This is a genomic window from Mesorhizobium sp. LSJC285A00 (assembly GCF_000503155.1).
Classification (GTDB): Bacteria; Pseudomonadota; Alphaproteobacteria; order Rhizobiales; family Rhizobiaceae; genus Mesorhizobium.
On record NZ_AYVK01000013.1, the window covers coordinates 54,918 to 111,824 of the forward strand.

General features: G+C 63.0%; 55 protein-coding genes (2 of these 55 running past the window's edge). 25 read left to right on the top strand and 30 right to left on the bottom strand.

The features are described 5' to 3' along the window. The 5 genes from raiA to lptC form a co-directional block, all read right to left on the bottom strand. Window positions 1-206, bottom strand: the 5' end (the start) of a protein-coding gene (gene raiA, locus X726_RS155735; RefSeq protein ID WP_023683071.1) for a ribosome-associated translation inhibitor RaiA. 379 nt of this gene lie to the left of the window's left edge; the window shows 206 of its 585 coding nt (coding positions 1-206); the start codon lies at window positions 204-206; its stop codon lies beyond the left edge, outside the window. A 397-nt stretch (window positions 207-603) separates the two neighbouring features. Next, complete coding sequence (rpoN, locus tag X726_RS155730; RefSeq protein WP_023683070.1) at window positions 604-2,130, bottom strand: RNA polymerase factor sigma-54; 1,527 nt, start codon at window positions 2,128-2,130, stop codon at window positions 604-606. 214 nt (window positions 2,131-2,344) lie between these two features. Continuing rightward, window positions 2,345-3,163: an LPS export ABC transporter ATP-binding protein gene (lptB, locus tag X726_RS155725; protein ID WP_023669746.1), complete on the bottom strand. Its 819-nt coding sequence runs from the start codon at window positions 3,161-3,163 to the stop codon at window positions 2,345-2,347. Next, a complete protein-coding gene (locus X726_RS155720) occupies window positions 3,160-3,744 on the bottom strand; it encodes an LptA/OstA family protein (RefSeq protein WP_023683069.1) in 585 nt (194 codons plus the stop codon). The genes lptB and X726_RS155720 overlap by 4 nt, the downstream gene beginning before the upstream one ends. Next, window positions 3,731-4,444: an LPS export ABC transporter periplasmic protein LptC gene (gene lptC / locus X726_RS155715; protein WP_023669748.1), complete on the bottom strand. Its 714-nt coding sequence runs from the start codon at window positions 4,442-4,444 to the stop codon at window positions 3,731-3,733. The genes X726_RS155720 and lptC overlap by 14 nt, the downstream gene beginning before the upstream one ends. 295 nt (window positions 4,445-4,739) lie before the next feature. Here lptC and sppA point away from each other — a divergent pair, with 295 nt between their 5' ends. From sppA to X726_RS155695, 4 genes are all read left to right on the top strand, one after another. Further along, window positions 4,740-5,696, top strand: a complete 957-nt coding sequence (gene sppA / locus X726_RS155710) for a signal peptide peptidase SppA (RefSeq protein WP_023669749.1) — start codon at window positions 4,740-4,742, stop codon at window positions 5,694-5,696. A gap of 80 nt (window positions 5,697-5,776) precedes the next feature. Continuing rightward, complete coding sequence (locus tag X726_RS155705; RefSeq protein WP_006200394.1) at window positions 5,777-6,061, top strand: integration host factor subunit beta; 285 nt, start codon at window positions 5,777-5,779, stop codon at window positions 6,059-6,061. Between the two features lie 52 nt (window positions 6,062-6,113). Beyond that, a complete protein-coding gene (locus tag X726_RS155700; RefSeq protein WP_023669750.1) occupies window positions 6,114-6,458 on the top strand; it encodes a lipopolysaccharide assembly protein LapA domain-containing protein in 345 nt (114 codons plus the stop codon). 31 nt (window positions 6,459-6,489) lie between these two features. Continuing rightward, the gene (locus X726_RS155695) at window positions 6,490-7,455 is read left to right on the top strand and encodes an ornithine cyclodeaminase family protein (RefSeq protein ID WP_023669751.1); all 966 of its coding nucleotides are present in this window, start codon (window positions 6,490-6,492) and stop codon (window positions 7,453-7,455) included. Window positions 7,456-7,643: 188 nt separating this feature from the next. Here the strand turns inward: X726_RS155695 and X726_RS155690 are convergent, their stop codons facing one another. Next, window positions 7,644-8,798: an MFS transporter gene (locus X726_RS155690; RefSeq protein ID WP_023669752.1), complete on the bottom strand. Its 1,155-nt coding sequence runs from the start codon at window positions 8,796-8,798 to the stop codon at window positions 7,644-7,646. 158 nt (window positions 8,799-8,956) lie between these two features. On the opposite strand from X726_RS155690, the gene X726_RS155685 reads away from it, so the two are divergent. Then, entirely contained in the window at window positions 8,957-9,682 is a 726-nt protein-coding gene (locus X726_RS155685; RefSeq protein WP_280940455.1) for an AraC family transcriptional regulator, read from the top strand. Window positions 9,683-9,771: 89 nt separating this feature from the next. Here X726_RS155685 and X726_RS155680 read toward each other — a convergent pair whose 3' ends face one another. The 3 genes from X726_RS155680 to X726_RS155670 form a co-directional block, all read right to left on the bottom strand. Further along, window positions 9,772-10,212, bottom strand: coding sequence for an EVE domain-containing protein (locus tag X726_RS155680; protein ID WP_023669755.1), 441 nt, complete (start codon window positions 10,210-10,212; stop codon window positions 9,772-9,774). Next, the gene (locus tag X726_RS155675) at window positions 10,209-10,619 is read right to left on the bottom strand and encodes a VOC family protein (RefSeq protein WP_023669756.1); all 411 of its coding nucleotides are present in this window, start codon (window positions 10,617-10,619) and stop codon (window positions 10,209-10,211) included. Before X726_RS155675 ends, X726_RS155680 begins: the two co-directional genes overlap by 4 nt. 91 nt (window positions 10,620-10,710) lie before the next feature. After that, on the bottom strand, window positions 10,711-11,409 hold the full coding sequence (locus X726_RS155670; protein WP_023669757.1) for a YafY family protein: 699 nt from the start codon (window positions 11,407-11,409) through the stop codon (window positions 10,711-10,713). Between the two features lie 127 nt (window positions 11,410-11,536). Between X726_RS155670 and X726_RS155665 the strand changes: the two genes are divergently transcribed. The 6 genes from X726_RS155665 to X726_RS155640 all read left to right on the top strand — a co-directional run bounded on the left by X726_RS155665 (window position 11,537) and on the right by X726_RS155640 (window position 18,633). Further along, complete coding sequence (locus X726_RS155665) at window positions 11,537-12,619, top strand: class I SAM-dependent rRNA methyltransferase (RefSeq protein WP_031214891.1); 1,083 nt, start codon at window positions 11,537-11,539, stop codon at window positions 12,617-12,619. Window positions 12,620-12,653: 34 nt separating this feature from the next. Then, window positions 12,654-13,511 carry an RNA methyltransferase gene (locus X726_RS155660; RefSeq protein ID WP_023669759.1) on the top strand — a complete coding sequence of 286 codons (858 nt, stop codon included), beginning with the start codon at window positions 12,654-12,656 and terminating at the stop codon, window positions 13,509-13,511. After that, window positions 13,508-13,996, top strand: a complete 489-nt coding sequence (gene lspA, locus X726_RS155655) for a signal peptidase II (RefSeq protein WP_023669760.1) — start codon at window positions 13,508-13,510, stop codon at window positions 13,994-13,996. The genes X726_RS155660 and lspA overlap by 4 nt, the downstream gene beginning before the upstream one ends. A gap of 105 nt (window positions 13,997-14,101) precedes the next feature. Continuing rightward, entirely contained in the window at window positions 14,102-15,091 is a 990-nt protein-coding gene (locus X726_RS155650) for an MDR family oxidoreductase (RefSeq protein WP_023669761.1), read from the top strand. A 101-nt stretch (window positions 15,092-15,192) separates the two neighbouring features. After that, window positions 15,193-17,481, top strand: coding sequence for a response regulator (locus X726_RS155645; protein WP_023669762.1), 2,289 nt, complete (start codon window positions 15,193-15,195; stop codon window positions 17,479-17,481). Between the two features lie 264 nt (window positions 17,482-17,745). After that, a complete protein-coding gene (locus tag X726_RS155640) occupies window positions 17,746-18,633 on the top strand; it encodes a GNAT family N-acetyltransferase (protein ID WP_027049733.1) in 888 nt (295 codons plus the stop codon). Window positions 18,634-18,754: 121 nt separating this feature from the next. On the opposite strand, the gene X726_RS155635 is transcribed toward X726_RS155640, so the two are convergent. Further along, window positions 18,755-19,387: a trimeric intracellular cation channel family protein gene (locus X726_RS155635; RefSeq protein WP_023683056.1), complete on the bottom strand. Its 633-nt coding sequence runs from the start codon at window positions 19,385-19,387 to the stop codon at window positions 18,755-18,757. Between the two features lie 126 nt (window positions 19,388-19,513). Next, window positions 19,514-20,143: a nucleotide exchange factor GrpE gene (gene grpE / locus X726_RS155630; protein WP_023691975.1), complete on the bottom strand. Its 630-nt coding sequence runs from the start codon at window positions 20,141-20,143 to the stop codon at window positions 19,514-19,516. A 259-nt stretch (window positions 20,144-20,402) separates the two neighbouring features. Between grpE and X726_RS155625 the strand changes: the two genes are divergently transcribed. Together X726_RS155625 and X726_RS155620 are read left to right on the top strand one after the other, a co-directional pair. Further along, window positions 20,403-20,603, top strand: coding sequence for a hypothetical protein (locus X726_RS155625; protein WP_023669766.1), 201 nt, complete (start codon window positions 20,403-20,405; stop codon window positions 20,601-20,603). A gap of 84 nt (window positions 20,604-20,687) precedes the next feature. Further along, on the top strand, window positions 20,688-21,710 hold the full coding sequence (locus tag X726_RS155620) for a fatty acid desaturase (protein WP_023669767.1): 1,023 nt from the start codon (window positions 20,688-20,690) through the stop codon (window positions 21,708-21,710). Window positions 21,711-21,972: 262 nt separating this feature from the next. Here the strand turns inward: X726_RS155620 and X726_RS155615 are convergent, their stop codons facing one another. The 5 genes from X726_RS155615 to cysG all read right to left on the bottom strand — a co-directional run bounded on the left by X726_RS155615 (window position 21,973) and on the right by cysG (window position 26,810). Continuing rightward, window positions 21,973-22,506: a DUF934 domain-containing protein gene (locus X726_RS155615; protein ID WP_023669768.1), complete on the bottom strand. Its 534-nt coding sequence runs from the start codon at window positions 22,504-22,506 to the stop codon at window positions 21,973-21,975. 117 nt (window positions 22,507-22,623) lie between these two features. After that, window positions 22,624-23,388 (bottom strand): phosphoadenylyl-sulfate reductase, encoded by a 765-nt coding sequence (locus X726_RS155610; protein WP_023669769.1) that lies wholly within the window; start codon window positions 23,386-23,388, stop codon window positions 22,624-22,626. Continuing rightward, window positions 23,363-25,033, bottom strand: coding sequence for a nitrite/sulfite reductase (locus tag X726_RS155605; protein ID WP_023669770.1), 1,671 nt, complete (start codon window positions 25,031-25,033; stop codon window positions 23,363-23,365). The genes X726_RS155610 and X726_RS155605 overlap by 26 nt, the downstream gene beginning before the upstream one ends. A 35-nt stretch (window positions 25,034-25,068) precedes the next feature. Beyond that, a complete protein-coding gene (locus X726_RS155600) occupies window positions 25,069-25,362 on the bottom strand; it encodes a DUF2849 domain-containing protein (protein WP_023669771.1) in 294 nt (97 codons plus the stop codon). Next, window positions 25,359-26,810: a siroheme synthase CysG gene (cysG, locus tag X726_RS155595; protein WP_023704213.1), complete on the bottom strand. Its 1,452-nt coding sequence runs from the start codon at window positions 26,808-26,810 to the stop codon at window positions 25,359-25,361. Before cysG ends, X726_RS155600 begins: the two co-directional genes overlap by 4 nt. Between cysG and X726_RS1000000170475 the strand changes: the two genes are divergently transcribed. The 3 genes from X726_RS1000000170475 to ybaL all read left to right on the top strand — a co-directional run bounded on the left by X726_RS1000000170475 (window position 26,809) and on the right by ybaL (window position 29,655). Further along, window positions 26,809-27,063 carry a hypothetical protein gene (locus tag X726_RS1000000170475; protein ID WP_155923978.1) on the top strand — a complete coding sequence of 85 codons (255 nt, stop codon included), beginning with the start codon at window positions 26,809-26,811 and terminating at the stop codon, window positions 27,061-27,063. The genes cysG and X726_RS1000000170475 overlap by 2 nt on opposite strands. A gap of 166 nt (window positions 27,064-27,229) precedes the next feature. Further along, window positions 27,230-27,679 carry a host attachment family protein gene (locus X726_RS155590; protein WP_023669773.1) on the top strand — a complete coding sequence of 150 codons (450 nt, stop codon included), beginning with the start codon at window positions 27,230-27,232 and terminating at the stop codon, window positions 27,677-27,679. A 185-nt stretch (window positions 27,680-27,864) separates the two neighbouring features. Then, window positions 27,865-29,655, top strand: coding sequence for a YbaL family putative K(+) efflux transporter (gene ybaL, locus X726_RS155585; protein ID WP_023669774.1), 1,791 nt, complete (start codon window positions 27,865-27,867; stop codon window positions 29,653-29,655). A 22-nt stretch (window positions 29,656-29,677) separates the two neighbouring features. Here ybaL and X726_RS155580 read toward each other — a convergent pair whose 3' ends face one another. Next, on the bottom strand, window positions 29,678-30,487 hold the full coding sequence (locus X726_RS155580; RefSeq protein WP_023669775.1) for a helix-turn-helix transcriptional regulator: 810 nt from the start codon (window positions 30,485-30,487) through the stop codon (window positions 29,678-29,680). Between the two features lie 111 nt (window positions 30,488-30,598). Here X726_RS155580 and X726_RS155575 point away from each other — a divergent pair, with 111 nt between their 5' ends. Beyond that, complete coding sequence (locus X726_RS155575) at window positions 30,599-31,519, top strand: zinc-binding dehydrogenase (RefSeq protein WP_023669776.1); 921 nt, start codon at window positions 30,599-30,601, stop codon at window positions 31,517-31,519. A gap of 15 nt (window positions 31,520-31,534) precedes the next feature. Here X726_RS155575 and X726_RS155570 read toward each other — a convergent pair whose 3' ends face one another. The 9 genes from X726_RS155570 to X726_RS155530 form a co-directional block, all read right to left on the bottom strand. Further along, window positions 31,535-32,287 (bottom strand): SDR family oxidoreductase, encoded by a 753-nt coding sequence (locus X726_RS155570; RefSeq protein WP_023669777.1) that lies wholly within the window; start codon window positions 32,285-32,287, stop codon window positions 31,535-31,537. Between the two features lie 130 nt (window positions 32,288-32,417). Further along, window positions 32,418-34,694, bottom strand: coding sequence for a transglycosylase domain-containing protein (locus tag X726_RS155565; RefSeq protein WP_023669778.1), 2,277 nt, complete (start codon window positions 34,692-34,694; stop codon window positions 32,418-32,420). A gap of 183 nt (window positions 34,695-34,877) precedes the next feature. Continuing rightward, a complete protein-coding gene (locus X726_RS155560) occupies window positions 34,878-35,288 on the bottom strand; it encodes a type II toxin-antitoxin system HicB family antitoxin (RefSeq protein WP_023669779.1) in 411 nt (136 codons plus the stop codon). A gap of 63 nt (window positions 35,289-35,351) precedes the next feature. Next, window positions 35,352-35,534 carry a type II toxin-antitoxin system HicA family toxin gene (locus tag X726_RS155555; RefSeq protein ID WP_023669780.1) on the bottom strand — a complete coding sequence of 61 codons (183 nt, stop codon included), beginning with the start codon at window positions 35,532-35,534 and terminating at the stop codon, window positions 35,352-35,354. Window positions 35,535-35,675: 141 nt separating this feature from the next. Further along, window positions 35,676-35,822: a hypothetical protein gene (locus X726_RS1000000168880; protein ID WP_023686592.1), complete on the bottom strand. Its 147-nt coding sequence runs from the start codon at window positions 35,820-35,822 to the stop codon at window positions 35,676-35,678. Window positions 35,823-35,900: 78 nt separating this feature from the next. After that, the gene (locus tag X726_RS155545; RefSeq protein WP_023669782.1) at window positions 35,901-36,155 is read right to left on the bottom strand and encodes a GlsB/YeaQ/YmgE family stress response membrane protein; all 255 of its coding nucleotides are present in this window, start codon (window positions 36,153-36,155) and stop codon (window positions 35,901-35,903) included. Between the two features lie 96 nt (window positions 36,156-36,251). After that, window positions 36,252-36,458 carry a hypothetical protein gene (locus X726_RS155540; protein WP_023683046.1) on the bottom strand — a complete coding sequence of 69 codons (207 nt, stop codon included), beginning with the start codon at window positions 36,456-36,458 and terminating at the stop codon, window positions 36,252-36,254. An 81-nt stretch (window positions 36,459-36,539) separates the two neighbouring features. After that, window positions 36,540-37,160, bottom strand: coding sequence for a ribonuclease D (locus tag X726_RS155535; RefSeq protein ID WP_023669784.1), 621 nt, complete (start codon window positions 37,158-37,160; stop codon window positions 36,540-36,542). A gap of 77 nt (window positions 37,161-37,237) precedes the next feature. Beyond that, window positions 37,238-38,623 (bottom strand): M20/M25/M40 family metallo-hydrolase, encoded by a 1,386-nt coding sequence (locus X726_RS155530; RefSeq protein WP_023669785.1) that lies wholly within the window; start codon window positions 38,621-38,623, stop codon window positions 37,238-37,240. Window positions 38,624-39,067: 444 nt separating this feature from the next. Between X726_RS155530 and polA the strand changes: the two genes are divergently transcribed. Continuing rightward, window positions 39,068-42,070 carry a DNA polymerase I gene (gene polA / locus X726_RS155525; RefSeq protein ID WP_023669786.1) on the top strand — a complete coding sequence of 1,001 codons (3,003 nt, stop codon included), beginning with the start codon at window positions 39,068-39,070 and terminating at the stop codon, window positions 42,068-42,070. A gap of 7 nt (window positions 42,071-42,077) precedes the next feature. After that, complete coding sequence (locus X726_RS1000000171085) at window positions 42,078-42,374, top strand: hypothetical protein (RefSeq protein WP_023669787.1); 297 nt, start codon at window positions 42,078-42,080, stop codon at window positions 42,372-42,374. 199 nt (window positions 42,375-42,573) lie between these two features. On the opposite strand, the gene X726_RS155520 is transcribed toward X726_RS1000000171085, so the two are convergent. Next, a complete protein-coding gene (locus X726_RS155520; protein WP_023669789.1) occupies window positions 42,574-42,978 on the bottom strand; it encodes a Fur family transcriptional regulator in 405 nt (134 codons plus the stop codon). A 295-nt stretch (window positions 42,979-43,273) separates the two neighbouring features. On the opposite strand from X726_RS155520, the gene X726_RS155515 reads away from it, so the two are divergent. From X726_RS155515 to amrB, 5 genes are all read left to right on the top strand, one after another. Beyond that, window positions 43,274-45,493, top strand: a complete 2,220-nt coding sequence (locus X726_RS155515; protein WP_023669790.1) for a caspase family protein — start codon at window positions 43,274-43,276, stop codon at window positions 45,491-45,493. Window positions 45,494-45,582: 89 nt separating this feature from the next. Then, on the top strand, window positions 45,583-45,975 hold the full coding sequence (locus X726_RS155510; RefSeq protein ID WP_027049727.1) for a hypothetical protein: 393 nt from the start codon (window positions 45,583-45,585) through the stop codon (window positions 45,973-45,975). Beyond that, window positions 45,972-46,685, top strand: coding sequence for a hypothetical protein (locus X726_RS155505; RefSeq protein WP_023669792.1), 714 nt, complete (start codon window positions 45,972-45,974; stop codon window positions 46,683-46,685). Before X726_RS155510 ends, X726_RS155505 begins: the two co-directional genes overlap by 4 nt. A gap of 57 nt (window positions 46,686-46,742) precedes the next feature. Then, window positions 46,743-49,721, top strand: a complete 2,979-nt coding sequence (locus X726_RS155500; protein WP_023669793.1) for a caspase family protein — start codon at window positions 46,743-46,745, stop codon at window positions 49,719-49,721. A gap of 149 nt (window positions 49,722-49,870) precedes the next feature. Then, window positions 49,871-51,589: an AmmeMemoRadiSam system protein B gene (amrB, locus tag X726_RS155495; RefSeq protein ID WP_023669794.1), complete on the top strand. Its 1,719-nt coding sequence runs from the start codon at window positions 49,871-49,873 to the stop codon at window positions 51,587-51,589. A 29-nt stretch (window positions 51,590-51,618) separates the two neighbouring features. Here amrB and X726_RS155490 read toward each other — a convergent pair whose 3' ends face one another. Both X726_RS155490 and X726_RS155485 read right to left on the bottom strand, forming a co-directional pair. Then, window positions 51,619-53,421 carry a hypothetical protein gene (locus X726_RS155490; protein WP_245272104.1) on the bottom strand — a complete coding sequence of 601 codons (1,803 nt, stop codon included), beginning with the start codon at window positions 53,419-53,421 and terminating at the stop codon, window positions 51,619-51,621. Between the two features lie 188 nt (window positions 53,422-53,609). Beyond that, on the bottom strand, window positions 53,610-54,689 hold the full coding sequence (locus tag X726_RS155485; RefSeq protein WP_023691993.1) for a serine protease: 1,080 nt from the start codon (window positions 54,687-54,689) through the stop codon (window positions 53,610-53,612). Window positions 54,690-55,091: 402 nt separating this feature from the next. Between X726_RS155485 and X726_RS155480 the strand changes: the two genes are divergently transcribed. After that, window positions 55,092-56,183 carry a trypsin-like serine protease gene (locus tag X726_RS155480; RefSeq protein ID WP_023683034.1) on the top strand — a complete coding sequence of 364 codons (1,092 nt, stop codon included), beginning with the start codon at window positions 55,092-55,094 and terminating at the stop codon, window positions 56,181-56,183. 80 nt (window positions 56,184-56,263) lie between these two features. Here X726_RS155480 and mgrA read toward each other — a convergent pair whose 3' ends face one another. Continuing rightward, window positions 56,264-56,907, bottom strand: the 3' portion of a protein-coding gene (mgrA, locus tag X726_RS155475; RefSeq protein ID WP_023669798.1) for an L-glyceraldehyde 3-phosphate reductase. 403 nt of this gene lie beyond the right edge of the window; only the last 644 of its 1,047 coding nucleotides appear in the window; its start codon lies beyond the right edge, outside the window — the gene reads right to left on this strand; it ends in the stop codon at window positions 56,264-56,266.

The window sequence follows — 56,907 nt, forward strand, 5'->3', positions numbered from 1 at the left end:
GAATCGCCGGTTGCCTGCAGCGAAGCGCCGGAATCCAGCCTGATCATGCAATCGGCCGAGTAACGCGACCCCGATTTGATGACCGTGACGTGCCCTGAAAAACCGCGATCGAAATATTTTCCAATCGCCTCGCCGACACGATCGGTAATGCGCGTACGCAACGCATCGCCGATATCCATGTGTTTACCCGATATGCGCAATTTCATCTGAAAACTGACCTTCCTTGCTCAGGCTTCAAACTGGCCAGAGTTTATACTCGTGATCCGTGCGCACAAGCTTTGCGGCGTCAACTCGCGCCGATTTTAGATCCGAACTTTCCGGTTGATCACAATCCGCCTTCTTGGCCGTCCCGTGGCCTTCATCGTGACGGACCATCCGCATGCGGGCCGCGAGCCCGTCTCATGCGGGCGGGCTTCTAGACACTTCATTGCAGCTTGTCAATTAATGCATGTCGCCCAGAAGTGCGCTGCGGTTCTGGGACAACGACATGCATCAAAACAAAGACTTAAAGCGCGTCGTATGAATCCGTTTCAGCGCGATGCGCTTTAAGGTCGGAAAGTTGTGGAATCCAGCCATAGCAAAAGCCTTGCCGGGCAAGCAGACCTAGCGCCCCGCGCTCGCCAGAGCGCGCTTTTCACGCCGCCGCTGCACCGACGAGGGAATATTCATACCCTCCCGGTACTTGGCCACCGTGCGCCGGGCAATATCGACGCCGCTTTCCTTCAACATATCGACGATTGCGTCATCGGACAGCACATCGGCGGGCTTTTCCTCGTCGATCAGCTGCTTGATGCGGTCGCGCACCGCTTCCGAGGAATGCGCATCACCGCCGCCCGACGCCGCGATCGAAGCCGTGAAGAAATAACGCAGCTCGAACACGCCACGCGGCGTCAGCATGTATTTGTTGGCCGTCACCCGGCTGACGGTCGATTCATGCATGCCGATGGCATCGGCCACCGTGCGCAGGTTGAGCGGCCTGAGCTGACGCACGCCATGGACGAGAAAAGCGTCCTGCTGGCGCACGATTTCCGACGCCACTTTCAGGATCGTCTTTGCCCGCTGGTCGAGACTGCGCGTCAGCCAGTTGGCATTCTGCAGGCACTCGGCCAGGAAATCCTTCTCCGCCTGATTCTTCGCATGCGGCGAGACCTGGGCGAAATAGATGTGATCGACAAGCACGCGCGGCAGCGTCTCGGCATTGAGCTCGACCGTCCAGCTGCCGTCATTGGCGGCGCGGACTTCGACATCGGCGACGATGGCGTCGCTGGCGCCGCCCGAAAACGCCATGCCCGGGCGCGGGTCGAGCGCGCGGATTTCGGCCAGCATGTCGAGGAGATCCTCCTCGTCGACCCCGCAAAGCCGCTTCAGCGTCTGGAAATCGCGCCGCGCCAACAGTTCTAGGTTGCCGATCAGCGTCTTCATCGCCGGATCGAGACGATCGCGCATGGCAAGCTGCAGCGACAGGCATTCGGCAAGGTCGCGCGCAAACAGGCCGACCGGCTCGAATGTGTGGCAGGCTGCCAGCACATTGGCCACCATCGCCTGATCGGCGCCGAGCCGTTTGGCGATCTCGGCGGGATCGGCGCGCAGGTAGCCGGCCTCGTCCAGGCCGTCGGCCAGTTCGGCTGCGATCAGCCTTGCGGCCGGATCGGCAAAGGCAAGCGCGATCTGCTCGCCAACATGCTGGCGCAGCGTGATCGCCGCGGCTGCCATGTCGCCGACGTCGAAGCCTTCGGAAGAACCGGACGAACTATTGCCGGTGGCCGACTTCCACTGCGCCGTCAGGTCCGGGCCGAGCCGCTCGCTGGTGCCGGGATCGTCGGGGAACAGATTTTCCAGCGAGCTGTCGAGCTTGTCGGAGATCGCTTCGGCGCTCCACGCCGTCTCGTTTTCGAACCAGTCGCCATCGGCGGCAGGCTCAGGAGCGGCATCGCCCTTCTGCACCTGGTCGCTTGCGGCGTCATCCTGGGGCTCGGCGCGCTCCAGCAGCGGATTGCGCTCGATCTCGTCGTCGATGAAGTGGTCGAGCTCGACATGGGTGAGCTGCAACAGCCTGATCGACTGCATCAGCTGCGGCGTCATCACCAGCGACTGGGATTGTCGTAGCTGTAGTTTCGCCGCCAACGCCATGGTTCGGTTTCAAACGCCCTTCTGCACCCGGAAGCCTACACATCAGAAGCTGCCGGAAAATGAATTTTTCCGACCTTCCATAGAAACTGGCCCGGCTTTTGCTTGTCAAGGCGAACGATGGCAAAAGGCCCCTACCGAAGCATTATCTCACGCAAAATCGGAGAAAAAAGCCCGGCGGGGCGGCAAAAATCACGTCAGGAAACAAATTTCACGCTCAGAGCGTGAAACCTTCGCCGAGGTAGAGCCGGCGCACATCGGGGTTCGCCACCACCTCGTCGGCACGGCCATGAGTCAGCACCTGGCCGGCATGGATGATGTAGGCGCGGTCGATGAGGCCGAGCGTTTCGCGCACATTGTGGTCGGTAATCAGCACGCCGATGCCGCGCGCCGTTAGATGACGAACCAGCTGCTGGATGTCGGCGACGGCAATCGGGTCGATGCCGGCGAACGGCTCGTCGAGCAGCATGTAGGCCGGGCGCGTCGCCAAAGCTCGGGCGATCTCAAGACGCCGCCGCTCGCCACCCGACAGCGACATGGACGGCGACTTCCGCAGGTGGCTGATGTGAAATTCCTCGAGCAGTTCGTCGAGATTGCGCTCGCGCACCTTGCGGTCCTTCTCAACCACTTCGAGCACGGCGCGGATGTTCTGCTCGACATTCAGGCCGCGGAAGATCGAGGCTTCCTGCGGCAAATAGCCGATGCCGAGGCGGGCGCGGCGGTACATCGGCATCGAGGTGACGTCGAAACCGTCGATCTCGATCGTGCCCTCATCGACCGGCACCAAGCCGGTGACCATGTAGAAACAGGTGGTCTTGCCGGCGCCGTTTGGCCCGAGCAGCCCGACAGCCTCGCCGGCGCGCACGCCGATGGTGACACCGCTGACCACCTTGCGGCCCTTGTAGCTCTTGGTCAGACCCTTGGCGATCAGGGTGCCCTTGAACTTCGAGGAATCAACGGTGACTGTGGCCGGTGCTGCAAGTTTACTGGCCGCCCGTCCCGGAAGGCGGGTCAGCAGCGAAGACACGCCAGTCATTCGGGCTTCGGGGCCTCGGATTTCGGTGGCGGCGTCATCGACATGATGACGCGCCCGCCGCAGCCATCGACCTGAGCAAGGCCGCTTTTCATCTGCACGGTGAGCTTGCAGCCCTTGAGGACGTTGGGTCCTTGGGACAAGACGACCTCCTTGCCCGACAGAACTAGCACCTGCGTCTTCATGTCGAACGTGGCGTTGTCGCCGGTGGCGATCTGGTCATTCGACTTGATGTAGACTTTGTTCTTGACCACCAGATGGTCGATATTGGCCGAACCGGTCATCGCCGAAGCGCCGGCGGCAGCACCTTTGGCGGCGTTGGGGTCCTTGACGTAGTAGACCTCCATGCTGCCGGCCTTGAGCAGCGTTGGCCCTTGCGTGACGGTGACGTTGCCGCTGAACAGCGCCATGCTGTCGGCCTGGCGGACCTCAAGTTTGTCGCTCTCGATCTGGATCGGCTGGTCGCCCGACAGTTTGAGCCCGGACTGGCTGCTGGCGCTGGACTGAGCCCAGGACGGCGCCATACCCAGCAACAGCAAGGCCGAAGCTGCGGCGACAAGCCGTGCCGAATTACTGGGACGCATTCGTTTCTCCGCTCTTTGCCTCTGCCGCCTTCATAGTGGCCGGATCGATGTGAACGCTTACCTTGTTCTCGAAAACGATGACCTTGCCATTGTCTTCGACCGACATTGAACCCGCGGTGATCCGCGAGCCGTTACGGCTGACATCGACCGCATCACCTGTCTTCATAGAGCCTTTGCCCATATCGAGGAAGACCGATTTGAAGATGGCAGCGACGCCGTCGGTGGTGGTGACGGTAACGTCGCTGGTCATGTCCATCGTGTTGGCGTTTCTGTTGTAGATCCCGCGCTTGGCGTCGACGGTCGCCACATTGTCGGCCGTCAGCGGCAATTTGGCATGGATGCCTTCGAGTTCGATGATGTCCTGCTTGCCGACATCCTGGATGGCGCGCAAGGCCGTCAGCGAATAGGGCAGCTTGTCCTTGGTGAAGCCGTTGAGCTTCGGATTGGCCATCACCAGCTTGCCATCCGCGAAAGCGGTGCCGTCTGCCTGTATCGAAATGTTGATCGGCGCCGCCAGATAGGAATAGACCGGAAACGCAACCGCGATCCCGGCGGCAAGCACCGGCACGGCAAACTTAAGCACGCGCACGCGGCGCGAGTGGCGCTGGGCGCGGTCGAAGGCGTCGCCGCGCGTGCCCGCTGGCGCCGTGGGCGCCAAGGCCGCATCGGCATTGGTCGGTTCGTTCGATCGCGCAAGCATGACTGACTTCTAATAAACCCTTGTCCGCCAAAACACCTGCTATAGGTGGGTTGCCGGCCCCCGCAAGCAAGCACAAGCGGAGGAAAACCGCAAAAATGTGACGGCCGCTGTTTTACAGACGGAACTCAGGCGACACAATTTCGTCACTTCATAGCAGAAACGAACGCGCCGCGTCATTTTTTCCTGAAATGCCTCCGTCGTGAAGGTCGCTTCGTCGCAGGCCCTTGAGGAAGAGGTAGCCGGGCGCGGACGCTTGCTTTAAAAGCATCGCTTCCCACCGACTGTGAGGCAGACCATGGCACTGAGAGCCGACGACCTGATCGACCGCCGCCGCTTGCGGCGCAAGCTGACCTTCTGGCGCGGCGCCGCCATTGCCATCGTGGCCCTTGGGGTGATTGCGCTTGCAAGCTGGTTCTATGGGGGCGACCTCGGCGGTTCTTCCGTCGACCACATCGCCAAGGTCAGGATCGAAGGCACCATCACCGAGGACGAGGAACTGATCAAGCGGCTGGAAACCATCCGCACATCCTCGCAGGTCAAGGGCGTCATCCTGGCGATCGATTCGCCCGGCGGCACCACGGTCGGCGGCGAATCGATCTACGAGGAGGTGCGCAAGCTTGCCGCCGACAAGCCGGTGGTGGCCGAGGTCGGCACGCTGGCCGCATCGGCCGGCTACATGATCGCCAGTGCCAGCGACCATATCGTTGCTCGCAAGACGTCGATCGTCGGCTCGATCGGTGTGCTCATCCAGTATCCCGATGTCAGCGGTCTGATGGACAAGGTCGGCATCAAGCTCGAGGAAGTGAAATCCTCGCCGCTGAAGGCATCGCCCTCGCCCTTCAAGCCGACCAATGAAGACGAGCGAGCCATGGTCCGCACGCTCATCCTTGACAGCTATGACTGGTTCGTCGGCATCGTCGCCGAGCGCCGCAAAATGACCCGCGATCAGGCACTGGCCCTTGCCGACGGCTCGATCTTCACCGGCCGCCAGGGCCTTGCCAACGGTCTGATCGACGCTGTCGGCGGCGAGAGCGTGGCGATCGACTGGCTGGCGACCAAGGGTGTCGACGCCAAGCTCAAGGTGGTGGAATGGAAGGACACCGAGCGGCGTGGCGGCTTCCTGTTCTCGAAAGCAATAGCGCGCAGCGTCGGCAGCGCGCTCGGCCTGTCGGAGGCCGGCAGCGACGTGCTTCACGAAATTGGCGCGGATCGCTTGTTTCTTGACGGTCTCGTTTCCGTCTGGCACCCTTGATCTGCCGGTTGGGGCGAGTAAAAAAGCAAATAAAATCATCCTGATAATTTGACCGCAGCGCTTTCACGGGGACCTTTCTGATGATCAAATCCGAGCTTGTGCAGATCATTGCCACGCGCAACCCGCATCTTTTCCTGCGCGACGTCGAAAACATCGTGGGAGCGATCTTCGACGAGATCACCGATGCCCTGGCGGAAGGCAATCGGGTCGAGTTGCGTGGCTTCGGCGCTTTTTCGGTGAAGAATCGCCCTGCCCGCACCGGCCGCAACCCGCGCACCGGCGAATCCGTAGAGGTCGAGGAGAAGTGGGTGCCGTTCTTCAAGACCGGCAAGGAATTGCGTGAAAGGCTGAATGGCGGCAAGTAGGCGCGGACCACGCGCCGACCTTATCAAGGCCTGCCTTCTCCAGGGAATCTCTATGTTGAACCGCTTCATACTTATCGTGGTCTTCGTGCCGCTCGCCGTCATCCTGATTGCGCTGGCCGTCGCCAACCGCGAGCTGGTCGCCTTCACGCTCGACCCGTTCAACCCCGGCAATCCGAAACTGACGCTGACCTTGCCGCTGTTCATCTTCCTGTTCGTGGCGCTCGCCATCGGCATGGTCGTCGGCAGCCTGGCGACCTGGGTCAAGCAGGGCCGCTACCGCAAGCTGGCGCGCCAGCGCGGCGTCGAGGCCGAGAATTTGCGCCAGGCGGTCAGCCGTATACCCGCCGTGCAGCAGGGCGCGGCCGCCGGGCCGGCGCTGCCGAAGCCAACGGCCTGAAGCCGGCGCTTTTATCTTCGCGGAGTTTTGCATGCTGACCATTTCGGCCGACGCTGTCGACCAGGCGCTGACCTTTCCCGGGCTGGTCGAGACATTGCGCGCGGCCTTCCGCGAGGGTGCTGTGCAACCCGTCCGCCATCATCACGGAGTCGAACGGCCCGACGGTGCCACTTCCACGCTGCTGTTGATGCCGGCGTGGACCGACTTCCATGCGGCCGGCACGTCGGTCGGCGGTCATATCGGCGTCAAGATCGTCACCGTATCGCCCGACAACAACGCCATCGGCAAACCGGCGGTGATGGGGCTCTATCTCCTGCTCAACGGCGCCACCGGTGAGCCCGAAGCGCTGATCGACGGCCAACGGCTGACACAGTGGCGCACCGCTTGCGCCTCGGCGCTGGCCGTCTCCTATCTCGCCCGCGAGGACGCATCGCGGCTTCTGGTGGTCGGCGCCGGCGCGCTGTCGCCGTTCCTCGCCAAGGCGCACTCCGCGGTGCGGCCGATCAAGACCATCCGCATCTGGAACCGCACGCCCGCCAATGCCGAAAAGGTCGCGGCTGATTTGCGCGCGGACGGTTTCAACGCCGAGGCCGCAAGCGATCTCGACGCCGAACTCGCCGAGGCCGACATCGTCTCATCGGCGACGATCACGACGACGCCGCTGGTCAAGGGTGCGCTGCTCAAGCGGGGCGCGCATGTCGATCTGGTCGGCGGCTTCACGCCGACCATGCGCGAGAGCGACGACGACGCGATCGCGCGCGCCCGCGTCTATGTCGACACCCGCGCCGGCGCCACCAAGGAAGCCGGCGACATCGTCCAGCCGCTCGCCTCCGGCGTGCTGAAGCCGGAAGCCATCGTCGCCGATCTGCATGAGCTGGCGCGCGGGGAAAAACAGGGCCGGCAGAGCCCCACTGAGGTCACGCTGTTCAAGTCGGTCGGCGCCGCCCTCGAAGACCTTGCCACCGGCATTGCCGTCTACAACGCGCTCAAGCAGTAGCGTCTGCCTGCACCGGCGCCGGCGCCGTTCCTGAGACCAAACTTCCTGACCGCCTCCGCGCTGCCCGCGCCTTGGTCCCATCCAAACATTAGGCGTAGAAGACCAAGCGACTGAGAAGCGTGGGGAAGCGGAACGGCGGCTTTCGGGCCAAATCGCCGCTTCGCGTACGTCAGTGGTGACCGACAAATCTACGGGCGTTTGAAAGAAACTAGAATTGTGAAAGCGAGGAGACCCAAGCCAACGCTTATTGGTACGGCTCTTGGCGAAATCCAGTCCATGAGTGACCCGGTTCCAGTCGATCCCATAACGCTGCCTATGGAGTAGGCCAAAGAAAAGCTGGCAGTTCCGGCTACTAACATCCCGCCCTCGAAGCGCTCGCCCAAGATTGTGAGGGCACAAGTGCTCAAGGCGAATGTTGCAACGCCGATTATAGCGAACACCACCAGGATAGCGGCCTCGGATTGCAAAAACGGGATTGCCAGGAACGCGACCGCTCCTAAAAGGCCGCAGCAGATCGTCACACCGGCACGCGATGTCTTGTCCAGCAACCATCCGACCAGAGGCTGGGCAAACGCGGTGGGAAGTGACAGCACGGTAATGGCGTATGCTGCGAAAGCTTCGGAGTGGCCGACGCGAACGAAGTAGACCGCCATGCCTGAAATCGCAGCAATATCGGCAAAGCCGAAGGCCAATTCGATCAGAACCAGAATGGGTGCGGCGCTGATAAATCGGAGCAGCGCGCCTGCCGGCGCGCGTTCAGGCGATGTGCGGGTACTGCCGGTAAAGGCTGCGCAAGCAAAGCCAATCAATGCAATGTAACCGGCCACCAAGGCAAAAGCAGAACCGTTAGACGTGCCGACAAGCGGAATGGCCAATGGTCCGATGGCAAAGCCAGCGCACATGCCCGCTCCGTAGAATCCGGAGATACGCCCACGTATCCGGTCGGGACTCGCAGTATTTAGCCACGCTCCGCTTAGAATCGAGATCAAGCTCGCGCAGAAGCCGATCAAGAAGCGCGCTAGGAACCAGATAGGCAAATAGTCAATTGTCGCGAATGTCGCCAAGCTGATCGAGCAGATAAACAGGGCCGCTACGATCAGCCTGTTTCCGCGAAACCGAGCTGTGAGCTGATCAATCCACAGGACGGCGACGATAGCTCCGGTCGCGTAGGCAGCGGCATTTAGCCCTATCAGGCTTCCGGCCACGCCCCTTCTTTCCAGCACAAGAGAGATGAGCGGAAACGTCAGGCCTTGGGCAACCGCAAAAGCTGTAACGCTCAATATGACTATCACGATAGCAGCCCAATCCGGGGCATCGACTTCATGCGTTCTCGTGGCGACCATGGCTGCTGCTCTCCGTACGTTTATCAGCGCGGGCGGCCAGCTTAGGAGATATCGTTGTGTCTTAATGTCGATGATACGTTTATGAATACCTAGGATTCGTCAAACCGCTGGTTGTTACAAGATGATGCATCCAGGAGCGCATCCTCGATATCCGCGAAATCGAAAGCCAAGAGATTGGCCAGGATCTCGGCTGGCACACTCATGATTTCGGGCAGTTCTTTTCCGCCATTCGCGGATCGATATACGTTGGCACGCGCAACCGCGTTCTCTTGCTAAGCCCAGCCATGGCAGTGTGGATACCGCCAGATGTGGAACACTGGCTGCGATATGTTACGGGCAACGAAATTCTTTATGTCGACGTCAACCGCGCGGAGTCAGGTAAGTTGGGCGCAGCGCCCCGTATCGTGCAAATGACGCCGCTTCTTCATGCTCTGATGCACGCGATTCCAGACAACAACTCCTCAAGTCTCCCAAAACCGCATGAGGCAGCTCTACACGAACTGCTTTTTCACGAAATTTTGGCGGCAAGGGATGTGCCGCTTTCAATCGCGATGCCCAAAGACAAGCGGATTTCCGATCTGGCGCATTCCGCCATGGACGATCCGGGTTCGATTGTCTCTGTTGATGAATGGCTCACCGGCGCTTCGGCCAGCCGAAAGACCATTGAACGCCTGTTCATAGCCGAAACCGGAATGCCGCCTTCGCGGTGGCTAAGACACGCCCGCATTCTCCAGGCCATCTCACAGCTCTCTGCTGGCAAGAAAATCAGTTCTGTTGCATTCGATCTCGGGTACGAATCCCCAAGCGCGTTTACCTACATGTTTCGTAGCGCTATCGGCTTGAGTCCACGCCGCTTCCTGCGGTCAGGAAACAACGTCGGCTAAGTTCCCGGCGATCCGCCGCTTTGGGGCAACGGCAGAGCATCTCGAATGTCTCGGAAGCTGCCGCTACCTCTCATGGTAGGAATGGCCGGTCAGTCTGCCTTCATGGCCTTCATGGCAGCGCCCATCGCCTCGGCGATCAGCGCGAAATCATGCGCCGTAATTTCGAACAGCCCAAAGCGCAGTTGATAACCCCAGTTCGATTTGCCCGCGGTGAAGTCGAGCTGCTCGAGCAGCGGCTTGATCGGCGCTTCCTCGGCCTTTGCCCATTCGACATCCCTGCGGAACGGCGTGAAGCCACCGCCCATGTCGCCCTGGTAAGGCTCGCCTTCGCGCACGGTGCCGATTGCCGTGAAAGCCTGCAGGCCGTCCTTCTCGCGCAGAATTGTGGTCGGCGAATAGTAGATAATGCCGTCGCCGGGCTTGATGCGGCGCAAAGGTGCCGCCTTGCCGTGGTTGACCTGCATGAAGCCGGCCTCGCGGCCGCGCCGGACATGTTCGGCGGAAGCGACCGCGATCCAGTGCGCACTCATTTCTGTTCTCCATTGGCCTGTTCCCCATTGGCCTGTTCTCCGTCGTTCAGCCAGTAGACGCGCAGCCGGTGCTTGTCGGGATCGAGCGCAACGAAGGTGCGGCCGAAGTCCATGTCGGTCGGCGTCTGCAGGATGGTCAAGCCGCGTCCTGCCCAGTCCGTGTGGGCGGCGTCCACCGCGTCAGGCCGGTCCAACGCGAAGACGAGCTCCGCACCGCCGCCCGCGGCCGCGGCCGACGGCTCCACCGTGTGGCGCGACCACAGGCCGAGCTTGAAGCCATTGTCGAGCACGAACAGCACGAAGGTCGGCGACGTCTCCACCGGCTGGCGTCCCAGCAGCGCACCGTAGAAGGCGCCGCTCCGCTCCGGGCTGTCGACATAAAGGATGACGAAATTGGGGGTGTTCATGTCTGCTCTCCAGGGTTTCGATTGGAGGAGCATAGGTGACCCCACTGTCAGATTCTGGCAGCAGCGTCTTGTGGGCGCGTGGAAAGGAGCATTAAGCGCCAGGCTGGCGCTTCGGTGCGTCCAGCGTCGCGCGCCATTCCTTCAGCAGCGCCTGCCGACGACGCGGATAGCGGATATCCGTGGTGTTGAGCCCCGACATCCGGTCGGCGCGAAAATGTCTGAAATCCTGCCGCGTCTCGCACCAGGCCACCACGACCCGCACGTTGTCGAAAAAGCCGAGCGCGAATGGCCAGATCAAGCGCTCGGAGGCGGCGCCGCCGGCGTCGCGGTAAAGAAAGCCGAGTTTTCTCTCGTTGCGGATCGCCTGGCGCACCAGGCCAAGGTCGATGCTTTCGACAGCATCGCCGTGCGGCCCGACCAAAAGCGCGGTCGCATCGAGGTCCTCGCGCAGATCGTCCGGCAGCACAGCGGCGATCTTGGCCAGCGCGTCGGTGGCGGCGGCCGACAGCCGCGTGTCCGGTTGTCTGGCAACCCAACGCGATCCCAGAACGATGGCCTCGATCTCCTCGTCGGTGAACATCAGTGGCGGCAGCATGAAGCCGGGTTTCAGCACATAGCCCAGCCCAGCCTCGCCCTCGATCGGCGCGCCTTGCCCCTGCAGCGTGGCAATGTCGCGGTAGAGCGTTCGGATGGAAACGTCCATCTCGCCGGCAAGCGTGCGACCGCTCACCGGCCGGCGATGCCGGCGCAGGATCTGGATCAGGTCGAGCAGGCGTTCGGAACGGGACATGATTCGAGATTTGCCTGTTTCCTCAGCGAGGTCCACCACCTCAGACATTCGCACGCTGGACCATTTTGTTTGCGCAGCCGGTGACCCTATGCCAAAAGCGGCCTGCCGCCTCCGGAGACGCTCCTGCTTGAAGTCTTTTCGCGATAAACGCCGCGACAACCGTCCGCCCGCAAAAGGCAGGACCGAACATGCGCGGCCGCAGCCGGAGACCGTACCAATCCGACCCGAAGCCAGACAGCAACGCCACGAAACAAAACCGGACGACCGGTCTGATCCGAAGCCCGCCCCCCGTATCCTGGCGCGTCGCGAAGGCATCCTGCCCACTGAGCGCCTGCCGGTGATCCTCGAAGTGGCGCCCAATCAGGATTATGCACTGCTCGACAGCGGTGCCGGCGAGAAGCTCGAACAATACGGCCCCTACCGCATCGTGCGGCCCGAGGGACAGGCGATCTGGCAAAAGGCCTTGCCCGCCAGGGACTGGGACCGAGCCGACGCCATCTTCACCGGCGACACCGACGAGGAAGGCATCGGCCGCTGGCGGTTGCCGAAGGTACCGCTGGGCGAGACCTGGCCGATGAAGCATGACGGCATCGACTATCTCGGCCGCTTCACCTCGTTTCGCCATGTCGGCGTCTTCCCCGAGCAGGCTTCGCACTGGGACCATATGGCCAGCCTGATCGCGGCGGCCAACCGCCCGGTCAAGGTGCTGAACCTGTTCGGCTATACCGGGCTCGCGTCTCTCGTAGCCGCCCGCGCCGGCGCCGAGGTCACCCATGTCGATGCCTCCAAGAAGGCGGTCGGCTGGGCGCGCGAAAACCAGGAAATGGCTGGTCTCGGCAGCAAGCCGATCCGCTGGATCGTTGACGATGCTGTGAAATTCGCCGAGCGCGAAGAGCGCCGCGGCAGCCGCTACGACATCATCCTGTTCGACCCGCCCGCCTATGGCCGCGGCCCCAAGGGCGAGGTCTGGCAGTTGTTCGAGGACCTGCCCGGCCTGACCGACCTTTGCCGCGCGATCCTGACGCCGAAACCGGTCGCCATAGTGCTGACCGCCTATTCCATCCGCGCCTCCTTCTTCGCCATCCATGCCTTGATGCGCGACACCTTTGCCGGCATGGGCGGCACGGTTGAATCAGGCGAACTGATCATCCGCGAGCAGTCCGCCGGGCGGGCGCTGTCGACATCGCTGTTTTCGCGCTGGGTGGCCTGAATGCCCCGGAGACCTGAATGCCCGGGAGTCCCGAATGAATGAGCGGCACGCAGGTGCGCCCGGGCAGGTCAAGGAAGTCACCAGCCTTGCCAATCCGCTGATCAAGGACATCAAGGCGCTCGCCCAGAAGAAATTCCGCGACCAGCAGAACGCCTTCATGGCCGAAGGGCTGAAGCTGGTCATCGACGCCCTCGACCTCGGCTGGTCGATCAGGACGCTGGTTTTCGCCAAGGCCGGACGCGGCAATGCGGCGGTCGAAAAGGTGGCGGCGCGCACGGTCGCAGCCGGCGGCACCGTGCTGGAAGTGTCCGAAAAAGTGCTGGTCGCCATCACCCGCCGCGACAATCCGCAAATGGTGGTCGGCGTCTTCCGGCAAAAACTGCTGCCGCTAAGAGACATCCGCGCTCACGACGGCGACGTCTGGGTGGCGCTCGACCGGGTGCGCGATCCCGGCAATCTCGGCACCGTCATCCGCACCGTCGATGCCGTCGGCGCCAAGGGCGTCATCCTGGTCGGCGAGACTACCGATCCTTTTTCTGTCGAGACCGTGCGCGCCACCATGGGCTCGATCTTCGCCGTGCCGGTGACCAAGGCGACGCCGGAAGCATTTCTGGCTTGGCGAAACAGCTTCTCGGGCCTGGTGGTCGGCACCCATCTGAAGGGTGCGGTCGACTACCGCTCGGTCGATTTCTCCCGAGGACCGGTGCTCTTGATGATGGGCAATGAGCAGCAGGGCCTGCCCGACTATCTGGCGGAAAGCTGCGACCGGCTGCTGCGGATTCCGCAGGCCGGCCGCGCCGATTCACTCAATTTGGCGGTCGCCACCGGAATCATGCTGTTCGAGATCCGGCGCGGCGCGCTGAAACTTGCCCCCGAGGACGCCACATCGTGAAATCATGGTCTCCCTATGCGCTGCTGGTGGTGGTGGCAATCGCGCTCGACCAGTGGATAAAGCATCTGATCGAGACCGGCCTCGTCTTCCAGGAAAAGCTCGACCTGGTGCCATTCCTGGCGCTGTTTCGCACCTACAATACCGGCATCGCCTTCTCGATGTTCTCGTCCTTCGGCGACACCGGCCTGGTCGTCATCGCGGTCGTGGTCGTTGCCTTCGTGCTTTATCTGGCGACGCGCACGCCCTCCGGCCATGTGCTGGCCCGCATCGGCTTTGCCCTGATCATCGGCGGCGCGATCGGCAATCTGATCGACCGCGCCGTCTACGGCCACGTCATCGACTATATATTGTTCCACACGCCGGTATGGTCCTTCGCCGTCTTCAACCTTGCCGATGCCTTCATTTCGGTCGGCGCGGCGCTGGTCGTCTTCGACGAGTTCATCGGCTGGCGGCGCGAGGCCAAGCCGCAAGGCCCAGAAGCCTGACGGCCCGACTCTTTTGACCAATTGACCTCGCCGGACGGTCGCCGCACAGTTCGGCCAGAGCCAGCCAATGCCGACCGCCAGCCTTTGCGAAGCCGAGGAGAAGAGATGCCTGAAACCTTCAAAGCCATCCTCGTTTCGCGCGACGCCGAAAAGAAGCAATCGGTCGAGATCGTCGATTTCAGCGAAGCCGATCTGATGGAAGGCGACGTAACTGTCGCGGTCGAGGCGACGACGGTCAACTACAAGGACGGGCTGGCCATCACTGGGAAAGCGCCAGTGATCCGCCGCTGGCCGCTGGTGCCGGGCATTGATTTCGCCGGAACCGTCCTCTCCTCATCGCATGCCGACTGGCGCAAGGGCGACAAGGTCATCCTCAATGGCTGGGGCGTCGGCGAGACGCATTTCGGTGCCTATGCCGGGCGCGCGCGCGTCAACGGCGACTGGCTGGTGCCGTTGCCCGACGGCATCAGCGCGCACGATGCGATGGCGGTCGGCACCGCCGGCTATACGGCCATGCTCAGCGTCATGGCGCTGGAGCGGCACGGCATCCTGCCGGATCGCGGCCCGGTGGTGGTGACGGGTGCAGCCGGCGGCGTTGGGTCGGTCGCGGTCTCGATCCTGTCCAGCCTTGGCTATCACGTCATCGCCTCGACCGGCCGCAACGCCGAAAGCTCCTATCTGATCGACCTCGGTGCCGCCGAAGTGATTTCGCGCGAGGAACTCTCCCAGCCGGCCAAGCCGCTGGCCAAGGAGCGCTGGGCCGGCGGCATCGATGCCGTCGGCAGCCACACGCTGGCCAATGTGCTGTCGATGACCGCCTATGGCGGCGCGGTCGCCGCCTGCGGCCTGGCGGGTGGCATGGATCTGCCGTCGAGCGTCGCCCCGTTCATCCTGCGCGGCGTCTCGCTGCTCGGCATCGATTCGGTGATGGCGCCCAAGGCCGTGCGCCTCGAAGCCTGGCGCCGCATCGGCAGCGATCTCGATCTGCAAAAGCTCGCCGGCCTGTCGACGACCATCGGCTTCGACGACATCATCGCCGCCGCCCACGACATCGTCGAGGGCAAGATCAGGGGGCGCATGGTCGTGGATATGTGAGGCCCCGAAGCCGCCAGAACGGGCGGCAAAAATGCATGACCGCTAAAATTCGAACGATCCGCCGCGCTTTTCCATAATCTCTATCTGGCAAGGATTTCCGCATGATCGCGGAGTCCGCCAGGAAAGAGAAGAGCCGCGCCGAAAGCATCGACGGGCCGAACCCGGCGACGCCCAAGCGGCAGCATGTTGCTGCGCCGCCGCTGGCGCCGGATTTTCCGCGCGCCACGCACGAGGGCCTGCTGTTCCTGACGGTCGTCGCCAGCGTCGTGCTGGCGGGCCTGTCTCACCTCACCGGCGCGCCGATCTTCATCACGTTCGGTCTGCTGGCGACCGGCCTTGCCGGCGTCGCCATGCACCTGCGCAACCGCCGCACCGTCCACCGCGCGACGGCCTTGCTCGACGAAACCGCCGCGCGCAGCCGCGCCGAGATCGAGACGCTGGCCGACCGCATGTGGGAGATGCAGGAGAGCGAGGAGCGTTTTCGCGGGCTGATCGATGCGCTCGGCGATCTCGTCGTCCACCGCGACCGCGACGGCCACATCGTCTATGCGAACATGGTTTTCGCCGGCCTCGTCGGAACCGATCAGCGCGACCTTGCCGGCAGGACTCTGGCCGACCTCGGCATCGATGTCGGTATCGTTCCCGACGCCGCCTTTTCCGATCATGAATGCCTGAGTTCCACCGACGTCTCCATACGTACCCCGAACGGTCCGCGCTGGTTCTCATGGATCGAACTGTCGGTGCGCGACAAGGATAGCGGCGCCGTCTCGCACCGGGCGATTGCCCGTGACATCACCGCCCGCAAGCGCGCCGAATCCTCGTTGATCACCGCGCGTGAGCGCGCCGAATATGCCAGCCAGGCCAAGTCGCGCTTCCTCGCCACCGTCAGCCATGAGATCCGCACGCCGATGAACGGCATCATGGGCATGGCCAAGCTTCTGGCTGACACCAATCTGTCGCCCGAGCAGCGCACCTATGTCGGCGCTGTCTCGACCTCGGCCAGCGCCCTTTTGGCGCTCATCGAGGATTTGCTCGACTATTCCAAGATAGAGGCCGGCCGTTTCGACCCGGAGCCGCAGCCGACATCGCTGCGCGAAATCGCCGACAACATCATCGAACTGATGGCGGCGAAAGCCTTCGCCAAGAACATCGGCCTCGGCTGTCATGTCGAGCCCGACGTGCCACAGATGATCATGGCCGATCCCGGCAGGGTCAGGCAGGTGCTGCTCAACCTGATCGGCAATGCGATCAAGTTCACCGACACCGGCGGCGTGCTGGTTTCGGTTGCACGGGCCCGCACCGAGACCAGCGACCGCATCTGCTTCACCGTCGCCGACACCGGCCCTGGCCTGCGCGAAGAGGATATGGAGCGCATCTTCGAGGAGTTCGAACAGTCCGACGGCACCTCGACCCGCACCCATGGCGGCGCCGGCCTCGGTCTGGCCATATCGAGGCGCCTGGTCGCCGCCATGGGCGGTGCCATTTCGGTGTCGAGCCGGCTTGGCGAGGGATCGGAATTCGTCTTCGAGATCCCGGCCGCAGGAGCAACCGAGGCACCGCAGAACCGGCAGAACATCCTGGCCGGCCGGCGCGCCGTGATCGTGTCGAAGAACGCCGTCGAGGCCGACGCCATCGCCCGCACCATCCGCGCCCATGGCGGCGCCGTCGACGTCGCCGCAACCGCTTCCCAGGCGACGCCCTTCGCCGAACATTGCGATGTGCTGTTGATCGACGCGGCCCTGGAGGACGGCGACGGCAGACTGCTCAAGCGCCTGCGCCAGAGTGGCTTTGCCGATTGCGAGGCGATCACGCTGATCGCGCCGACCGACCGCGGCATGCTTGGCGAATTCCGCGCCAGCGGCTACGCCACCTTCCTGGCAAGGCCGGTGCGCGGCGAAACGCTGCTGCGCGTGCTGTTGACCAATCACGCCCCTGCCTTGCCCCAGCCCAAGCCGGAAAAGAGCGGCGTGTCCGCCCTTCGTGTCCATGGCGGGCGCCGGCAAGGCTTGTCGGTGCTGATCGCCGAAGACAACGACATCAACGCCATGCTTGCCCGCGCCACGCTTTTGAAGGCGGGACATCGCGTGAAAGTGGTCGGCAATGGCAAGGCCGCGGTCGAGGCGGTGACCGAAGCCGGGCTGAAAAACCGCTTCGATGTGGTGCTGATGGATCTGCACATGCCGGTCATGGACGGGCTGGACGCGATCGCCGCCATCCGCCGCCACGAGGAGGAAATGGCTGTGCCGCCGGTTCCGATCATGGTGCTTTCGGCCGACAGCCAGGAAAAGACCCGCCACACCGTGCTCGCCCATGGCGCCAGCGGCTTTGTCACCAAGCCGCTCGATCCCGACGCGCTGGTCCATGCCGTCGAGGGCCAGGTGGCCGCCTGAATTCATGTCGCTCGAAAATGGCCCCGGTTTTGAGAAGACGACATGCACAAAACAAAGACTTGAAGCGCGTCGCGTGAATCGTCCCAGCGCGACGCGCTTCAAGGTGACGCTGGCGCAATCCTCGCGTCACGTAGGTAGCCGAATGAGGGTTTTCGCCAGCCGACGAAGTATTGCCCGTCGCGCCGTATCACGGTACTGTCACAATCCTGTTGCACCTACACCGTATCCCCGTGCCAAGAGGGATGGCTCGAAGGAGAATCACTCGTGCATACAGTTATGCCGGAATGTGACACTCGGCCCAGCGCAGGCGGCGCTTTGCTCGCCGCGCGGAACGCCGATGCCGTCGCAACAGGCGCACCGCTGGGCCGTATCGGCAATCTCGAAGTGCGGCTTGCCCGCAATGAGGCCGAGATCGCCGCCGCGCAGGAAGTGCGCTACCGGGTGTTTTATGACGAGCTTGGCGCCAGGAAGGACCTGTTCCAGGCGCAGGACCGGCGCGACGCCGACCGCTTCGACCCGCTGTGCGACCATCTCCTGGTGCTTGACACCTCGATCTCCGGCCCCGAGCATCGCCGCATCGTCGGCACTTACCGCCTGCTGCGGCAAGAGATTGCGGCGACCGCCGGCGGCTTCTATTCCGAAGGCGAGTTCGAACTGACCAAGCTGATCGCCCGCCATCCCGGCCAGCGCTTCCTTGAGCTTGGCCGCTCCTGCGTGCTGCCGGAATACCGCTCGAAGCGCACCATTGAGGCGCTGTGGCAAGGCATCTGGGCCTACATCAACCACTATGAGATCGGCGTGATGACCGGTTGTGCCTCGTTCCCTGGCACGGTGCCGGCTGCGCATGCCGAGGCGCTCACCTACCTTGCCCATCACTGCCGGACCAACTCCGCCTGGGATGTGCGGGCGGTCTCCGGCCGCTATTGCTCGATGGATCTGATGCCGATCGAGGCGGTCAACGCCAAGGCGGCGATCGCGGCCATGCCGCCGCTGGTCAAGGGCTATCTGCGCGTCGGCGCCCGCATCGGCGACGGCTGCGTCATCGACCGTGAGTTCTCCACCGTCGATGTGTTCGTGGTGATGCCGGTCAAGGAAATCGGCGCCCGCTACGTCAACTATTATGGCGGGGAAGCGCAGCGCTTTGCGGCGTGAGGCAGTAGGCAGTAGGCAGTAGGCAGTAGGCAGTAGGCAGTAGTGAAGGCTGCCGCGAATTGCTGACTACCGACTATTCCCTATTCCCTATTCCCTATTCCCTATTCCCTAATCCCTCTCCCTACGGAATATCCTCCGGTCGCCGTCCCGGGCGGCTCTTGTAGGACGGAAAGGTCCAGCCGAATTTCAGCGCGCCGCCGCGCACCAGGAAAGCCGCGACGAAGCCGGCGATATCCGAGGCGAGCGGCGGCAGGCCGGCAAGATCGCCAAGTGTGTAGAGGCCGGCGCCCGCGAGTGCGGCGGTGACGTAGATTTCGGGCCTGAGCAGCACCGATGGCTCGCCGGCCAGCAGATCGCGCAGGATGCCGCCAAATGTGGCGGTCAACACGCCCATAACAACGGAGACGACCGGCGAGCCGGTGATGGCCAGCCCCTTGGCCGCGCCCATTACGGAAAAGGCCGCCAATCCGATGGCGTCGAGCCAGAGCAGCCATTTCCAGCGGGATTCGACGCGGTGGGCGATGAAGAAGACCAGCACCGCAACCGCCGCGCAAACCAGCACATAGCCGGAGTTGGCGACCCAAAAGACGGGCAGGTTGAGGATGACGTCGCGAAGCGTGCCGCCGCCAATGCCGGTGACGCTGGCCAGAAACAGGAAGCCGATAATGTCGAGCTGCTTGCGCGAAGCCGCCAACGCCCCGGTCGCGGCAAAGACGGCGACGCCGGCATAGTCGAGGAGGTCGATGGGTGTCAGGGACATGAGGTAGTAGGGATTGGGAATTAGGGAAAGTATGAATAACACGAAGCCGCGCGATTGATACGCCTGCCCCTATTCCCTATTCCCTATTCCCTATTCCCTATTCCCTACTGCCTACCCTACTCACGCATCCTTCTCGGCCTGCTCGTTCACCGGCCCCGGCTCGACCGGCGCTTCGGTGGCCGCGATCTTGGGGCCGCCCTTGGCGACCCCGACCATGGCCGGCCGCAGCACGCGCTCGCCGATCGAATAGCCCGGCTGCACGACCTGGACGACGGTGTTGGCCGGCACATCGGGATTGGGCACTTCGAACATCGCCTGGTGGAAATTCGGGTCGAACTTCTCACCTTCCGGTTCGAGCTTCTTCACCCCATGCCGTTCCAGCGTCGACAGCATGGCGCGCTCGGTGATCTCGACGCCGTCGATCAGCGCCTTGAAGCCGGCATCTCCGGCCGCTTTCGCCTCGGCGGGGATAGCATCGAGCGCGCGGCGCAGATTGTCCGACACCGACAGCATGTCGCGGGCGAAATTGGCCACCGCATAGGCGCGCGCATCATGCACGTCGCGGGCGGTGCGGCGGCGCAGATTCTCCATCTCGGCTGCGACGCGCAGCGCGCGGTCCTTCAGCTCCTCGTTTTCCTTCAGCAGCCGCACCAGCGCTTCATAGTCGCCGTCGATGCCGCCTTGCGTGCGCTCGGCCTCGGCCGTTTCGATATCCTCGGGCGCGCGTTCGTCTTTTGTCTGGTCGCTCATCGCCATTTCCCGTCATTCGAATGGTTTGGATTTGCGCCCGATATCGAGGTTTGGCGGCCAAAAATCAAGGGGCAAGCCCAGGAGGACGCCCCACAGCAGGCAATGTTGCGGGCTGCCCGTCGGACTTGGTGCGGGGCGCAAGGACGTTCAAAATTAATTCAAACTTTACCGTAACGGCAGCCTTTGCTTGCCAATACCCCGCTATGGGGAACCATTCAAAGCTTGGAGGAGTTTTGAAACCGACACAGGATTTGAGACAATGGACCGCAATACTGGCAACAGAAGCGAAGAGCTCGCCGCCGACATCAGGCGCCAGTTCGGCACCGAGGCGACGACGCGCTTCTTGCGCACCTTGCCGGCCTTCCGCACCGAGGCCGACATTCCCGCCCGTTTCCGGGATCTGCTCGACCGGCTGGACGGCATAGAAGCCAGCATGGCCGGCGGCCAACGCCGTCAATAGCGATGCTATCGCGCGACAATTACGCGCAGTAATTTTGCGTGAGCTTTTCCTTGCGGCAGCGGGACGCCCCGCCTATGCTTCCTGATGAACATGATTTCCCCCGAGACGGCCGCCAACAGCAAGCGCGCCTGGTTGAAGATCCTGGCGCGCTACAAGAAGCCCGACCGGCGACGCAGCACTCTTGAACTCGCCATCACCCTTATTCCTTTCGTTACGCTGTGGGCGCTGTCTTCGGCAGCCTATTCCTATGGCCACTGGTGGGGCTTGATCCTGATCCTTCCCGCCGCCGGTTTTCTGGTGCGGATCTTCATGATCCAGCACGATTGCGGCCACGGCTCCTTCTTCGCCAACCGCACTGCCGACGACTGGATCGGCCGCGCGCTCGGCGTGCTGACGCTGACCCCTTACGATTGCTGGCGGCGCGCGCACGCCACCCATCACGCCAGCGCCGGCAATCTTGACGAGCGCGGCATGGGCGATATCAGGACGTTGACGGTTGCTGAATACCGGCAGCTGTCTTGGCGGGGACGCCTTGCCTATCGTCTCTACCGCCATCCCCTGGTGATGTTCGGCCTTGGCCCGATCTGGCTGTTCATCTTCGAGCAGAGGCTGCCGGTCGGCATGATGCGCGGCGGCCTGACGCCCTGGGTGTCGTCGATGACCACCAATCTCGGCATCGCGGTCGCGGCAGCGCTGCTTATCTGGCTGGTCGGCCCCGGCGCTTTCCTGATCGTCCATTTGCCGATCGTGATCCTGGCCGGATCGGCCGGAATCTGGCTGTTCTACGTCCAGCACCAGTTCGAGGAGACGGAATGGGCGAAGGACGAAGAGTGGGAATTCCAGCGTGCCGCCCTGCACGGCTCGTCCTATTATGATTTGCCGCCGGTGCTGAACTGGTTCACCGGCAATATCGGCGTCCATCACGTGCACCATCTCTCGGCCAAGGTGCCGGGCTACCGGCTGCAGGAAGTGCTGCGCGACTATCCCGAACTGCGCGGCATCGGCCGCGTCACGCTCCTCGACAGCCTGCGCTGCGTCAAGCTTGCGTTGTGGGACGAGAACCGCCGCAAGCTGGTCTCGTTTCGCGAAGCGCGGGCCTTGGCCTAAAAGCAATTCCAGCAAAGTGTGAGGCGGTTTTCCGGGCTTTCGCTTGGGAATTCCGTAAGACAAAGAAAAAANTCCTCGCGCATCCAGACCTTGCAGCCCTGATCATGTCAGGCGCCTTTTCGGCGATCATGATGGACGGTGCATTGGTGTTGCCGCCGATGAGCGCCGATTCCTCCCTCGCGCCCGGCGGATATTTCCGTCCGGACAGCCAGGAGAAGGCCCGATCACAGTCTTTGTAAAGACAGGCGGAATTACCGTCGCGTCAGCTGTTGCGAACGCGCCGCCAGGAGTATTTCGGCCCCTTCGGCTCCGACGCTTCGGTCGGCTGATAGTAAAGGCCCAGCCCGCCTGTGCGGCCTTCTTCGAGGCGCTTCAGCAGAACCGGGTTGGAGATCTCGAACTCGTCGAAGCCGAGGCGCAGCATATGCGGCAGCTGGTCGACGAGCACCTGGCCCGTGGCGCGGACCGCGCCCTCGAAATCGTAGCGGCTGCGCAGCAATTCGCCCTTGGAAAACGAGCGGCCGTCGCTGAAGGCCGGAAAGGCCAGCGCCACCAGCGACAGCTGGTCGAGCAGATCCACGATCTTTTCCAGCTGGTCGCCCGGCAGCAATGCGACGCCCAGCCGCTCCTTGGCCGAGCGCCGCACCTCGGCATCAAGGCCGAGAAATGCCTGCAACGGCAGGATGAAGCGGCCATTGCCCGCCAGTGCATCCGCACTTTCGGCATGTGTCCACTCGTCTTCGCGAAACCCCGTCCGGGTCCAGAGGCGGGTCTCCGCTGTGGTCTGTTCAGTCATAGAAAATTCCTAAAGCCCTAAAAATCGAAAGTCCGCGAAAGCCGGTCCACACGAAACCGGCGGCCTCCGAGCGGAAGCCGCCGTTGCAGGCCAGCCTCACCTGAATATCACCATAGCTTAAAGGGATGCGTCGGTCAGCGATACTTCCAGTCCCGACAGATGGATGCCGCACTCGGTCTTGGCATGACCGGCCCAGCGTCCGCTTCGCGCATCCTCGCCCGGCTGCACCGGCTGCGTGCATGGGAAGCAGCCGATCGACAGATAGCCGTACGCAACCAGCGGATTTTCGCGCAGCGCATGCGCGCGCATGTAGTCAGCCTGGTCGGATGTCGTCCAGTGCGCCAGCGGATTGACGCGTACGCGCGGGCCGACCGCCTCGAACACCGGCAGCGCGGCTCGCGTCGCCGCCTGGAAGCGCTTCCGGCCGGTCAGCCAGGCGCGGAAGGGGGCGACGCCGCGCGCCAGCGGCTCGACCTTGCGCACGTCGCAGCAGGCATCGGTATTGCTCTGGTGCAGATTGCCGGTCGGATCGACCCGCTCGAGCGCCGCGTCTTCGGGCTTGATCACCCTGATGTTGGTCAGCCCGAAATCGGCGACCAGCGCATCGCGATAGCCCAGCGTCTCTCCGAAATGCTTGCCGGTGTCCAGGAAGATGACCGGCAGCGTGCGGTCGACCTTGGCGATCATATGCAGCAGGACGGCGGAATCCGCGCCGAAGGACGACACGGCGGCGATCTCGTCATGAAACAATTCGCTCGCCGCGCGTTCGATGATGTCGAGCGGGCTCAGATGTCCATACAGCGCGTCGAAGCCCGCCGCTTTGGCGGCGATGCTGTCGTCGACGTCGACGATGCGGTCAAGCGGCCTTGGTTTCGCCAGCATAGAGCGCCTCCTTGAACGGCGCGGGACCGACACGGCGGTAGGCGTCGATAAAACGTTCACTGGGACCGAGCCGAAGGCCGAGATAGGTGTCGACGATCTGCTCGATGGCGTCCGTGATCTCTTCCGAAGAGAAGCCGCGGCCGATGATTTCGCCAACCGAGGTGTTCTCGTCGGCCGATCCGCCAAGCGTCACCTGGTAGAGTTCGGAGCCTTTCTTCTCGACGCCGAGGATACCGATATGGCCGACATGGTGATGTCCGCAGGCATTGATGCAGCCGGAAATCTTCAGCTTCAATTCGCCGATCTCGCGCTGCCGCTCCAGCGAGGCGAAGCGAAGCGAAATCTCCTGCGCGATCGGGATCGAGCGCGCTGTCGCCAGCGCGCAATAATCGAGGCCAGGGCACGCGATGATGTCGCTGATCAGGTTGGAATTGGCCGTCGCGAGGCCAATGTCGACCAAAGCGTCGTAGACCGCTTTCAAATCGGCGCGCGCCACATGCGGCAGGATCAGGTTCTGCTCATGGCTGACGCGCAGTTCGTCGAACGCGTATTTCTCGGCGATGTCGGCGACCGCTTCCATCTGGCTGTCGGTGGCATCGCCCGGCACTTCGCCGATACCTTTCAGCGAAATCGTCACCGCGGCATAGTCGGGATGGCGATGCGTCACGACATTCTGGTCGAGCCAATCCGAGAAGCTTTTGTAATCGAGCCGCGCCAGCTTGATCGCCGCGTCGCCTTCCGGCCGGGCGGTCAGTGCCGGCGGCGCGAAATAGGCGTCGATGGCACGGATGTCGGCTTCCGGCAGCTTCAGCTCGGCGTCCTTCAGCTCCTGCCATTCGGCCTCGACCTGGCGGGTGATTTCCTCGACGCCGGTCTCGTGGACGAGGATCTTGATGCGCGCCTTGTACTTGTTGTCGCGGCGGCCATAGAGGTTGTACACGCGCAGGATCGCCGTGCAGTAGGACAGCAGGTCGGCTTCCGGCAGGAAGTCGCGGATCTTGCGCGCCACCATCGGCGTGCGGCCCTGGCCGCCACCGACATAGACGGCAAAGCCGAGCTCGCCGGCGGCGTTCTTCTTCAGATGCAGACCGATATCATGCGTCTGGATGGCGGCGCGGTCGCGCTCGGCCCCGGTCACCGCGATCTTGAACTTGCGCGGCAGGAACGAGAATTCCGGATGCACAGACGACCATTGCCGCAGGATCTCGGCATAGGGGCGCGGATCAGCGACCTCGTCGGCGGCGGCGCCGGCAAAGTGATCGGCGGTGACGTTGCGGATGCAATTGCCGCTGGTCTGGATGGCATGCATCTCGACGCTGGCGAGATCGGCCAGGATCGCCGGAATGTCGGACAGCGCCGGCCAGTTGAACTGGATGTTCTGGCGCGTGGTGAAGTGGCCGTAGCCCTTGTCGTATTTGCGCGCGATGTGGCCGAGCATGCGCAGTTGCGCGCTGTTCAGCGTGCCATAGGGCACCGCGATGCGCAGCATGTAGGCGTGCAGCTGCAGGTAGACGCCGTTCATCAGCCGCAGCGGCCGGAACTGATCCTCGGTGATCTCGCCGGACAGCCGGCGTTCGACCTGGTCGCTGAACTCGGCGACGCGGGCCTGGACAAAATCGTGGTCGAACTCATCGTAGCGGTACATGTTTCGTCTTTCAGGGCGCGTCCGCCCGTATTTTGTTACGCTGCCCGCGCAGCCTGCTTGCCCAGATCTTCCCGGATGGTCGGGCCGGCGGCGCGGATCTTTTCGCGCAAGCGTACCGGCACGACGACGCCATTGATGACTTCAACGTCGATCAGATTGACGTCGACAACCTGATTGTTGGCGTTGGCCTTGGCGCCGATTGCTTCCAGCCTGTCCTCTGCCGCTTGGTCATGGGCAAGGTCGGCATGGTCGACCGTCTCGGCCCAGCCGCCATCGGCGTACCAGACGGCGATGCCGTCGGAGAGGCGGTTTGCGGTCAGTATCTTCATGGCTCGACCTCTGCGTCGGCCGCGTTGGCGGCGCCCTCATAGTTATGGGCCGCGAGCGGCTCGGAACGTTCAAAGTTGGCGCCGGCAACCGCGTCGCCGATGATGGTCATCACCGGACCGGCCAGATCGGCGCGCTCTTCCAGCGACGGCAAATCGGCCAGTGTGCCGTGGAAACGGCGGCGGTTCTGCAAGCTGGCATTCTCGACCACGGCAACCGCCGTGTCCGGCGACAGGCCGGCCTCGATCAGTCGTCCGGCGACTTCGGCGGCGACCGAGCGGCCCATATAGACGGCGACGGTGGCGCCGGAAATGGCGAGCTTGGCCCAATCCGGCAGCGAATTGCCCTTCAGATCATGGCCGGTGGTGAACACCATCGACGAGGAGACGCCGCGCAGCGTCAGCGGCAGCTCGAAGTCGGCGGCGGCGGCAAAGGCGGCGGTGACGCCGGGGACGACATCATAGGCGATGCCGGCATCGCGCAGTGCGGCCATCTCCTCGCCGGCGCGGCCGAACACGAGCGGGTCGCCCGACTTCAGCCGCACGACGCGCTTGCCCTGCCTGCCGAGATCGACCAGCAGCGCATTGATCTCGGCCTGGCTCTTGGTGTGGCATCCCTTGCGTTTTCCGACCGGCAGCCGCTCGGCGTCGCGGCGGCCCATGGCGACGATCGCCTCCGGCACCAGCGCGTCATAGACGATGACGTCGGCTTCCATCAAAAGCCGATGCGCGCGCAGCGTCAGAAGATCCTCAGCACCTGGCCCGGCGCCAACCAACGCGATATGGCCCGAAGCCGGAGCCTTCGACAGCAACAGATCGGCGGCGGCGTCATGCGCCTGCGAAAGCTCGCCGGCTTCGACGGCGCGCGCCGGTGCACCCTGGAAAAAACTGCTCCAGAACTGGCGGCGGGCGTTGCCTTTCGGCAGCAGCTTTTCGGCGGCACCCCGGAACGAGGCGGCAAGCGCTGCCAGCGGCCCGAGCGACGGCGACAGCATGCGGTCGATGCGGCTGCGCAGCATCTGCGCCAGCACCGGACCCGCGCCTTCCGTGCCGATGGCGATGGCGACCGGGGCGCGGTTGACCAGCGCCGGGGTGAAGAAATCGCATAGCTCCGGCCGGTCGACGGCATTGACCGGAATGCCAAGGCGGCGCGCATCGTGGGCGACGCGGCGGTCGAGCGTCTCGTCGCCGCTGGCGGCAAACACCAGGACCGCGCCTTCGAGATGCGCGGCGTCGTAGGGGGCGTCGATACGGATGGCGCCGGTCGTGGCGATGAAGCTCAGCAATTCGGCGTCGGCAACATCGGCAATGATGCGAAGCACAGCACTCGACTGATCAAGTAGCCGCGCCTTGGCCAACGCTTCGCCTCCGCCGCCGACGATGGCCACGGCTTCGCCTTCGACCCGCATGAAGACCGGGAACGCGGTGAGCTTGGGATTGGTGTGCGGCATGACGAACAGATTCCGGAACAATTCGGCAGTTTTAGGCGCGGACGCGAAAAAGCTGAAGGAACCCACTCGCGCATCCCCTGACGGGAGGCAATCGGTTTTCCGCAAGCCAAAGGGCCAAGAGAAAAATATTCCACATCCGCATATCAGGCGGATTCAAGCTGCTGCCGCAGGCTTTGTTCTGCGGCTCTTTTATCCGGCAGTCGGCCAAGCTGCAAAATTATTTTTTCTAAATTCTACCAATTTAGTAGATTAAAGCCGTGACCTCCGGACATTGCTCCGATAGACGATAGATCGGGCTTGATATGGCTGCGTGCGATCTCGGCGAACGAAGTGGAACGTTCCCGCTTCGCCACGCGTTCTGCCCCTGCCGTAACAGACAATCGTCGGCTGGATTTGAACCTTCAAACAGGAGCGCGCAAATGAGCAAGATCAACCTGAAACATGGCCTTCTGGTCATGGTGGCCGATGGCGAGAAAGCGCTGTTCCTGAAGAACGAGGGCGACAATCTCTATCCGAACCTGCAGCTCTTCCAGGAGATGAAACAGGACAATCCGGCAACGCGCGAACAAGGCAGCGACAGTCCCGGCCGCTACAATGACGGCCCCTCCGTGCATCGCAGCGCGGTTGAGGAAACCGACTGGCACCGGCAAGGCAAGGAACGCTTTGCCGAAGAGATCGCGGACCGGCTCTACAAGCTCGCCCATCACGGCATCTTCGACGACATCGTGCTGGTCGCGCCACCGCTGGTGCTCGGCACCATGCGCAAGAAACTGCACAAGGAAGTCACCGACAAGGTGCAGGCGGAGATCCCAAAGACCCTGACCAACCGCCCGCTGATCGATATCGAGGCCATGCTGCAGGCGGCGTGACGCATCGATCATTCGGTATTGGCGCGCGCAGCGGTTTTGCTGCGCGCGCCTTTCGTTTTCGGTGCCTCTGGCCACCAATTTACGTCTTGCGGGTTGCGTCGCCCGCACCCCCTCCACCATATTGAAAAAGGCGGCGGCTTCGGGCGGCGCACACCCGACATTTCCCGAAAGGCGCTCCATAGACAATGCCGCATGACACGCCCCTTATCGCCACCATCGTCGCCGGTCTGGGGCTGGCATTCATCTTCGGGGCGCTCGCCAACCGTTTTCGCATCCCGCCGCTGGTCGGCTACCTCGTCGCCGGCGTACTGGTCGGACCGAACACGCCGGGTTTCGTCGCCGATGCCGGTCTTGCCAATGAGTTGGCCGAAATCGGCGTCATCCTGCTCATGTTCGGCGTCGGCCTGCATTTCTCGCTGAAGGACCTTCTCTCCGTCCGCGCCATCGCCGTACCCGGCGCCATCGTCCAGATCGGCTTTGCCACCGCGCTCGGCGCCGGCCTCGCATGGATGCTCGGCTGGTCGATGGGCGCAGGCCTCGTCTTCGGCCTGGCGCTTTCCGTCGCGTCCACAGTGGTGCTGTTGCGCGCGTTGCAGGAGCGACGGCTGATCGAGACCGAGCGCGGCCGCATCGCCGTCGGCTGGCTGATCGTCGAGGACCTCGCCATGGTGCTGGCGCTGGTGCTTTTGCCGGCGTTGGCCGGCGTGCTCGGCGGCCAGCCGCAGGTCGATGACCATGCGAGCCTTTTGTCGCTGCCGGCCAGCTACGGCATCTGGGGCGTCGTCGGCCTCACGCTGGCCAAGGTCGTCGCCTTCGTCATCGTCATGCTGGTGGTTGGCCGCCGCGTCATTCCGTGGATCCTGCATTACGTCGCCCATACCGGCTCGCGCGAACTGTTCCGGCTGGCGGTGCTGGCGATCGCGCTCGGCGTCGCCTTCGGCGCCGCCAAACTGTTCGGCGTCTCGCTGGCGCTCGGTGCCTTCTTCGCCGGCATGATCATGAGCGAATCCGAGCTCAGCCACCGCGCGGCGGAGGAATCACTGCCGCTGCGCGACGCCTTCTCGGTGCTGTTCTTCGTCTCGGTCGGCATGCTGTTCGATCCGTTCAGCCTGATGAGCAATGGCTGGCCGATCCTGGCGACGCTGGCCATCATCGTCATCGGCAAGTCGCTGGCCGCCTTCGTTATCGTCATCGCCTTCCGCTATCCGCTGGGAACCGCCTTGATGATCTCGGCCAGCCTCGCGCAGATCGGCGAGTTCTCCTTCATCCTGGCGGAGCTCGGCGTCGGGCTGAAGCTGTTGCCGCAACAGGGACGCGACCTGATCCTGGCAGGCGCCATCCTGTCGATCCTGGTCAATCCGCTGATGTTCCTCGCCCTCGACTGGATGAAGCCATGGCTGGACGCGCGCGCCGCCAAGGCAGCACCACCGGAAGAGGCCAAGCCGGTCGGCCCGGCGACGCAGCCCGGACAAGTGGCCTCGGTGGCCGCTGCTGCCAAAGAGGACGGCCCGCCGCCACGCACAACGCTTTCGGGCCACACCATCCTGATCGGCTACGGCCGCGTCGGCAGCCTGGTCGGCGCGGCGCTGAAACAGGCATCGCTGCCCTTCCTGGTCATCGAGGACGCCGACAAGACGCTGGCGAGGCTCAGAGACGACGGCGTCGAAATCGTCTCCGGCAATGCGGCCAGCGCGAGCGTGTTTGCCGCCGCCAATCCGCAGGGGGCCAAACGCTTGATCCTTGCCATCCCCAACGCGTTCGAGGCCGGGCAGATCGTGCTCAGGGCGCGCGCCGCCAACCCCGGCATCAACGTCATCGCGCGGGCCCATTCCGATGCCGAGGTCGAGCACCTGATGGGGCTCGGCGCCGACACCGTCATCATGGGTGAACGCGAAATCGCCCGCGGCATCGTGCAAGAAGTGCTGGAGCAAAAGCTGATGCCGCGCCCCGAAGCCATTGAGCCCTCCCCGGCCTGAGGCTTGCCCACAGGCGCGTTGATCACGCCACGAAGGCGGAGCCGCCATTGTGCGCGACGCTGGCGAGATACTTTGCCGGCGGCTTGCCGAGCGCTTTCTTGAACATGGTGATGAAGGCGGTGACGGAGGCGTAGCCGAGATCGCCCGAAACCTGCTGGACACTCGCACCGGAGGCCAGCTCCCGTATGGCGACGATCAGGTGCAATTGCTGGCGCCAGCGGCCGAAGCTCAGTCCGGTCTCCTTCACCACAAGACGGGCGAGACTGCTTTCTGAGAGCGCGACGCGGGTGGCCCACTCGGCAAGCGTGCTGCGGTCGGCAGGGTCTTGCGCCAACGCATCGGCGATCCGCCGCAAGCGCGGCTCGGCGGAGATCGGCAAATGCAGCTGCTGGACCGGCATGCGCGGCAGTTCGGAGAGCAGCATCCCAGTCAAAAGCGCGTCCTTCCCGTCGTCTTCCTCCATGCGGTCGGCCAGCTCGATGATCAATTCGCGCAGCAGCGGCGAGATCGACAGCGTGCAGCACCGGTCCGGCAGATCGGCGGCTCCCGGCTCGATATAGACGAAGAAAATCCGCGCATTGGCGGTCGCGATATTGCTGTGTTCCATGCCGCCGGGAATCCACACCCCGCAATGTGGCGGCACCATCCACAGGCCGCTCGGGACGCGGCATGTGACGCCACCGCCGAGCGCGAAGACGAGCTGGCCCTTCCGATGCCAATGGGTCGCCACTTCCGCTTTGGTTTCGGTGACATCGACGCGCACCGCAATTGCAGGAGCGATCACATCATCGACGTCGAAATTGACCCACGGGTAGCGGAGAGGCTGTCTCATGATTGACGGCTTTTAGCGACTATTCGCCATGATAGCTAAATTCTTTGATCCGGGAAGTCGATAGGCTCCGGTTCGTGGCTGGCATGTCACAAACCGGCAGGAAGGCTTCCCATGCGCGCCCTCGTCATCTCTCCCGACAGCCCCACCGGACTGACCTTTGCCGAGGCCAACGAACCTCAACCCCTCGCCAACGAAGCGCTTGTCTGCGTCCACGCAACCTCGTTGAACCGCGGCGAACTGCGCCTGCTCACCATACGCCCAAAAGGCTGGATACCCGGCCAGGACATCGCAGGGATTGTCGAACGGGCGGCAGCCGATGGCTCCGGGCCTGCCGTCGGCGCCCGGGTTGTGGCTTTGGTCGACGAGGCCGGCTGGGCGCAACGGGTCGCCGTTCCGACCGACCGCTTCGCCGTCATCCCGGATGAGGTCAGCTTCGTTTCCGCCGCCACGCTTCCCGTGGCGGGCACGACGGCCCTAAGGGTCTTGCGCCATGGCGGCGACCTCGCGGGACAGCAGGTGTTGATCACCGGCGCCAGCGGCGCGGTCGGCCGTTTCCAGATCCAGATCGCCCGCGAGCAAGGCGCCGCGGTGACTGCAATCGCCGCCGCCCGGCACGCCGAGGATCTCCGCGGTCTTGGTGCTCACGAAGTCGTCGAGTCGATCGAACTGGCCGAAGGGCCATTCTCTCTGATCACCGAGTCGGTCGGCGGCCAAAGCCTCGCCCATGCCATCGAACGCGTCGCCCCCGGCGGCACCATCGTCATGTTCGGTTCGAGCAGCGGCGAACTCACGCCGGTTGGCTTCAGACAGTTCGTTCCGGGCCATGAGGGAGCGAGGCTTCAGACTTTCGCCTACTACACATCCGGTCCAGCCATTGGCGCGGACATCGCCTCGCTGCTCGCTCTGGTCGCGGCTGGCCGGCTGGAAACCCGTGTGTCCATGACCGTGCCGTGGACAGACATCGCCCAGGCTCTGGACGCCTTGCGACAGCGCAGCTTCAGCGGCAAGGCTGTTCTCACCATCGCCGAATGAGCAGTCTGTCAGTGCTCAGACGTGCTGGCCGCCATTGATGTGGATTTCCGAGCCCGTCACATAGGACGCCTGCTGCGAGCACAGGAAGAAGATGATGTCGGCGACTTCCGAGGTGGCGCCAAGGCGCCTGAGTGGGATCGTCTCGACGATCTTGTCGGTGCCAGGCGACAGAATCGCGGTGTCGATCTCGCCCGGCGCAATCGCATTGACGCGGATGCCGTGCGGGCCGAAATCATGCGCCATCTCGCGCGTCAGCGAGCCGAGCGCCGCCTTCGAGGTCGCATAGGCGGTGCCGGCGAAAGGATGCACGCGCGTGCCGGCGATCGAGGTGACGTTGACGATCGAGCCTTTTGCTGCAGCAAGCTCCTTGAAGAGGCCCCGCGCGAGCATGATCGGCGCGAAGAAATTGACCTGGAACACGTCGCGCCAGACATGCATCGGCGTGTCGATCGAATCCATGCGGCTGTTGCCGTCCTTGAGCTTCGGCGAAATGCCGGCATTGTTGACCAGCGCGTGCAATTGCCCGCCATGCGCTTCCAGCCGGTGACGGATCTCCGAGACGGCGATGCCGACATCCTCCTGGTCGGCGAGATCGACCTTGATGTGGTCCTCTGGGCCGGCTGGCCACGGGCAATCCTCGGCAAAAGCCTGGCGCGAACAGGTGATGACCCGCCAGCCCTCACGCGAAAAGCGCTTGACCGTGGCATGTCCGATGCCGCGGCTGGCTCCGGTCAGCACGATGGTTTTTCTGGTGTCGGTCTCAGCCATGTCTGTCACTCCGGCCGGAGATGTAGCCGAATGCCGCGAAGGTGGCGAGAGGCCGAATTGTCACCGCAGCTCTCATATGAGGAACGGATTGCCAGCTCGCATTTGGTTCGAAGCTAGAATGACGAGCCGCTCAGCCGCCGCCGAGAATATCCAGGATTGAGGTTTTCCGCTTCTTGGTCGGGCCGCCGACGCTGCCCGGCGGTACCGGATGCTTGATCGAGGCCGTGGTGCCGCCGTCGCCCGGCATGTTGAAACCGTCGGCATCGACGGTTTCGGCCGGACGGCGGACCGGTGCTTGTGCGGGTACAGCAGCAGGTGCCGGTGCGGCAGCAGGCTCAGAACGGCTGACGGCCACGGCAGGCAACGGCGCCGCCTGATTGTTATCGACTGACGGAATATCGTCGGGCACGATGGTGTCGGGCGGCGTCGACTTCCAGGTGCCGGGCAGCGGCCGGACCGGCACGCCTTCATGCGCGGCCACCATGAACTCGTGCCAGGCCTGTGCCGGCAGCGCGCCACCGGTGACCTTCTTCATCGGCGTGCCGTCATCGTTGCCGAACCACACGCCGGTGGTGAGGTTTGCGGTGTAACCGACGAACCAGGCGTCGCGCGAATTCTGGCTGGTTCCGGTCTTGCCGGCAGACGGCCAGGCGAAGGCCGCCTTCTTCGCCGTGCCGATCTCGACCGTGCCGGTCATCATCGAGTTCATCATGCCGACAATGTTCGGCTTGACGACGCGCGGCGCGCTGCCGCCATTGTCGTCATAGAGCACCTTGCCTTCGGTCGTGGTGATGCGGCGGATGAAATGGATGTCGGGCTTGTAGCCGCCATTGGCGAACGGCACATAGGCCGATGTCAGCTCCAGCGGCGTCACTTCCGAGGTGCCGAGCGCGATTGAGGTGTTGGCGATCAGATCGGATTGGATGCCCATGCGATGCGCCGCCTCGACCACCGCGTCGGGGCCGACCTCCATGGTTAGCTGTGCCGCGACGGAATTCAGCGACTTCGCCAAAGCGGTCGCCAACGTCACCTTGCCGAAATACTTGCCGCCGTAATTGTCCGGTGTCCACTTGCCGATCTTGATCGGTGCGTCGTTGCGCACGCTGTCGGGCGTGCGACCAGCTTCCAGCGCGGCCATATAGACGAACGGCTTGAAGGCCGAGCCCGGTTGACGGCGTGCTTCGGAGGCGCGGTCGAACTGGCTGGTCGAATAGTCGTAGCCGCCGACCATGGCGCGCACGGCGCCGGAATTGTCGATCGAGACCAGCGCGCCCTGGCTGACATTGAGCTTCTTGCCGCTCTCGTCGATCAGCCGGCGGATCGACTCTTCGGCGAGCTTCTGCAGGTTGAGGTCGACGGTGGTGTCGACGACGATGTCGCTGCGCACGTCGCCGATCAAATCGGGCAGCTCTTCCATGATGGTGTCGGCGACGTAGTTTTCCGAACCGGTCCAGTAGGATGGCGCGCGCGTTGCCGGCGCGCTCATCGCCGAGGCCAGTTCCTTGGCGCTGATCTTGCCTTCGTCGCGCATGGCGGCGAGCACCAGCTGCGAACGCTCCTCCGCCGCCTTCGGATCCCGCGCCGGCGACAGTCGCGACGGCGCCTTCAAGAGGCCGGCGAGAAGGGCCGCCTCCGACAGAGTGACGTCGCGCGCGCTCTTGCCGAAATAGCGGCGCGAGGCCGCCTCGACGCCATAGGCGCCGGAGCCGAAATAGACCCGGTTGAGGTACATTTCGAGGATCTGGTCCTTGGTATGCTTGTGCTCCAGCCACAGCGCCAGCAGCACTTCCTGCACCTTGCGCTCCAGCGTGCGGTCGGGCTTCAGGAACAGGTTCTTGGCCAGTTGCTGGGTCAGCGTCGAGCCGCCCTGCGAGAAACGCCGGCCCAGAACATTGGTCACCATGGCGCGTGACAGGCCGATCGGGTCGATGCCGAAATGCGAATAGAAGCGGCGGTCCTCGATGGCGATGACGGCTTCCGGAATGTAGGGCGACATTTCGTGCAGGCCGACCGCCTCGCCGCCGCTCATGCCGCGGTTGGCAAGCAGTTGCCCGTCGACCGAGACGATCTTGATGTTGGGCGCACGGTCGGGGATCGACCAGGTGGTCGCCGCCGGCATCTTGGCGCCGTAATAGACGACGATGCCGGCCACCGCGATGCCGCCCCAGATGCAGAGCACGAAGCACCAGTAGAACATCCGGGCCATCACGCCGAACAGCCCGCGCCGGGGTTTGCCGCGCTTGCCGCGTGACGATGATTTTGCCTTGGAGGTTTTGCGCGCCGAAGATGATTTGCGATTGGCCGGCACGACCCGATCCTCCTCGTTCACCGAAAAACCGGCCGCGGATTTCGCCTTTGGCGATCCCTCGAAGCTGGGTTCGACGCGACTGTCTCTGCGGTTCGCCATGCGTTGCGCTGTCTTCCCGGTATCAATGGCGCTTGGGTTGGAGGGTAGATGCGGCGGTTTAAGGGCGCGTTAAAGCAGGGTTTATGCACCCTTCTGAAATTCCTTAAGAATTTCTAAAATCCGCTGCCGCTGGCTAACAGGCGTCGGCAACGCGGTACTTTGGCGGGTGCCCGAGATCACTGTTCAAACAGTTTGACGGATCTTGTCTCGCAACGCGGCGGCGACAAAGGCCGATCGGGTGACCCCCAACCGATTGGCTGTTTCGTCAGCCTCGGCGAGCAAACCGGCATCCAACGAGATATTGGCCCGGGCCGGACGGCCGGCATCTCGGATCAAGGGCACGGACATCAAGATAGCGCCAGCGGCGAGCGCTGCTCGAACCTCAGCATCTTCTAAAAGCGCCTCGACTTTGCGAGGAGTGGGGATTTTACGGCCGTCCGCGATTTCTTCAGCCACCCATTCGGCCAACGCGGCCATAGCGTCCTTTACAGCCTCGTCCCGGCTTTCCGACTGCGCGACGCAGCCAGGAGCATCGGGAAACGAGACGCCGACAAAGCCGTCGGCAGCATCCACGAGTGCGACATAGCGAGACATATCTAACAGCTTTCCTTATTCCGACTTTATGTCCATTAGGCTTCGGAACGCGATGAGGTCGGTTTATTCCCAGCCTGCCGCCTTGGCTATAGACCGAGCTACCAACGGCGTCAGAGTCTTGTGGCGAGGAACCATGATCGTCGGCATGCCGTCTTTTTTGTACTTGTCATGCTTCGTGCCGCCGACGTTCTTCCAGCCTTCCCTCTCGAGCCGGGCCTTGACTTTGGCGGTGTTGGTTTCGTTCATTTCTCGGCTCAAACTATGTGCGAATATTTGCACATAGTGGCTCGGAAATCAATCTTGATGTGCAAATATCTGCACAAGGCAACTCCTAAATCGCCGTAAAATGCTTGGAGACAAATCAGCGCCGTCTGCAGGCCGACATTATCAATTCTGCTGGATCGAGATGCCCTTGTCGTCGATCTTCAGTTCTACGCCCTTGGGCTTGGTCTGTTCGTGATAGACATATGCACCGAGCGCGATGACCACGACAACGAGCGCGCCGACAAGGAGATAGAGAGTGTTCTGTTTCACGGCGCGCTCCTTTGGCAGCAATTCCAGGAAAGCACAGGCTTTCTCCTGAGGAATTGCGTTGAATGAAAACTTAGAGCGTCAAGCTCGCTTCAGAACCTTGACCAGCAGCAGCAGGATGACGGCGCCGATCGTTGCGTTGATGATGGCAGCCAGAATGCCGCCGCCGATTGCGAAGCCCAGCCTTGGAAACAGCCAGCCGGCGATCAGGGCGCCGATAATGCCGACGACGATGTTGCCGATGAGGCCGAAGCCGAAGCCCGAGACGATGAGGCCGGCGAGCCAGCCGGCAATGGCGCCGATTATGATGAAGATGAGAAGGCTTTCGATGCCCATGACGCGTTCCTCCAGGAAGAGAGGCTACGGAGCGGAAGGCCCCGAATCGGCCTCGATATCAAGCTATGCGAAAGCAGTTGCACCCGCCAGCGGCGCTCATTGATCGTCGTCATCGTCGCTGGAGACTGGCCGCCAGCTGGTCGGGTCGACCTTTTTCTGGGTATCGCTGTCGGTGTAGACCCACCAGGCGCCGTCGCGATATTGCCCGACGGATTCGCTGACGACGCCGGCGCCGTCCTTCCACAGGACAGTGACCTTGGATCCATCCGTCGGGGCGGTCGCTATCGGTTTGCGGTCTGCCACGTCATCCCCCCTCATTGAGTCGACAGAACGCCACGACGCGTGTCTGGTTGCAAGGCTGCCGGAAGCGTTATCCGAAGGCCATCAGCTGTGGGCAAAAATATCCTCTTCGTCCCAACCCATCAAATCGAGCTTGGCACGCGTCGGCAGGAAGCGGAAGCAGGCGTCGGCTTCCTTGGTGCGCCCGTCCCGCGCCAGGCGTCCAGCCAGCACCTCGCGCAGACGGTGCAGATAGAGAACGTCGGAAGCGGCATATTCGAGCTGTTCGGGCGACAGGGTCTCGGCCGCCCAGTCCGACGATTGCTGCGCCTTCGACAGGCCGACGCCGAGCAGTTCGAAGCAGATGTCCTTCAGCCCGTGCCGGTCGGTATAGGTGCGGGTCAGCCGCGAGGCGATCTTGGTGCAGAACACCGGCTCGGGCATCACCCCAAATGCATTGTACAGCACGGCGAGGTCGAAACGGCCGTAATGGAAAAGCTTGGTGATGCCGCGGTTGCGCAGCAGGCTGACGAGGTTCGGCGCTTTCTTCTGGCCGGGCGCGATCTGGATCACGTCGGCGGAGCCATCGCCCGGAGAGATCTGCACCACGCACAGCCGGTCGCGGTGCGGGTTCAACCCCAGCGTCTCGGTATCGATGGCCACCGCGTCGACATTGTAGTGGGCGAGGTCGGGCAGATCGTTCTTGTGGAAGCGGATGTCAGGCATAGTTGTCTCCGGATCGCGGCGTAACTCGTCCTCGCCGCGATCCGCTGAAAAATCAACAAGAAAACTTCCCAGCCTCCTCAGCGCGTCAGCGCATCGAGAATGCGCGCCCAGGAGCGCTGGCCCTTGTGGAAGGAGGTCAGCTCGTATTTCTCGTTGGGCGAGTGGATGCGGTCGTCGTCGAGGCCGAACCCGACCAGCAGCGATTCCATGCCGAGATAGGTCTGGAAGTCGCCGACCACCGGTATCGAGCCGCCGCTGCCCGTCGTCACCGCTGGCTTCGGCCATTCATCCGACAGCGCAGTCTTGGCCTTGGCCAGGAATGGCGAGTCGTAGGAAAGCTGAATTGCCGGCCCGCCGCCATGCGGGTGGAATTCGACCGAACAGTCCCCGGGAATGCGCGTCTTGACGAATTTCCGGAAAGCGGCGCGGATCTTCTCGGGGTCCTGCTTGTGGACGAGGCGGAAGGAGATTTTGGACGACGCTTCCGCCGCGATCACCGTCTTGAACCCCTTGCCGGTATAGCCGCCGATGATGCCGTTGAACTCGGCCGTCGGCCGCGCCCAGGTCAGTTCCATCACCGAGCGGCCTTTTTCGCCCGACGGGATCGACAGGCCGATCGGTCCGAGGAAGGTTTCGGCGGTCTCGCCCAGAGTTTCCCATGATTTCAGGATCTGCGACGGCGTTTCCTCGACCCCGTCATAGAAGCCGGGAATGGTGATGTGGCCGTTCTCGTCATGGATGTCGGCGAGGATTTTCGCCAGGATGCGGATCGGGTTGGCGGCGGCGCCGCCATAGAGGCCCGAATGCAGGTCGCGATCGGCGGCCTTGACCGTGACCTCCTCGCCGACCATTCCGCGCAGCGAAACGCAGATCGACGGCGTTTCGCGGTCCCACATGCCTGTGTCGCAGACCAGAGCGAAATCGGCCTTGAGCTCATCGGCATTGGCCTCGAGGAACGGCTTGAGCGACGGCGAACCGGACTCCTCCTCGCCCTCGAACAGGATGGTGATGCGGCAGGGCAGATTGCCATGCACCTGCTTCCAGGCGCGGCAGGCCTCGACGAAGGTCATCAGCTGCCCCTTGTCGTCGGCCGAGCCACGGCCGGTGATTACCTTGTGACCGGGCTCGATCTCCTTGACCGCCGGCGCAAACGGGTCGTTCTCCCAAAGCTCGATCGGATCGACCGGCTGCACGTCGTAATGGCCGTAAAACAGCACATGCGGCGAACCGGCGGGGCCTTCATGGTGCGCAACCACCATCGGGTGTCCCGGCGTGTCGCGCACCGAAGCGTCGAAGCCGATCAGCTTGAGGTCCGCCACCAGCCATTCGGCGGCCTTGCGGCAGTCGGCGGCATAGTCGGAATCGGTCGAGATCGACTTGATGCGAAGCAGGCCGAACAGGCGCTCCAGGCTATGGTCGAGATTTTTGTCGAGACAGTCTAGGACGGAGGAAATAGTGGACATTACTGCGGGCCTTTCTTTTCGGTGCCGGGACCGTAAAGGCAGCGCATCAAAACGAAAAGCCCGCGATCGTTGGACCACGGACCGTAAACACTTGTCAGAAGGCAAAAAAGAACCGCCGTGGTGGAGGGGAACCACGGCGGTCTTTTACTCGAAACGATGCGGCAGCCCGGAGAGGGGGGATAGGCTGCCGCAATTGTCCGGGATAGGCGGGGGACGGGCCTTGCTCCGGACTCGGCGAAAACTGCCGATGACCTTTATTTGTGTCTCGGATCGTGGCGTTTCAAGGGCACAAAAATTACACTTTTGTAACATAGCCGTGAGCGCCGAGGCAAACAGCAGCAGGGCCTATTGGCAGGCAGGCTCTGTCAGCATGTCGCCGCAACACCTGTTGGAAGCCCGCCTTTGCCATGGACCGCGCCGTCCCGGCGCGCTATCCCTGCCGGCATGAAAAAAGGCGACCATCTCTTCCTTATCGACGGCTCCGGCTACATCTTTCGCGCCTATCATGCGCTGCCGCCGCTGACCCGCAAATCCGATGGGCTGCCGGTCGGCGCGGTCTCCGGCTTCTGCAACATGTTGTGGAAGCTGATGCAGGACGCCCGCAACACCGATGTAGGCATCGTGCCGACGCATTTAGCGGTCATTTTCGATTATTCGTCGAAAACCTTCCGCAACGATCTCTACCCGGAATACAAGGCAAACCGCAACGCGCCGCCCGAAGACCTGATCCCGCAATTCGGTCTGATCCGCCAGGCAACCGTGGCCTTCAACCTGCCTTGCATCGAGATCGAAGGCTACGAGGCCGACGACCTCATCGCCACCTATGCCAGGCTGGCGTGCGAGGCCGGCGGCGACACCACTATCATCTCCTCCGACAAGGATCTGATGCAGCTGGTCGGACCCACGGTCGGCATGTACGACCCGATGAAGGACCGCCAGATCGGCATCCCCGAAGTCATCGAGAAATGGGGCGTGCCGCCGGAAAAGATGATCGACCTGCAGGCGCTGACCGGCGACTCCGTCGACAATGTGCCGGGCGTACCCGGCATCGGGCCGAAAACGGCGGCGCAGCTTCTGGAACAGTTCGGCGACCTTGACGGGCTGCTCGCCCGGGCCAGCGAGATCAAGCAGGACAAGAGGCGCGAATCCATCATCGCCAATGCCGACAAGGCGCGCATATCGCGCCAGCTGGTGACGCTGAAGAACGACGTGCCGGTGACCGACGGGCTCGACCATTTCGTGCTGCATGCGCCGGATGGGCCGAAGCTGATCGGCTTTCTCAAAACCATGGAATTCACCTCGCTGACCCGGCGCGTTGCTGAAGCGACCAGCACCGAAGCCGGCGATGTGCAGGCTGTCGCCGTCACCGTCGAGCGCGCCGACACCGCGCACGGCCCCGATGTCGGTTCCGGCATAGCGGCGCCTGCGGCAACACAGGATGAAGCCAAAACCGAAACCGCCAGGGCCGGCGACGCCCCTTCGCTGCTTGCCGCACTTCGCCTGGAAACGGCCGCTGCGGCCAAAATCGATCCTGCCGCCTATGTCGCCATCCGCGACACGGCAACGCTCAAGACCTGGCTGGCCCAAGCCAAGGAGACCGGAACCGTCGCCTTCGACACCGAAACCACGTCTTCCGATCCGATGCTGGCCGACCTCATCGGTTTCTCCCTCGCGATCGGCCCCGGCCGCGCCGCCTATGTGCCGCTCGCCCACAAGAGCGGCGCCGGCGACCTGCTCGGCGGCGGCACGCTGGAGAACCAGATTCCGGTCCGCGAGGCGCTGGCGCTGCTGAAGCCGTTGCTGGAAGACAAATCGGTGCTCAAGATCGCCCAGGACGCCAAATACGACATCGTCGTCATGAGCCGCCACGGCATCGATATCGCACCCTTCGACGACACGATGTTGATTTCCTATGTGCTCGACGCCGGCACCGGCCACCACACTTTGTCCTCGCTTGCCGACAAATGGCTCGGCCATGCCACGACGCCGCTCAAGGATCTCGCCGGTTCCGGCAGAAGCTCGGTCGGGTTCGAGCAGGTCGACATCGACCGGGCGACCGCCTACGCCGCCGGCCATGCCGACGTAGCGTTGCGGCTATGGCAGGTGCTGAAGCCGCGACTTGCCGCCAAGGGCCTGGTTTCGGTCTATGAGCGGCTGGAACGGCCGCTGGTGCCGGTGCTGGCGCGGATGGAACAGCGCGGCATCTCAGTCGACCGCCAGATCCTGTCGCGGCTCTCCGGCGAGCTGGCGCAAGGCGCCGCACGGCTGGAAGAGGAAATCTACGGCCTTGTCGGCGAGCGCATCAACATCGGGTCGCCAAAGCAACTCGGCGACATCCTGTTCGGCCGCATGGGCCTGCCCGGCGGCTCCAAGACCAAGACCGGGCAATGGTCGACCTCCGCGCAGCTTCTGGAAGACCTCGCCGCCGAAGGCCACGAACTGCCGCGCAAGATCGTCGACTGGCGTCAGCTGACCAAGCTGAAATCGACCTACACCGACGCGCTGCCCGGCTTCATCCATCTCGACACCAGGCGCGTGCACACATCGTATGCGCTGGCCGCAACGACGACGGGCCGGCTGTCCTCCTCCGATCCCAATCTGCAGAACATCCCGGTGCGCACCGCGGAGGGACGCAAGATCAGGACGGCCTTCATCGCCGACAAGGGCCAGAAACTGGTCTCGGCCGACTACAGCCAGATCGAACTGCGCGTGCTTGCCCACGTCGCCGAGATCCCGCAGTTGAAGCAGGCCTTCGCCGATGGCGCCGACATCCACGCCATCACCGCCTCGGAAATGTTCAACGTGCCGGTCGAAGGCATGCCTTCCGAAGTGCGCCGCCGCGCCAAGGCAATCAATTTCGGCATCATCTACGGCATCTCGGCCTTTGGGCTGGCCAACCAGCTGTCGATCCCGCGCGAGGAGGCCGGCGCCTACATCAAGAAATACTTCGAGCGTTTCCCCGGCATCCGCGACTATATCGAGGCAACAAAAGCCTATGCCCGCGAGCATGGCTTCGTCGAAACCATCTTCGGCCGCCGCATCCACTATCCTGAGATCCGGTCGTCAAACCCGTCGATCCGTGCCTTCAACGAGCGCGCCTCGATCAACGCCAGGCTGCAAGGCACCGCTGCCGATATCATCCGCNCGTCGATCCGTGCCTTCAACGAGCGCGCCTCGATCAACGCCAGGCTGCAAGGCACCGCTGCCGATATCATCCGCCGCGCCATGGTGCATATGGACGAGGCGCTGGAAAAGGCCGGCCTGTCCGCCCGCATGCTCTTGCAGGTGCATGACGAATTGATCTTCGAGACGGTTGAAGCGGAAGTCGAGGCGACGATCCCCGTGGTGCGCAGGGTGATGGAGAACGCGCCGATGCCGGCCATCTCGATGTCGGTGCCGCTGCATGTCGATGCCCGCGCAGCGAACAACTGGGACGAGGCGCATTGAAGGTGCGATGATTGTCTTTGTCACCGGAGACCTGCTGGCCGCCCAGGAAAGCTATATCGCTCAAGGCGTGGCAGAGGGCAATCAAGAGGGCCTTGGCACCGGACTTGCGCTGAAGATTTCGAAAAAGTGGCCGAATGTGCAGGCTGCGTTCAAGAAATATGCTCGGACCGGCAGGTTTATTGGGGGTCATATCTGGACATTGGAGCCAGACGGCAATCAGCCGGGCTTCATTTATCTGGCAACCCAGCCAGATATGTATCACGCCACGCTTCCCTATTTAGGAAAGCAGTTCGCGGGCTTGTGAAATGGGCCGACAAAAACCGGGTAGAATCCATCGCCTTGCCAAAAATCGGGTCTGGGCTTGGCAAATTATCTTGGCTCGACGAGGTGAAACCCCTGCTTATGGAGCAGCTAACACCTGGGCCTACGCGGTACGTCGTCTATGAGACATTCTTGAACGAATTCGAGAATAGCGCACCGCCTCGGCTCAAGTAGGAAGCAAGCTAAGCCGCCTCAGCCAGGCACTTGGCACACGTCCCTCGAAACTCGATCACCGCCTTCTTCGCAGCAAACCCGGTCGAGCGCACCCATTCGTCCAGCCGATGGTCGACGTCATGGTCGGACATCTCCATCACCTGCCCGCATGTGTCGCAGATAGCGAAGGCTGTCATCGAATGCGTATGGTCGTGCGGTTCGGCGCAGGCGACGAAGGAGTTGAGGCTTTCCAACCGGTGCACGAAGCCTGACTTCACCAGGCTGTCGAGCGCCCGGTAAACCTGTAGCGGCGCGCGGAAACCGCGCTCGCGCAGCTGGTCGAGAAGCGTATAGGCGCTGAGCGGTCCGCTGGCGGCCTCGAGCTTTTCGAGTACGCTCAGCTGATTCTTCGTCAGCACATCCCTTGCCGCCATGATCCCGTTTTCCGATCGTTTAGAGCATGATGCCGAAAAGTGTGGAGCGGTTCTCGGACGACATCACGTTCCATCTGTTTGATCCAGCGCCGCTCGCAAATCATTTCTGCCATGCGACGGTCTCAATTCCCTTGAGATAGCGACGAAGCAGGCTTTTTGCCACTGTTTCCGTTATCGCCATCGACACCATGACCACCACCGCCGATTGACGGCACCGACCACATTCAAAATACTGACAAAATTCGCGACGAAAGGTGCCGCACTTGCAAATTCGATCGGGCTTGGGGAAGCAATTATGATCAAACTGACACGACGGACGCTGCTCGTCGGCACGTCGGCGCTTGTGGCTGCCGGTACGGTTTCGTTCCGCGCTCTCGCCGCCTCGCGCACCTATCACGCGCTGCTGGTTGCCTGCACCGACTATCCGAACCTGCCGCAGAAGAACTGGCTGATCGGGCCGAAGAACGATGCCGGCCTGGTGCGCGACTATCTCCTGAAGAACACGCCCGATCCGGTGCAGTTCTCGGCCGAGAACGTGATCCTGCTCGCTAAGGACGTCGAAGGCGCCAACGGCCTGCCGACGCATGCGGCGATCAAGGCCGCCCTTGCCGACCTCGCCGGCAAGGTGCAACGCGACGATTTCGTCTATCTGCATCTGTCGGGCCACGGCGCCCAGCAGCCGCAGGCCAAGGCCGGCGACGAGACCGACGGCCTCGACGAGATTTTCCTGCCCTCCGATATCGACAAATGGATCAACCGCGAAGAGGGCGTGCCGAACGCGCTGGTCGACAACGAAGTCGGCGCCGCACTCGACGCCATCCGCGACAAGGGCGCCTTTGTCTGGGTGGTGTTCGACTGCTGCCATTCCGGCACCGCGACGCGCGCCGCGGAAGTCGATGACGAACTGGAGCGCAAGGTCGAGTTCGCCGACCTCGTCGGCGGCGACGACGCGGCGAGAGCAGCCGCGGTGAAGGCCTATGACGACATCTCGGCAAGCGCATCGCGCGGTTTCGACGAGAATGGCGGCCGCAAGCCGGCCTTCAACCTGACGCCGACCGGCGCAGAGCCGATCGCCCGGGGCAAGCTGGTCGCCTTCTATGCCGCGCAGACGGTCGAGACGACGCCGGAAATGCCGCTGCCCAAGGGCACGCCCGACGCGCCGCGCTTCGGCCTGTTCACCTTCACCATCCTGTCGAAATTGGCCGAGAACCCCAACGTCACCTATCGCCAGCTCGGCCAGGCCGTGCTGCAGCAATATTCGGCCGACGGCCGCACAAGGCCGACGCCCCTGTTCGAGGGCGAACTGGACGCCCGCGTGTTCGGCACCGACAAGACCGATGCCGTCATGCAATGGCCGATTGCCGTCAAGGACGGCGATGTCGCGATCGGCGCCGGGCTGCTGCAGGGTCTGACCCCCGGCAGCAAGCTCGCCATTTTGCCTTCGGCGCTGTCGAAGCTCTCCGACGCCGTCGGCTATCTCGAAGTGAAATCGGCAAAAAACCTCGAAAGCCAGCTCGCACCGGTCGAATTCGACGGCAAGCCGGCGCTTGCGCCGACGGCGGTGCCCGCCGGCGCCTATGCGCGCGTTGCCGAACTCGCCGTCGACTACAAGCTGCTGGTGGCAAAGCCGGCGCCGACCGCAGGGCTCGAAAAAGAAACCGAGCTGGTCAATTCGGTTCTGGACGAATTGGTGGCGAAGCCGAAGTCCGGCTTCCACATCGCGCTGGTCGAGCCTGGCAAGAGCGCCGATCTGCGGCTTGCGGTGCTGCGCGAAAAATCCATGGACGGCGCTGCCGCCAACGCCAGCGACGAACCGGCGCTGTGGTTCCTGCCGGCGTCCGGCGACATCAGCCTGAAGGACGGCAGCAAGCCGCCGCGCATCGTCATCCATCAGGATGGCCGCGACAAGCTTGCGGAAAACACAGCCAAGACCCTGACCACGATCTTCCGCGCCACCGGCCTGTCGCGGCTCGCCGCGGCGTCCGACTACCGGCCGGACGAGGTCAGCGTCCAGTTCCTGATCAAGCGCCAGGACAGCGATGCGCTGGAGCCGATCGAATCGTCAACGGTGCCGCGCGTTTCGCCGGGCGATCAGGTACACATTGCGGCCAAGAACGGGTCCGACGAGTTCGTCGACATCAACGTGCTGTATATCGGCAGCGACTATTCGATCGCCCACATCGTCGCCGAGCGGCTGGCGCCGATCAACCAGCAGGCCGACCAGGGCCTGAAGGAAGGGCTGCTCGCCTTCACCGACACCAGCTTCGGCATGGAGCGCATGATTGCCGTGCTGACCGAGGCGCCGCCGCAAAGCGAGAAAGAGGATTTGAGCTTTCTTGCCCAGGAAGGCGTGCGCGCCGTGACGCGTGCCGCATCGGGAACGCCTGGTTTTTCCGACATGCTGGCCGACATCGGCATGGCACCGGCAACGCGCTCCGTGATGCGGCTTGCCGACAAGAGCGGTCCCAAAGGCGCGGTGATGATCTTCCCGATGGAGACGGTGCCCCGCGCCTGACCTGACATTGCTTCGCCGGCTCTTGTAGGCGTGATATATGAACATTCCCGGCTCGCGACACCTCTATGCGCCGCGGCTGGATGCAACAGATGAGGACATCAGTGACTATCCCCGTGCTCTCCTGGCGTGCAGCGACGGTCGGCCTTGCCGGCAGCCTGTTGCTGGTTGCCAGCGCCTCGGCGGACGAGAATTGCGGCCTGTGCGCCAAGCAGATCGTCACCAATTCCGAGCTCGCCACCTGCTTTCTCGACCAGTACGACCAGATCGCCAAGACCGGCAACACGGCCGTTGTCGTCGATCTCTCCAGCTGCGCCTCGCGCGGCGTGGTCGAGCCCTTGCCGTCACCCAGCAAGGCGGCTGCCGAACCGGACGTGCAGTTCATGATTTCGCGCACGCAGCTCGATTGCCTGAAAAAGAAGCTGGAGACACCCGGCATCGTGCTCGATCCCACCGCCATCATCCAACTGGACAGCTGCGGATGAAAAAGCCGGGGGGCGCTGCAACGCAGAAATCGCCGGCCACATCGGCGCCTCCGCCGGCCAAGAAGCCGGCGACCTTGCCCGAAACCACCGAAGGCTTTCCGTGGCCGAGCAGTCACGAGATCAAGAAGGAAGCCAACCCCTTCACCGACCGCGACTGGCGCATGCTGATCTACGCCTGGTCGGGTCTCGCCGTGCGCCTGGCGATCATCTTCACCTTGGCCTTCTCGGTCTTCCAGTTTCTCGCAAACCAGGAACAGAAGCGCGTCGAGCAGACGATGTCGCTGGTCGAGCTTTGGGAAAGCAAGGATTTTCAGCAGGCGCAGCGCGCGCTCAAGGAGCGCCTCTCGTCGCTCAACGCCAAATACGACAATCTGCTCAGCGCCACGCCGTCGCCAACCGAGGAACAGGTTTTCCGGCAACGCATCGGCATCGAGGCGATGACTGCCGGCGGCGGCACCATGCCGATCGCCGATTTCAACGACAATTTCGACCGCATCGTCTATTTCCTCAATCGTCTCTCCATCTGCGTCGAGGGCAAGCTCTGTTCGCGCGATGTCGCCGATGCCTATTTCCGCGACTATGCGGTGTCGTTCTGGAGCTATTTTGCCGGCTACATCGAAAAAGAACGCAAGGCCGGTTCCGCCAATTATGCCCAGGCGATCGAGAATTATGTGCGTCACGGGTCGCCGCCGTCCGCCGACTCCAAATAGCGGCGCAACAAGGTGCCGGTCAGCTCCCATGCCCTGCGTGCTTTCCGGTGGCTGGTCATGCTCGGTCTTCTGGCGCTGGCGTCGGTCGCCCGTGCCGAGGACCTCGATTTCCATCTCGATCTCAACACCGGCGGCCACAGCGCCAGGGTCACCGACCTTGCCTTCACGCCGGACGGCGAGGAACTGGTCTCCGCATCTGACGACAAGACCATCCGCATCTGGGACTGGCAGAGCGGGGTGACGCTCCGCACCATTCGCGGCTATCTTGGCAATGGCAATGACGGCAAGGTCTTTGCGATTGCCGTGTCGCCGGACGGCAAGACGATCGCCGCCGGCGGTTATTTCGGCGCCGGCATCGGCGACAAGCCCCCTTATGGCGATATCAGGCTGTTCGATTTCGCCACCGGCAAGATCAGAACCGTGCTCAAGGCCGCCGACTATGCCATTTATGATGTCGCCTTTTCACCCGACGGAAACACGCTCGCCGCCGGCGGTGGCGATGGTTTCGTCTACCTCTGGCGGGCGGACGACAAATCCGCTTCCGGCTGGACACTTGCCGAAAAACTCGATGCCGATTCCTGGCGTGTCGAAAAGCTCGCTTTCGCCGCTGCGGGAACCCGGCTGGTGGCGACGACCACCGACAACGGCATAAGGCTCTGGGACATCGCCAAGTCAGAGGAAATCGCTTTGCCCGCCGAGGCCGAGCCGCTGCGCGATGTCGGCGTCGCCGCACTCGCCGTGTCATTGGATGGCAGCCTGTTCGCCACCGGCAGCAAGGACGGCGACGTCCAGCTCTGGCAGGCCAGCACGGGCAAATTCGTCCGCGCCATGCCGAAGCAGGATTTCCAGATCGGCGCTCTGAGCTTCGCCACGGGTTCGCGGCTTGTTGCGTCATGCAGCTATCGCTGCGCCGACAAGCATCGCTCGGTGGTCTGGAATACCGACAGCGGCGAGCAACTGCTCGACTATAACGGCCATGACGGCACGGTCTTTGCTGGCGCCGGCAATGCCGACGGCTCGCTGGTGGCGACAGCCGGCGGCACCCGCAACGCCATCCAGGTCTGGAACGCCATGACCGGCGAGCGCAAGGCGATGCTGCAAGGGGTCGGCGAACCGGTGACGGCGATCGGGATCGATGCGGCGAGCAGCTCCATCGCTTGGGGCAACACCAACCCCTGCCCTGAACGCGTGTCCTGTCCCGAGCTGCAGGGCACGCTGGACAAGGTGCTGGCACTACCGACGGCCGAGCGGTTCTTCGAAGACCCGAAGGCGTTGGCGGAACAGGGCACCTATACCCGCGCCGCACTGACCGACGGTGAGTGGTCGCTTCGCGCCGTCCCCGGCGGCAAGGACGGCCTGGAGAATGCCGTGCTCGAAATCGCGAGCGGCGGAAAGGTGATGCACAGCATCGAGAATGCCGCCACCAATGGCTTCGTCCATTCGGCTTACACGCTGATCGGCAATGGGCTTGGCCTGATCACCGGCGGAAGCGACGGCACGCTGTTGGAATACAAAACCGCGACCGCCGAGGTATCGGGTGAATTCACCGGCCACACCGGCGAGATCAACGCCATGGTTGCCGTCGAGAAGGAAGGGCTGTTGGTCACCGGCAGCGCCGACCAGACCGTGCGGCTGTGGAATTTGAAGAGCCACAAACTGATCGTGTCGATGTTCTTCGCCGGCTCCGAATGGATCGCCTGGATGCCGCAGGGCTACTATTATTCCTCCGCCGATGGCGACAAGTTGATCGGCTGGCACGTCAATCAGGGCCGCGACCACGAAGGGCGTTTCATCAGCGCCGGCCAGCTGAAGAAATATCTCTGGAGCCCGGAAATGGTGCGCCGGGCCATCATCCTGCGCAGCGCCGAACAGGCGGTCCAGGAAATGCGCCCCGGCGTCGACCGCCAGCTGGAAAAGCTGCTCGAGCGCAAACCGCCGGAATTCGGCATCAAGCTTGCCGCCGACCAGAGCAACGTCCGCGAGGGCTATGTCGCCGTCGAGATTTCGGGCGCGCAGGAAGCCGGCGCCGATGTCGCCGGATTTTCGATCCTGTCGAACAGCCGCAATGTCGGCAATGTCACGGCGCGCTCGGCCGATGGCGGCAAGAGCACCATCGTCGAAGTGCCGGTCGAGAATGGCGAAAATACCATTCGCATCACCGGCACCAACGAGTTCGGCTATCTGACCGAGCGCAGTGTCACAGCAATTGGCAGGAAAACCGAAAAGCCCGCCAACAAGGGCAAGCTCTACGTCGCCGTGATCGGCGTCGACAAATATCCTTTCCTCACCGATGCATGCGCCGGCCACGCCTGCGATCTGCGCTATCCCGTCGACGACGCTACCGAATTCCTCAAGGTGATCTCGCAGAAATCCGCGCCCTTGTTCTCGGCGATGGAGACGCTGGTTCTGGTCAACCGCGAAGCGCTGGATGAGGCGCCCGATGCCGGCAAGGACGTGTTCAAGGTCGCCAGCGCCGACAGCATCCTGGAGCCGGATTCCGACACCATCGACGACCAGCTCGCCGATTTCCTCGACAGACCCGGCGAGAACGACACCACCATCATTTTCGTCGCCGGTCACGGCATCAACATCGACGAAGACTATTATTTCATCCCCACGGACGGCCGCAAACAGGATCCCGACCGCTGGAAGCGCTCCTCGCTGGTCGACTGGGGCGACATCCAGAAATCGGTTGAGCGGGCCAAGGGCATGCGCTTCATGCTGCTCGACACCTGCCACGCCGCCAACGCCTTCAACCCGCGCTTGGAAAAAGACGCGCAGGACGCACGCATCGTCGTCTTCTCGGCCACCGCTGCCAACAACACCGCCGCCGAACTGCCCGACCTCGGCCATGGCGTCTTCACCTATTCGATCCTCGAAGGCCTGCGCGGCCGGGCCAAGACCTCCGACGGCGGCGTGACGCTGTTCGGCCTCGCCGACTACATCTCGCGCGAAGTGCTGCGGCTGACCGCGTCCAAGCAGAAGCCGTTCTACTATGTCGGCGGCGTGGAGAACATTGTGCTGGCTGAGCCGTGAGAGGTCGGCGCCCAGGCACCCCCCTCTCGCCTGCCGGACATCTCCCCCTCAAGGGGGGAGATCGGTCTCTTCATTGTTGGAGATCTATTTTCAAGGTTGATGATTGGCGAAAGTCGAGGCGACATCCAATCTCCCCCCTTGCGGGGGAGATGTCCGGCAGGACAGAGGGGGGTGCCTGGGCACGGACCAGCATTCTGATCTTTGCCACCGCCTTGCTTATCCTCTCAGTGCCTCAAGCGTCTGCCGCTCCCATCACCTGCCCGCCCGGCGACACAAACTTCCCGTCCTTCTATTCCGACCCCACACTCTTCACCGACGCCATCGCCGCCGTCGCCAGAATCGAGCCGTCCAACCAACGCCTCACCGGCATCACAGTCCCCCACCACCTGCTCGTCGCAGATCTCGTCGCACTCGGTTTCCACGCCGCGTCCGGCTTCCGCTACAAGCGCATCGTCATCCTGTCGCCGGACCATTTCCACGAGACGCAGAAACTCTTCGCCACGACGCCGCGCGGTTTTGAAACAGTGCTCGGTCCAGTCCAGGCCGACACGGAAGCCGTGCACCTTCTGGAAGCGAACAGCGACATGGTCGAAGACTCCTGCCTGTTCGCCAGGGAGCATGGCGTGCAGGCGATGCTGCCTTTCCTGCATCACTATTTCCCCGAAGCTGAAATCGTGCCGGTGGCGATGTCGGTCAAAGCCAAGCGAGCCGACTGGGACCGGCTGGCGCAGGCGCTGAAAGCGATCGTCGACAAGGACACGCTGATCGTCGAATCCACCGATTTCTCCCACTATCTGCCGCAGCACGAAGCCAGGCGTTTCGACCAGCAGACGCTGAACATGCTCGCCGCCGGTTCGCTCGACGGCATCGCGGCGCTGCGCCAGCCGGATCACGCCGATTCGGTCGGTGCGCTCTATATCCAGACCAGGCTGCAGCGCGAACTGTTCGGTGCTGCGCCGCTGGTCGTCGCCAACGAGAACTCGCAGGCGCATTCAAGCGACTATGTCGAGCGCACCACCAGCTATGTCGTGGCGCTGTTCGGCGCCTTCGGCCCCGGCTTCAACAATCCTGCCCGTCCCGACGACAAGCTCTACTATTTCGCGGGCGACGTGAATTTCGGCCGCGCCATGAAGAAGATCCTGGTCCGCGACGGTGTTGCCGAGAAGATCGTCGAAAGCGTGCTGGCCCTGACCCGCTCGCGGCCGCTGATCGTCAATCTCGAAGGCGTGATCCTGCCCAACGTCCCTGAAGCGATCGACGACATGACGCTGGCGATGCCAACCGATCTCGCCATCGGCATGCTCAAGAAATTGCATGTCGCCGCTGTCAGCCTCGCCAACAATCACGCCTACGACCTCGGCCCGTCAGGCTATGCCGAGACGCTGGCCGCACTCGATGCGGCCGGCATCGCCCATTTCGGGCAGGGCGAGACGCTGGCGCTTGCCGATCTCGACCTGGTCGGGCTGACCGACATCGATACCAACGGCTCCAGGAACACCGACCTTCTGACGCCTGCTTTGCAAGACCGGCTGCTGCACGACAATGCCGAGCGGCCGGTGATTGCCTTCGTCCATTGGGGCCGCGAGTACAAGACGGAGCCGTCGCCGCGCGAGGAGATGCTTGCCGACCAGATGCGGCTGCGCGGTGTCACGGCAATCGTCGGCGGTCATCCACATGTATCGAGCGAGGCGATCCTGCCGCTCGGCGGCGGCGATGTTGCGGAGATCTATTCGCTCGGCAATTTCCTGTTCGACCAGAAGGCCGAACGATCGTCCGGGTCGATGCTGGAACTCAGGGTGTTCAGCCAGGGCACGATCTTTGCCCGGCTGATCCCGCTGCCCAATTATTTCGAGATGGGCTCGAAATAACGCCATTCCCGAAAGGATGTGACAGGATCTCAACAGCCTTGCAGATCTTCCGGCAGATAGCAAACCGCCGGGTTGGTGCTAGTTTCAAACAGCGACTGCTTCGGCCTGAAATAGAAGAACGTGGCCGGCTTGCTCTCGCGTGTGCTGCCATCGGCGAAATGGGCGGCGATGCTGAAACGATGGATCGACGACATGGAGGACCACATTTTCAGCCGTGCCGTGTAGGCGCTGAGATTCTTGTTGCCGCGCACCGGCATGGGGATGCTGTAATCGGTCTTGCCGATCGGAAATTCGATGTTCTGGTAGCGCAGCGCTTCGGGCGACGCGCCGCCGCCATCGCCGCATTCGGCGAGCGATTCTGGGACCTCGATGCTGACCAGCGAGACGACGACGCGAAACGGCTCGCTCTGCTGGTAGACAGCGCCATGATCGTCCGCCCAGGAATAATCGAACTTGCCGATCCCGGTCGCGCTCATTTTCTCGACGCTGCCGCTGATGTAATCGGCAACGTCGCCGAACTTGACCTTGTTGGCTACCTGGGCGCGGCAGACATCCAGGCTGTCCCTTGACGGGCAGGTGAAGCGCTCGGTCTCGAGCGTGGTTGTGTCGACGCCGGCTTCAATCAGCACGTTCTTGATCGAGACGTCGACGCCGTCGCCGAAAGTGCCGATGTCCTTCGTGAACGTGCGGCTCGGCTCGCCGGTCGCGTTGTCCTCCTCGTCGGTCCTGGTGAACTGGATCGACATCTTCATGTCTTTCACGTCGCCCCAGCCATTGTTGACGATCGAGAAGTCGGGGCGGAAGCCGACGCAGCCATAGTGCTCGCTGATCGACAGCATCGGCTTGCGGTAGGCCTCGCTCGCGGCCACCTTCATTTCCAGGCTGTCGATCTTGACCCTCGACTGGTCGGTGGTCTTGAGGTCGACTTCGGCGAAGGCCGGCGCCGTCTCCCAGTCCATGCCTTCATAGACATTGCCGGTACGAATCTCTCCGGTGCCGTTCCAGGCATCGTTGTACTGGTCCGACACCGGATAGATCGCGATGTCTTCGTCGCGCACCAGATGCTGGTACTGCATGTCGGCCTGCTGCGTCATGCGCTGGTCGACGGCAATGCCGATCTCGACCTTGTCGGCGGAACCGCCGCCGGTCTGCGCCTTGAGCAACCCGCCCACTCTGGCATCGGCCAGCACATCGGGGCGCGCACCGCCGATCTCCTTGCCCATCGCCCATTGCGACCAGTAGACGGTGCCGCCGGGCAGCCGGGTGCGGCCCTTGCCGTCCTTCAGCCCATCGGCAAAAGAGCCGACGAATATCTCGCCTGTCTTCGTCTCCAGCCTGCCCTCGCCATTCGGCACACCGGCCCTGAATTGCCCTTCATAGCGATTGCCGTCGGCATCGACATGGATCGCATGGCCGTCGAGCTGGCCGGCGACCCAACGGCCGTCGAGAATCTCGCCTGAACGCAGCTCCAGCCGGCCTTGTCCTTCGGGGCGGCCATTCCTGATCTCGCCGAAATAGCTGGAATAGATCGTCTTGGGGTCATAGCTCGCCGAGCCGCGTACGCGCCAGACCAGCCTGCCCTTGCCGTTGACGGTGCCGTCGGCTGCGACGGTGCGGTCCGGCGACACGCCGGCTGCCGGCTCCCAGGTGAAATCAAGACCCAATTCCGGGTGGGAATCCCAGACCCGTACATTCTTGCGCAGCACCGAACGTGTTTCGCTTTTATAGAGGATTTGCACCCGCTCGGCCCAGGCGCCATCGGGTGTGGCACCGCCTTGATCGGCCATAGCGGAAAAGCATGTCAGTGCGGCCAGCATGGATGCAGCCGCCATTGCTTTGACTCCGAAGATCATTCTTGCCCGCGCCATCTTACCCAACCCCTTGGATCGCCTAGCGTAAGCACCGCTGTAACACAGTGCAAGAGAGGTGTTTCGATACAAAAAAACCGGCGGCAGGAACGTCCCGCCGCCGGTTTGGTAGTGCTGGTTATCGCCGCTGTTTGCCGGCGAAAGATCGGGCCTTATTTGTACAGGCTGTTGATCCACGCCACGTTGGCAGCGTTCAGGCGCACCGCAGTGTTGGCGTTGGGGCTTTCGGCCACGTTCACGCCGGTGACGACGCGCTGCTTGGCGCCATTGTCGTAGGCGTAGACCGAGCTGCCGCTCGACCCCGGATAGGTGTCGCAGTCGTACTGGAAATACTCCGCGCCGACGTTTTCGGCTTTCACTTCGCAGGTCGCCTTCCACATCGTTCCCATCGGCTTGTCGCCGGGATAGCCAACGATGTTTGCGGTGAAATCGCCGAGGTTCTCATAGTTGGCATAACCCAGCCAGCCGAGATTGGTGCCGACATCCTGCTTCAGCGTAATGATGCCGAGGTCCCACGGAATGACCGAGCCGTAGTAACCCTGATAATTGTCGATGAAGCCCTGCAGGATATAGACGCTCTCGTAGCTGAAAGCGCCAAACGGTGCATCGTCGGCGGTGTTGCCGTTGAGCGACGGCACGAAGATGACGTCGTCGAGCCAAGCCTTGTCTTCATTGCTGTAGAGGCAATGCGCGGCGGTGAGCACCGTGCGCGGACCGATCAGGGTTCCCGAGCAGCTGCCGTAACCGCTCTTGGCTTTGCCTTCGATATACCCGATCGCGGTGAACGGGTAGGTCTTGGTGTTCTTGATCTGCTCGCGATCGTCGGCCCCGAACACCTGGCGGCCGGCTTCGTCGCCGCCCGTCAATCCGGTCTTGTCGGCGTTCGGTGTGTTGGCGGGCGCGTTCAATTCCTTGATGACAAGGTCCTTCAGCGTCTCGCCTGCATCGATCTTGATGTCCTTGCCATCGGCGGAACGTCCGACGATGCCATAGGATTTGACCGCCGTGCCCTCGTCGGTCAGCGGCGCTGCCCGGCTGGCTTCATCTTCGGTCAGTTTCGGCGGCGCGATCGGCTTTGCACGGCCGGGCTGGTAGTCGCCCGTTCCGAGATCGCGCATGCTTTCGCCATTGCCGGCATTCGCTGAGCCGGGATCGGCGGCGAAGGCAGGCATCGTCCACAGTGCGGTGGATAGCAGTGCGGACGCAATGATAGTGCTTGTCAGTTTCGTCATGGTGAGACTCTCCCAAAAATCAGCAAGGAGTGGAGCAAAATACAGAAATATTGTCGAGATCGTGGTGGAGTTAAAAAATTAGTTTGGTTACCCGCCCGTATCGGATCATCGGTCCGGGCGGCCTCGTTAAAGCCCTCCGCCAAACGCACCCGCGTCGATATACTGCCTAAAATAATCCAACATTGGCAATGACAAATCGCTTCCACGTAGCCCGTGGGGGGCTATAGGGTTTTGGTGGGCTCTGCCCGATGGGGCACGATTAGCAAAAGTCGTATTTCGGTTTTATGACCGCGCGGATGTCGTTCGTTCTGGCAGAAGGCGATCGAGGTACCGGTACCGCTTCTGTTGGTTATGCGTCATGGCGGCATGGCTCGGCATTTTTCATCTCAGGAGGGTTTCAAGGTGAACATTATCCATCGGTTCAGGCCGCTTGCCGCTGCATCGCTGCTGGGCATCGCGGCCGCTTTCCCCGCTGTCGACGCGCTCTATGCAGCCGACGACGCCGCCAGGCCGGAAGCGGCGGTCTCGCCGATGCAGCGCGTCGCCGAATCCCGGGACAAGGCCAAGGCCGAGAATCCCGACGGGGCCGACCGCGTCTATGGCGGCAAGGAAGCCGACAAAGGGGCCTATCCGTTCCAGGTGGCGCTGCTGACCAGCGCCCGGCTGGACCCCAGCCCGGCCTCGCAGCCGAACGCGCAATTCTGCGGCGGCAGCCTGATTGCTCCGCAATGGGTGCTGACGGCGGCGCACTGCCTCAACGACAAGGGCCGGCCGATTTCGCCCGACACGGTGACTGTGCTGACCGGCGCCACCGATCTTACCGAAGGCAAGCGCTACAAGGTGGTCGAGGTCATCGTCAACGAGGGCTACAGCGAACAGACGCTGGACAATGATCTCGGCCTGCTCCGGCTGGCGGAGCCCGCCGATGCGCCGGTCATCAAGATCACCAATGAGCCGACGCCAGACAGCGGCAAGACCACGGTCATCGGCTGGGGCAAGATGCAGGACGGCACCTTCCCGACCGCGCTGATGGTGGCCGATCTCGATCTCGAGCCGAGCGCTGCCTGCAACAGCGGCATCAAGTCGATCTATGCGCATGACCTAAAGGCGGCACTTGGCGATCTCTCCCACCGGATGCGTTATTCGGAAAAGGGCATCGATGCCGCCGCCAATGCGATCGCCGCCGATATGTCGGATCCGCTGACCAAGAACATGATCTGCGCCGGCACCGACAGCGGCGAACGCGACGCCTGCAACGGCGACAGCGGCGGTCCGCTGTTCATGACCGGCGCCAACGGTCCGGTCCAGGTCGGCGTCGTCTCCTGGGGCGAAGGTCCGTCCGACGGCACCGCCGCTTGCGGCCACAAGAATGCCTATGGCATCTACACGCGATTGGCCAACTATACGGGTTGGATCGAAGCCAAGATGAAGACCCCGGCTCCGGCAGCCGCGGCGGCGCCCAAGGCCGGTCTCGGCACGGCCAAGAAGCCCTGAACGGGCCCGAAGCTTGATAAACGCAAAACGGCGGGATCTTTCCCGCCGTTTTGATTCATGTCCGGTGCCGGCTGTTCCGCTTACTTCCGCGGCGGGCCTTTGCGCTCGGCCGACGCCGCCCACAGATTGATGTCGGACTCGCGTGCGTAAGTGTCGATTTCGGCGAGCTCGGCATCGCTGAACTCGAGCACCTTGAGCGCGCCGACGCAGTCCTCGACCTGTTCGGGCCGGCTGGCGCCGATCAGCGCCGAGGTGACCCGGCCCTTGCGCAGCACCCAGGCTAGCGCCATCTGCGCCAGCGTCTGGCCACGCTTGCCGGCGATCGCGTTCAGCGCCTGGATGTTAGCGATGGTCTTTTCGTTGATGAAGGCGGGCCGCAGCGACTTGCCTTGGCTGGCGCGGCTACCCTCGGGGATGCCGCCGAGATATTTGTCGGTCAGCATGCCTTGCGCCAGCGGCGAGAACACGATCGATCCGACACCGAGCCCTTCCAGCGTATCGAGCAGTCCGTCCTCTTCGACCCAGCGGTTGAGCATCGAATAGCTCGGCTGATGGATGATGCAGGGCGTACCGAGCTGCTTCAATATGTCGGCGGCCTCGCGCGTGCGCTGCGAATTGTAGGACGAGATGCCGGCATAGAGCGCCTTGCCGGAACGCACCGCATGGTCGAGAGCGCCCATCGTTTCCTCAAGCGGCGTATCCGGATCGAAGCGGTGCGAATAGA

Coding starts and splice junctions, on each gene's coding strand:
- X726_RS155580 (WP_023669775.1), bottom strand. CDS start 30,487: ATGAGACAGCCTCTCCGCTACCCGTGGGTCAATTTCGACGTCGATGAT.
- X726_RS155690 (WP_023669752.1), bottom strand. CDS start 8,798: ATGGTCGCCACGAGAACGCATGAAGTCGATGCCCCGGATTGGGCTGCT.
- X726_RS155700 (WP_023669750.1), top strand. CDS start 6,114: ATGTTGAACCGCTTCATACTTATCGTGGTCTTCGTGCCGCTCGCCGTC.
- X726_RS155645 (WP_023669762.1), top strand. CDS start 15,193: ATGATCGCGGAGTCCGCCAGGAAAGAGAAGAGCCGCGCCGAAAGCATC.
- X726_RS155500 (WP_023669793.1), top strand. CDS start 46,743: ATGCTCGGTCTTCTGGCGCTGGCGTCGGTCGCCCGTGCCGAGGACCTC.
- X726_RS1000000171085 (WP_023669787.1), top strand. CDS start 42,078: ATGATTGTCTTTGTCACCGGAGACCTGCTGGCCGCCCAGGAAAGCTAT.
- X726_RS155570 (WP_023669777.1), bottom strand. CDS start 32,287: ATGGCTGAGACCGACACCAGAAAAACCATCGTGCTGACCGGAGCCAGC.
- X726_RS155510 (WP_027049727.1), top strand. CDS start 45,583: ATGAGGACATCAGTGACTATCCCCGTGCTCTCCTGGCGTGCAGCGACG.
- X726_RS155560 (WP_023669779.1), bottom strand. CDS start 35,288: ATGTCTCGCTATGTCGCACTCGTGGATGCTGCCGACGGCTTTGTCGGC.
- X726_RS155520 (WP_023669789.1), bottom strand. CDS start 42,978: ATGGCGGCAAGGGATGTGCTGACGAAGAATCAGCTGAGCGTACTCGAA.
- X726_RS155615 (WP_023669768.1), bottom strand. CDS start 22,506: ATGACTGAACAGACCACAGCGGAGACCCGCCTCTGGACCCGGACGGGG.
- X726_RS155535 (WP_023669784.1), bottom strand. CDS start 37,160: ATGCCTGACATCCGCTTCCACAAGAACGATCTGCCCGACCTCGCCCAC.
- X726_RS155490 (WP_245272104.1), bottom strand. CDS start 53,421: ATGGCGGCTGCATCCATGCTGGCCGCACTGACATGCTTTTCCGCTATG.
- X726_RS155485 (WP_023691993.1), bottom strand. CDS start 54,689: ATGACGAAACTGACAAGCACTATCATTGCGTCCGCACTGCTATCCACC.
- X726_RS155590 (WP_023669773.1), top strand. CDS start 27,230: ATGAGCAAGATCAACCTGAAACATGGCCTTCTGGTCATGGTGGCCGAT.
- X726_RS155530 (WP_023669785.1), bottom strand. CDS start 38,623: ATGTCCACTATTTCCTCCGTCCTAGACTGTCTCGACAAAAATCTCGAC.
- X726_RS155600 (WP_023669771.1), bottom strand. CDS start 25,362: ATGAAGATACTGACCGCAAACCGCCTCTCCGACGGCATCGCCGTCTGG.
- ybaL (WP_023669774.1), top strand. CDS start 27,865: ATGCCGCATGACACGCCCCTTATCGCCACCATCGTCGCCGGTCTGGGG.
- rpoN (WP_023683070.1), bottom strand. CDS start 2,130: ATGGCGTTGGCGGCGAAACTACAGCTACGACAATCCCAGTCGCTGGTG.
- X726_RS155620 (WP_023669767.1), top strand. CDS start 20,688: ATGAACATGATTTCCCCCGAGACGGCCGCCAACAGCAAGCGCGCCTGG.
- X726_RS155670 (WP_023669757.1), bottom strand. CDS start 11,409: ATGTCCCGTTCCGAACGCCTGCTCGACCTGATCCAGATCCTGCGCCGG.
- lptB (WP_023669746.1), bottom strand. CDS start 3,163: ATGACTGGCGTGTCTTCGCTGCTGACCCGCCTTCCGGGACGGGCGGCC.
- X726_RS155565 (WP_023669778.1), bottom strand. CDS start 34,694: ATGGCGAACCGCAGAGACAGTCGCGTCGAACCCAGCTTCGAGGGATCG.
- X726_RS155650 (WP_023669761.1), top strand. CDS start 14,102: ATGCCTGAAACCTTCAAAGCCATCCTCGTTTCGCGCGACGCCGAAAAG.
- grpE (WP_023691975.1), bottom strand. CDS start 20,143: ATGAGCGACCAGACAAAAGACGAACGCGCGCCCGAGGATATCGAAACG.
- X726_RS155605 (WP_023669770.1), bottom strand. CDS start 25,033: ATGTACCGCTACGATGAGTTCGACCACGATTTTGTCCAGGCCCGCGTC.
- X726_RS155705 (WP_006200394.1), top strand. CDS start 5,777: ATGATCAAATCCGAGCTTGTGCAGATCATTGCCACGCGCAACCCGCAT.
- X726_RS155555 (WP_023669780.1), bottom strand. CDS start 35,534: ATGAACGAAACCAACACCGCCAAAGTCAAGGCCCGGCTCGAGAGGGAA.
- X726_RS155545 (WP_023669782.1), bottom strand. CDS start 36,155: ATGGGCATCGAAAGCCTTCTCATCTTCATCATAATCGGCGCCATTGCC.
- cysG (WP_023704213.1), bottom strand. CDS start 26,810: ATGCCGCACACCAATCCCAAGCTCACCGCGTTCCCGGTCTTCATGCGG.
- sppA (WP_023669749.1), top strand. CDS start 4,740: ATGGCACTGAGAGCCGACGACCTGATCGACCGCCGCCGCTTGCGGCGC.
- X726_RS155505 (WP_023669792.1), top strand. CDS start 45,972: ATGAAAAAGCCGGGGGGCGCTGCAACGCAGAAATCGCCGGCCACATCG.
- X726_RS155695 (WP_023669751.1), top strand. CDS start 6,490: ATGCTGACCATTTCGGCCGACGCTGTCGACCAGGCGCTGACCTTTCCC.
- X726_RS155680 (WP_023669755.1), bottom strand. CDS start 10,212: ATGAGTGCGCACTGGATCGCGGTCGCTTCCGCCGAACATGTCCGGCGC.
- X726_RS155660 (WP_023669759.1), top strand. CDS start 12,654: ATGAATGAGCGGCACGCAGGTGCGCCCGGGCAGGTCAAGGAAGTCACC.
- X726_RS155625 (WP_023669766.1), top strand. CDS start 20,403: ATGGACCGCAATACTGGCAACAGAAGCGAAGAGCTCGCCGCCGACATC.
- X726_RS155720 (WP_023683069.1), bottom strand. CDS start 3,744: ATGCGTCCCAGTAATTCGGCACGGCTTGTCGCCGCAGCTTCGGCCTTG.
- lptC (WP_023669748.1), bottom strand. CDS start 4,444: ATGCTTGCGCGATCGAACGAACCGACCAATGCCGATGCGGCCTTGGCG.
- X726_RS155515 (WP_023669790.1), top strand. CDS start 43,274: ATGATCAAACTGACACGACGGACGCTGCTCGTCGGCACGTCGGCGCTT.
- amrB (WP_023669794.1), top strand. CDS start 49,871: ATGTCCGGCAGGACAGAGGGGGGTGCCTGGGCACGGACCAGCATTCTG.
- X726_RS1000000170475 (WP_155923978.1), top strand. CDS start 26,809: ATGACGAACAGATTCCGGAACAATTCGGCAGTTTTAGGCGCGGACGCG.
- X726_RS155675 (WP_023669756.1), bottom strand. CDS start 10,619: ATGAACACCCCCAATTTCGTCATCCTTTATGTCGACAGCCCGGAGCGG.
- X726_RS155575 (WP_023669776.1), top strand. CDS start 30,599: ATGCGCGCCCTCGTCATCTCTCCCGACAGCCCCACCGGACTGACCTTT.
- X726_RS155610 (WP_023669769.1), bottom strand. CDS start 23,388: ATGCTGGCGAAACCAAGGCCGCTTGACCGCATCGTCGACGTCGACGAC.